Annotated in this window: 47 protein-coding genes, 4 tRNA genes and 2 rRNA genes (2 of these 53 running past the window's edge); 31 read left to right on the forward strand and 22 right to left on the reverse strand. The window is 52.0% G+C overall.

Annotation, left to right across the window (positions count from 1 at the left end):
- From ABFZ83_RS02005 to ABFZ83_RS02015, 3 genes are all read left to right on the forward strand, one after another.
- Positions 1-2,190 (forward strand): 23S ribosomal RNA (locus ABFZ83_RS02005); it begins 606 nt to the left of the window's first position.
- Between the two features lie 139 nt (positions 2,191-2,329).
- A 5S ribosomal RNA gene (gene rrf / locus ABFZ83_RS02010) occupies positions 2,330-2,444 on the forward strand.
- 178 nt (positions 2,445-2,622) lie between these two features.
- Entirely contained in the window at positions 2,623-3,345 is a 723-nt protein-coding gene (locus ABFZ83_RS02015; protein ID WP_411817767.1) for a class I SAM-dependent methyltransferase, read from the forward strand.
- Between the two features lie 264 nt (positions 3,346-3,609).
- Here ABFZ83_RS02015 and ABFZ83_RS02020 read toward each other — a convergent pair.
- Positions 3,610-3,686: transfer RNA gene (locus ABFZ83_RS02020), tRNA-Arg, on the reverse strand.
- Between the two features lie 170 nt (positions 3,687-3,856).
- Between ABFZ83_RS02020 and ABFZ83_RS02025 the strand changes: the two genes are divergently transcribed.
- From ABFZ83_RS02025 to ABFZ83_RS02035, 3 genes are read left to right on the forward strand one after another with little or no spacing between them, the layout of a single operon-like run.
- Positions 3,857-8,803, forward strand: a complete 4,947-nt coding sequence (locus tag ABFZ83_RS02025) for an alpha-2-macroglobulin family protein (protein WP_411817768.1) — start codon at positions 3,857-3,859, stop codon at positions 8,801-8,803.
- 41 nt (positions 8,804-8,844) lie between these two features.
- The gene (gene pbpC, locus ABFZ83_RS02030) at positions 8,845-10,854 is read left to right on the forward strand and encodes a penicillin-binding protein 1C (protein ID WP_411817769.1); all 2,010 of its coding nucleotides are present in this window, start codon (positions 8,845-8,847) and stop codon (positions 10,852-10,854) included.
- On the forward strand, positions 10,851-11,588 hold the full coding sequence (locus ABFZ83_RS02035; RefSeq protein WP_411817770.1) for a thermonuclease family protein: 738 nt from the start codon (positions 10,851-10,853) through the stop codon (positions 11,586-11,588). The genes pbpC and ABFZ83_RS02035 overlap by 4 nt, the downstream gene beginning before the upstream one ends.
- On the opposite strand, the gene ABFZ83_RS02040 is transcribed toward ABFZ83_RS02035, so the two are convergent.
- The gene (locus tag ABFZ83_RS02040) at positions 11,585-12,316 is read right to left on the reverse strand and encodes a CarD family transcriptional regulator (RefSeq protein WP_411817771.1); all 732 of its coding nucleotides are present in this window, start codon (positions 12,314-12,316) and stop codon (positions 11,585-11,587) included. The two genes, ABFZ83_RS02035 and ABFZ83_RS02040, sit on opposite strands and share 4 nt — an antisense overlap.
- On the opposite strand from ABFZ83_RS02040, the gene ABFZ83_RS02045 reads away from it, so the two are divergent.
- Entirely contained in the window at positions 12,279-12,686 is a 408-nt protein-coding gene (locus ABFZ83_RS02045) for a hypothetical protein (protein WP_411817772.1), read from the forward strand. The genes ABFZ83_RS02040 and ABFZ83_RS02045 overlap by 38 nt on opposite strands.
- Before the next feature lie 270 nt (positions 12,687-12,956).
- Here ABFZ83_RS02045 and fdxA read toward each other — a convergent pair whose 3' ends face one another.
- The 4 genes from fdxA to ABFZ83_RS02065 all read right to left on the reverse strand — a co-directional run bounded on the left by fdxA (position 12,957) and on the right by ABFZ83_RS02065 (position 17,195).
- Entirely contained in the window at positions 12,957-13,295 is a 339-nt protein-coding gene (gene fdxA, locus ABFZ83_RS02050; protein WP_411817773.1) for a ferredoxin FdxA, read from the reverse strand.
- A gap of 73 nt (positions 13,296-13,368) precedes the next feature.
- Positions 13,369-13,833 (reverse strand): TerB family tellurite resistance protein, encoded by a 465-nt coding sequence (locus tag ABFZ83_RS02055; protein ID WP_411817774.1) that lies wholly within the window; start codon positions 13,831-13,833, stop codon positions 13,369-13,371.
- Between the two features lie 15 nt (positions 13,834-13,848).
- Positions 13,849-14,256 carry an RNA-binding S4 domain-containing protein gene (locus tag ABFZ83_RS02060; RefSeq protein WP_411817775.1) on the reverse strand — a complete coding sequence of 136 codons (408 nt, stop codon included), beginning with the start codon at positions 14,254-14,256 and terminating at the stop codon, positions 13,849-13,851.
- Positions 14,253-17,195, reverse strand: a complete 2,943-nt coding sequence (locus ABFZ83_RS02065) for a helicase-related protein (RefSeq protein WP_411817776.1) — start codon at positions 17,193-17,195, stop codon at positions 14,253-14,255. The genes ABFZ83_RS02060 and ABFZ83_RS02065 overlap by 4 nt, the downstream gene beginning before the upstream one ends.
- Positions 17,196-17,424: 229 nt before the next feature.
- Between ABFZ83_RS02065 and rpmB the strand changes: the two genes are divergently transcribed.
- Both rpmB and ABFZ83_RS02075 read left to right on the forward strand, forming a co-directional pair.
- The gene (rpmB, locus tag ABFZ83_RS02070) at positions 17,425-17,703 is read left to right on the forward strand and encodes a 50S ribosomal protein L28 (protein ID WP_411817777.1); all 279 of its coding nucleotides are present in this window, start codon (positions 17,425-17,427) and stop codon (positions 17,701-17,703) included.
- Between the two features lie 45 nt (positions 17,704-17,748).
- Positions 17,749-18,450: a hypothetical protein gene (locus ABFZ83_RS02075; protein ID WP_411817778.1), complete on the forward strand. Its 702-nt coding sequence runs from the start codon at positions 17,749-17,751 to the stop codon at positions 18,448-18,450.
- On the opposite strand, the gene hemB is transcribed toward ABFZ83_RS02075, so the two are convergent.
- A complete protein-coding gene (hemB, locus tag ABFZ83_RS02080; protein WP_411817779.1) occupies positions 18,451-19,458 on the reverse strand; it encodes a porphobilinogen synthase in 1,008 nt (335 codons plus the stop codon).
- Positions 19,459-19,601: 143 nt separating this feature from the next.
- On the opposite strand from hemB, the gene ABFZ83_RS02085 reads away from it, so the two are divergent.
- The 7 genes from ABFZ83_RS02085 (at position 19,602) to ABFZ83_RS02115 (ending at position 24,999) form a co-directional block, all read left to right on the forward strand.
- Positions 19,602-20,132, forward strand: a complete 531-nt coding sequence (locus tag ABFZ83_RS02085; RefSeq protein WP_411817780.1) for a MarR family winged helix-turn-helix transcriptional regulator — start codon at positions 19,602-19,604, stop codon at positions 20,130-20,132.
- 221 nt (positions 20,133-20,353) lie between these two features.
- The gene (gene hemA, locus ABFZ83_RS02090; RefSeq protein ID WP_411817781.1) at positions 20,354-21,568 is read left to right on the forward strand and encodes a 5-aminolevulinate synthase; all 1,215 of its coding nucleotides are present in this window, start codon (positions 20,354-20,356) and stop codon (positions 21,566-21,568) included.
- 75 nt (positions 21,569-21,643) lie between these two features.
- On the forward strand, positions 21,644-22,819 hold the full coding sequence (gene mnmA, locus ABFZ83_RS02095; RefSeq protein ID WP_411817782.1) for a tRNA 2-thiouridine(34) synthase MnmA: 1,176 nt from the start codon (positions 21,644-21,646) through the stop codon (positions 22,817-22,819).
- A gap of 14 nt (positions 22,820-22,833) precedes the next feature.
- Positions 22,834-23,256 carry an N-acetyltransferase family protein gene (locus ABFZ83_RS02100; RefSeq protein WP_411817783.1) on the forward strand — a complete coding sequence of 141 codons (423 nt, stop codon included), beginning with the start codon at positions 22,834-22,836 and terminating at the stop codon, positions 23,254-23,256.
- A gap of 18 nt (positions 23,257-23,274) precedes the next feature.
- On the forward strand, positions 23,275-23,643 hold the full coding sequence (locus tag ABFZ83_RS02105; RefSeq protein ID WP_411817784.1) for a YkgJ family cysteine cluster protein: 369 nt from the start codon (positions 23,275-23,277) through the stop codon (positions 23,641-23,643).
- Positions 23,644-23,649: 6 nt separating this feature from the next.
- The gene (locus ABFZ83_RS02110) at positions 23,650-24,759 is read left to right on the forward strand and encodes an NAD(P)/FAD-dependent oxidoreductase (protein WP_411817785.1); all 1,110 of its coding nucleotides are present in this window, start codon (positions 23,650-23,652) and stop codon (positions 24,757-24,759) included.
- A gap of 163 nt (positions 24,760-24,922) precedes the next feature.
- Positions 24,923-24,999: transfer RNA gene (locus tag ABFZ83_RS02115), tRNA-Met, on the forward strand.
- A gap of 62 nt (positions 25,000-25,061) precedes the next feature.
- Here the strand turns inward: ABFZ83_RS02115 and ABFZ83_RS02120 are convergent.
- The 8 genes from ABFZ83_RS02120 to ABFZ83_RS02155 form a co-directional block, all read right to left on the reverse strand.
- Positions 25,062-25,901 (reverse strand): GntR family transcriptional regulator, encoded by an 840-nt coding sequence (locus ABFZ83_RS02120; protein WP_411817786.1) that lies wholly within the window; start codon positions 25,899-25,901, stop codon positions 25,062-25,064.
- Positions 25,902-26,115: 214 nt separating this feature from the next.
- Complete coding sequence (locus ABFZ83_RS02125) at positions 26,116-27,135, reverse strand: lipid A deacylase LpxR family protein (protein WP_411817787.1); 1,020 nt, start codon at positions 27,133-27,135, stop codon at positions 26,116-26,118.
- A 113-nt stretch (positions 27,136-27,248) separates the two neighbouring features.
- Positions 27,249-28,871 carry a TRAP transporter large permease gene (locus ABFZ83_RS02130; protein ID WP_411817788.1) on the reverse strand — a complete coding sequence of 541 codons (1,623 nt, stop codon included), beginning with the start codon at positions 28,869-28,871 and terminating at the stop codon, positions 27,249-27,251.
- Positions 28,871-29,638 (reverse strand): TRAP transporter small permease subunit, encoded by a 768-nt coding sequence (locus ABFZ83_RS02135; RefSeq protein WP_411817789.1) that lies wholly within the window; start codon positions 29,636-29,638, stop codon positions 28,871-28,873. Before ABFZ83_RS02135 ends, ABFZ83_RS02130 begins: the two co-directional genes overlap by 1 nt.
- A gap of 1 nt (position 29,639) precedes the next feature.
- Positions 29,640-30,755, reverse strand: coding sequence for a TRAP transporter substrate-binding protein (locus ABFZ83_RS02140; protein ID WP_411817790.1), 1,116 nt, complete (start codon positions 30,753-30,755; stop codon positions 29,640-29,642).
- 49 nt (positions 30,756-30,804) lie between these two features.
- A complete protein-coding gene (locus ABFZ83_RS02145) occupies positions 30,805-31,146 on the reverse strand; it encodes a hypothetical protein (RefSeq protein ID WP_411817791.1) in 342 nt (113 codons plus the stop codon).
- A 111-nt stretch (positions 31,147-31,257) separates the two neighbouring features.
- A complete protein-coding gene (locus tag ABFZ83_RS02150) occupies positions 31,258-32,022 on the reverse strand; it encodes an arginyltransferase (RefSeq protein WP_411817792.1) in 765 nt (254 codons plus the stop codon).
- A gap of 71 nt (positions 32,023-32,093) precedes the next feature.
- On the reverse strand, positions 32,094-33,953 hold the full coding sequence (locus ABFZ83_RS02155) for an SLC13 family permease (RefSeq protein WP_411817793.1): 1,860 nt from the start codon (positions 33,951-33,953) through the stop codon (positions 32,094-32,096).
- A gap of 151 nt (positions 33,954-34,104) precedes the next feature.
- On the opposite strand from ABFZ83_RS02155, the gene ABFZ83_RS02160 reads away from it, so the two are divergent.
- The 8 genes from ABFZ83_RS02160 (at position 34,105) to ABFZ83_RS02195 (ending at position 39,963) form a co-directional block, all read left to right on the forward strand.
- Complete coding sequence (locus tag ABFZ83_RS02160) at positions 34,105-34,581, forward strand: flavin reductase family protein (protein ID WP_411817794.1); 477 nt, start codon at positions 34,105-34,107, stop codon at positions 34,579-34,581.
- On the forward strand, positions 34,578-35,447 hold the full coding sequence (locus ABFZ83_RS02165) for an NAD(P)-dependent oxidoreductase (protein ID WP_411817795.1): 870 nt from the start codon (positions 34,578-34,580) through the stop codon (positions 35,445-35,447). Before ABFZ83_RS02160 ends, ABFZ83_RS02165 begins: the two co-directional genes overlap by 4 nt.
- Positions 35,448-35,628: 181 nt before the next feature.
- The gene (locus ABFZ83_RS02170; RefSeq protein ID WP_411817796.1) at positions 35,629-36,972 is read left to right on the forward strand and encodes an OmpP1/FadL family transporter; all 1,344 of its coding nucleotides are present in this window, start codon (positions 35,629-35,631) and stop codon (positions 36,970-36,972) included.
- Between the two features lie 98 nt (positions 36,973-37,070).
- Positions 37,071-38,228 (forward strand): acyl-CoA dehydrogenase family protein, encoded by a 1,158-nt coding sequence (locus ABFZ83_RS02175; RefSeq protein WP_411817797.1) that lies wholly within the window; start codon positions 37,071-37,073, stop codon positions 38,226-38,228.
- A 14-nt stretch (positions 38,229-38,242) separates the two neighbouring features.
- Positions 38,243-38,746, forward strand: coding sequence for a GNAT family N-acetyltransferase (locus tag ABFZ83_RS02180; protein ID WP_411817798.1), 504 nt, complete (start codon positions 38,243-38,245; stop codon positions 38,744-38,746).
- Between the two features lie 57 nt (positions 38,747-38,803).
- A complete protein-coding gene (locus ABFZ83_RS02185; protein WP_411817799.1) occupies positions 38,804-39,439 on the forward strand; it encodes a trimeric intracellular cation channel family protein in 636 nt (211 codons plus the stop codon).
- 58 nt (positions 39,440-39,497) lie between these two features.
- Positions 39,498-39,571, forward strand: a tRNA-Gly gene (locus ABFZ83_RS02190).
- Positions 39,572-39,597: 26 nt separating this feature from the next.
- Positions 39,598-39,963, forward strand: coding sequence for a YbaN family protein (locus tag ABFZ83_RS02195; RefSeq protein ID WP_411817800.1), 366 nt, complete (start codon positions 39,598-39,600; stop codon positions 39,961-39,963).
- On the opposite strand, the gene ABFZ83_RS02200 is transcribed toward ABFZ83_RS02195, so the two are convergent.
- From ABFZ83_RS02200 to ABFZ83_RS02210, 3 genes are all read right to left on the reverse strand, one after another.
- Positions 39,953-40,792 (reverse strand): class I SAM-dependent methyltransferase, encoded by an 840-nt coding sequence (locus ABFZ83_RS02200; RefSeq protein WP_411817801.1) that lies wholly within the window; start codon positions 40,790-40,792, stop codon positions 39,953-39,955. The two genes, ABFZ83_RS02195 and ABFZ83_RS02200, sit on opposite strands and share 11 nt — an antisense overlap.
- A 165-nt stretch (positions 40,793-40,957) precedes the next feature.
- Positions 40,958-41,650 carry a UTRA domain-containing protein gene (locus tag ABFZ83_RS02205; RefSeq protein WP_411817802.1) on the reverse strand — a complete coding sequence of 231 codons (693 nt, stop codon included), beginning with the start codon at positions 41,648-41,650 and terminating at the stop codon, positions 40,958-40,960.
- Positions 41,647-43,017, reverse strand: coding sequence for a formimidoylglutamate deiminase (locus tag ABFZ83_RS02210; RefSeq protein WP_411817803.1), 1,371 nt, complete (start codon positions 43,015-43,017; stop codon positions 41,647-41,649). Before ABFZ83_RS02210 ends, ABFZ83_RS02205 begins: the two co-directional genes overlap by 4 nt.
- Positions 43,018-43,097: 80 nt before the next feature.
- Here ABFZ83_RS02210 and hutH point away from each other — a divergent pair, with 80 nt between their 5' ends.
- The 5 genes from hutH (at position 43,098) to ABFZ83_RS02235 (ending at position 48,619) form a co-directional block, all read left to right on the forward strand.
- Positions 43,098-44,636, forward strand: a complete 1,539-nt coding sequence (gene hutH / locus ABFZ83_RS02215) for a histidine ammonia-lyase (protein ID WP_411817804.1) — start codon at positions 43,098-43,100, stop codon at positions 44,634-44,636.
- Entirely contained in the window at positions 44,633-45,445 is an 813-nt protein-coding gene (hutG, locus tag ABFZ83_RS02220) for an N-formylglutamate deformylase (RefSeq protein WP_411817805.1), read from the forward strand. The genes hutH and hutG overlap by 4 nt, the downstream gene beginning before the upstream one ends.
- Positions 45,438-47,105 carry a urocanate hydratase gene (hutU, locus tag ABFZ83_RS02225; protein ID WP_411817806.1) on the forward strand — a complete coding sequence of 556 codons (1,668 nt, stop codon included), beginning with the start codon at positions 45,438-45,440 and terminating at the stop codon, positions 47,103-47,105. The genes hutG and hutU overlap by 8 nt, the downstream gene beginning before the upstream one ends.
- 120 nt (positions 47,106-47,225) lie before the next feature.
- Complete coding sequence (locus ABFZ83_RS02230) at positions 47,226-48,461, forward strand: NAD(P)/FAD-dependent oxidoreductase (protein WP_411817807.1); 1,236 nt, start codon at positions 47,226-47,228, stop codon at positions 48,459-48,461.
- Between the two features lie 72 nt (positions 48,462-48,533).
- A tRNA-Leu gene (locus ABFZ83_RS02235) sits at positions 48,534-48,619 on the forward strand.
- Between the two features lie 44 nt (positions 48,620-48,663).
- Here the strand turns inward: ABFZ83_RS02235 and ABFZ83_RS02240 are convergent.
- Entirely contained in the window at positions 48,664-50,346 is a 1,683-nt protein-coding gene (locus tag ABFZ83_RS02240; protein WP_411817808.1) for an amidohydrolase, read from the reverse strand.
- A 312-nt stretch (positions 50,347-50,658) separates the two neighbouring features.
- Here ABFZ83_RS02240 and ABFZ83_RS02245 point away from each other — a divergent pair, with 312 nt between their 5' ends.
- Together ABFZ83_RS02245 and ABFZ83_RS02250 are read left to right on the forward strand one after the other, a co-directional pair.
- A complete protein-coding gene (locus ABFZ83_RS02245; protein WP_411817809.1) occupies positions 50,659-52,824 on the forward strand; it encodes a TonB-dependent siderophore receptor in 2,166 nt (721 codons plus the stop codon).
- Positions 52,825-52,946: 122 nt separating this feature from the next.
- Positions 52,947-54,647, forward strand: coding sequence for an amidohydrolase (locus ABFZ83_RS02250; RefSeq protein ID WP_411817810.1), 1,701 nt, complete (start codon positions 52,947-52,949; stop codon positions 54,645-54,647).
- 3 nt (positions 54,648-54,650) lie between these two features.
- Here the strand turns inward: ABFZ83_RS02250 and ABFZ83_RS02255 are convergent, their stop codons facing one another.
- The 3 genes in view from ABFZ83_RS02255 to ABFZ83_RS02265 are tightly spaced (at most 31 nt apart) and all read right to left on the reverse strand, a layout consistent with a single transcriptional unit that may run on beyond the window.
- Positions 54,651-55,562: an alpha/beta hydrolase gene (locus tag ABFZ83_RS02255; protein ID WP_411817811.1), complete on the reverse strand. Its 912-nt coding sequence runs from the start codon at positions 55,560-55,562 to the stop codon at positions 54,651-54,653.
- A gap of 31 nt (positions 55,563-55,593) precedes the next feature.
- Positions 55,594-56,901, reverse strand: coding sequence for a cytosine permease (locus ABFZ83_RS02260; RefSeq protein ID WP_411817812.1), 1,308 nt, complete (start codon positions 56,899-56,901; stop codon positions 55,594-55,596).
- Positions 56,898-57,671, reverse strand: the 3' portion of a protein-coding gene (locus ABFZ83_RS02265; RefSeq protein WP_411817813.1) for a DUF917 domain-containing protein. It continues 330 nt past the right edge of the window; only the last 774 of its 1,104 coding nucleotides appear in the window; its start codon lies beyond the right edge, outside the window; its stop codon occupies positions 56,898-56,900. Before ABFZ83_RS02265 ends, ABFZ83_RS02260 begins: the two co-directional genes overlap by 4 nt.

Genomic DNA, 57,671 nt, shown 5'->3' on the forward strand with positions numbered 1-57,671 from the left:
TAATGGGTCAGCGACTTAGTCTCTCTAGCAAGCTTAAGCCGATAGGTGTATGCGCAGCGAAAGCGAGTCTGAATAGGGCGATTTAGTTAGAGGGATTAGACCCGAAACCCGGTGATCTAGATATGAGCAGGATGAAGGTAAGGTAACACTTACTGGAGGTCCGAACCCGTACTTGTTGAAAAAAGTTGGGATGACTTGTGTCTAGGGGTGAAAGGCCAATCAAACCGGGAGATAGCTGGTTCTCCGCGAAATCTATTTAGGTAGAGCGTCGAGTGAATACCTTCGGGGGTAGAGCACTGGATGGGCTATGGGGGCTTACCGCCTTACTGATCCTAACCAAACTCCGAATACCGAAGAGTACTGCTCGGCAGACACACCACGGGTGCTAAGGTCCGTGGTGGAAAGGGAAACAGCCCTGACCGACAGCTAAGGTCCCAAAGTCATAGTTAAGTGGGAAAGGATGTAGGAATCCCAAAACAACCAGGAGGTTGGCTTAGAAGCAGCCATCCTTTAAAGAAAGCGTAACAGCTCACTGGTCTAAATAAGGGTTCCCGCGCCGAAAATGTAACGGGGCTTAAACTATGCACCGAAGCTTCGGGCGTGCTATGCACGCGGTAGCGGAGCGTTCTCTATGCGGATGAAGCCGTACTCGTGAGAGGCGGTGGACGTATGAGAAGTGAGAATGCTGACACGAGTAGCGATAAAGAGTGTGAGAGACACTCTCGCCGAAAGTCCAAGGGTTCCTGCGCAATGCTAATCAGCGCAGGGTTAGCCGGCCCCTAAGGCAAGGCCGAAAGGCGTAGTCGATGGGAAACAGGTGAATATTCCTGTGCCAGAAGATGTGTGACGGATTGAGTAAGTTGTTCAACCTTATTGGATTGGTTGGGCCGCGAATCAGTCCCTGGAAATAGCCTCTTCAATAGACCGTACCCGAAACCGACACAGGTGGACTGGTAGAGCATACCAAGGCGCTTGAGAGAACTGCATTGAAGGAACTCTGCAAATTACTCCCGTAAGTTCGCGAGAAGGGAGCCCATCTTGGAGGCAACTCTGGGGTGGGGGCACAAACCAGGTGGTATCGACTGTTTACTAAAAACACAGGGCTCTGCGAAGTCGTAAGACGACGTATAGGGTCTGACGCCTGCCCGGTGCCGGAAGGTTAAGAGGAGGGGTGAGAGCTCCGAATTGAAGCCCCGGTAAACGGCGGCCGTAACTATAACGGTCCTAAGGTAGCGAAATTCCTTGTCGGGTAAGTTCCGACCTGCACGAATGGCGTAACGAATTCCACACTGTCTCCAATGCAGACTCAGCGAAACTGAATTCTCCGTGAAGATGCGGAGTTCCCGCGGTTAGACGGAAAGACCCCGTGCACCTTTACTACAGCTTTGCAGTGGTATTAGCGTCAACATGTGTAGAATAGGCGGGAGGCTTTGAAGTGGTTGCGCCAGCAGTCATGGAGCCACAATGTGAAATACCGCCCTTGTTGTCGCTGATATCTAACCGCGGTCCATGAACCTGGATCCGGGACCCTGCATGGTGGGTAGTTTGACTGGGGCGGTCGCCTCCTAAATGGTAACGGAGGCGCGCGATAGGTGGGCTCAGACCGGTCGGAAATCGGTCGTCGAGTGCAATGGCATAAGCCCGCTAGACTGCGAGACTGACAAGTCGAGCAGAGACGAAAGTCGGCCATAGTGATCCGGTGGTTCCTCGTGTGAGGGCCATCGCTCAACGGATAAAAGGTACGCCGGGGATAACAGGCTGATGATGCCCAAGAGTCCATATCGACGGCATTGTTTGGCACCTCGATGTCGGCTCATCGCATCCTGGGGCTGGAGCAGGTCCCAAGGGTTTGGCTGTTCGCCAATTAAAGCGGTACGTGAGCTGGGTTTAGAACGTCGTGAGACAGTTCGGTCCCTATCTGCCGTGGGTGTAGGAATATTGAGAGGAGCTGTCCTTAGTACGAGAGGACCGGGATGGACATACCTCTGGTGGACCAGTCGTCATGCCAATGGCGCAGCTGGGTAGCTATGTATTGAACAGATAACCGCTGAAGGCATCTAAGCGGGAAGCTGGCCTCAAAACAAATATTCCCTTGAGAACCGTGGAAGACCACCACGTTGATAGGCCGGGTGTGGAAGCGCAGCAATGTGTGAAGCTTACCGGTACTAATTGTTCGATTGTCTTGATTGTCCTCATGCTATCGTCTTCGGATGATAGGCATGAAGCTATAACTCATGCGTGGCGAACGATCCGTATAGGGTCGTTTTCCTAAGTCATTTTAGTGATCCGCACAGGATCCGCACTCTCGCATTAAAATCGTTTTTGCCGGCCCGGTGGTTATGGCGGGGAGCCTCCACCCGATCCCATCTCGAACTCGGTCGTTAAAGTCCCCAGCGCTGATGGTACTACGTCTCAAGGCGTGGGAGAGTAAGTCGCCGCCGGGCCTGCCAAGATGATTTTACCCTTTATATCAAGATTATAGAAACCGCGCACAGGCGTTTGTCTGGCGCGGTTTTTTTGTGTCTATATTTTTGCAACATTGTCAGTGTCTCAGTGATGCTTTATCGGACATAATGTAATTGAAATCGGTCAGATGCGGCCGTCTTCATTCTGAGAGTCTTTATGCGAACGAAAACAGACCTGCTGAAAACGAATATAGGCGCAAGCTTTCTGATAGCGTTGCTGGGCGCGTGTACACAACCAACGAACGAGGGCGATGCGGGTCCGGACGAATCCGTTGAGGCTGTCGTCGAGCAGCATGATTATGTGGACGTCTGGTTGGAGCAGTTAGAGGTCGGGAGCCGCGAATTATACAGCGCTCGCGAATCGGTAGTCGATTCGGTTGGCTTGAGTGAAGGGGATGTGGTCGCGGATATCGGTAGCGGAACCGGCTTATATTCTTTGTTATTCGCTGAAGAAGTCGGCGCGAGTGGTCGCGTTTTTGCTGAAGATATCGAACCGTTGTTCCTTGATCTCGTTAATCAGCGCGCCGATGATTCGGGAATCGATAATATCACTGCGGTTTTGGGCCGGGAGAATGACGTTTCTTTGCCTGAAAAGTCGATTGATCTCGTTTTTATAGCCGATACTTATCATTATTTTGGTGATCGGCAGGCGGTTATGAAGTCCGTTTTTGATTCGATGAAGCCTGGCGGCGAATTAGTAATCGTAGATTATGACCTCGAAGAAGGGGAAACCCGGGCGAGTGACAAACAACATGTGCGATTCGGCAAGGCGGGTGTCATATCCGAATTGGAATATATCGGCTTTGAGTTTTTAGAAGACGTTGCCGTCGAAGGACTCTCAGAAAATTATTTCGTCCGTTTTAAACGACCGGAAGAATAGTTGGGCGGATCTCAGCCCACGAGTAAATTCGAAAAGACTAATCGATCCTAATTCGTCCTTGGACGGATAAAAGGTGATATTTGCCATGTGCGATGAGGAATCGAATCGGCATTCAATAAATATCTAGGGTTCGCACCGGCCTGCTGAAATTATCTCTTTTCCAAAAACCTCGGATCAGGAAAATTTGAGTGCGCCCTGTGCGGCGGGACACCGATAAGTAATCGAAATAGTCGAATAGTTCTTTGATTGAGTGTCCTAATTCGCTGGCGTCCCCGACAGGATTCGAACCTGTGGCCCCCAGATTAGGAATCTGGTGCTCTATCCTACTGAGCTACGGGGACGCAGCGCGGGTGACTTTAGCGGCTTTCGCAGCGCACCAAAACTCTGTTGGCGGTCGTCGGGGCCAAATTTCCTGAAATGGTCGCAGAATTGTTTTCCTTCTGTTGATTAAACGCCATAATTGCCGTGCATGCCGGTTGGGCATCACGATAAGAGGGTGGAGATTTCGGATATGGCGCGTAAGCACGGAGCCTTGATTGCCGCAGCTATTTTAGGTGCGTTCGCTATTGGATTATTGGTTGGGCGATTCGTTTCCCCCAGCGGGTCTTTGGATGACCCCAATAGTCAGCGGGTCGTCGGTGCGGAACCGCGTACCCCATCGCAACGCCGTCCCTTTCAGGAGCGTCGGGCGGATGACGCAGAGCGCCCCGAAGAAGATGTCATAGAAGGCTTTGCGTATCGCCGTTTACGCTTAGATACCGGCTCTGATACGCCTCAGGCGTGCCTACAATTTACCCAAGCGCTGGATGATAGCGGCAATACGAATTACGCGGATTTTGTTCGGATAACGCCGCAGGAAGGCATAGCCATTTCAGTCGATGGTCAATCTTTGTGCTTAAACGGATTGGCTTTTGATAAAGATTACCGCGTGCGCCTGCGCAAAGGTTTGCCGAATGCGAACGGTGACCGGCTTGAACGCGCTGACGAAGTTGTCGTCGCCTTTGGAGATAAGCCGGCCTATGTCGGATTTGCGGGCGATGGTGTGATCCTACCCCGGCTTGAGGCAGATGGTGTCGGCATCGAGACGGTCAATGTCGAAAAAGTTGAGATCACGGTTTACCGCGTATCGGATCGGTCTTTGGCCCGTAAAGACATCGTCGCGGGCGAAGCGACCGGTGCGGATCGTTATTCCTATGTGTGGGACCGTGAAGACGGAAAAGATGTCGGTGTTGAGGTTTGGAAGGGCGAATTGGAAACGCCCGGTGAAACAAACGAAACAACGACAACAGTTTTTGCCCTTGGCGCTGCACTCGATGAACTCGAGCCCGGAGCATATTTCCTCAATATAGCAGATGTCTCTCCGGGTGCCGATAAAAATCGGAAAGCTGAAGCGTGGCGTTGGATTGTTTTCACCGATATGGCATTGACGACCTATTCCGGTACAGACGGCATGGATGTTTTTGTTCGCTCGATTACGTCTGCGCGCGCAATGGACGGGGTCGAATTAACACTCATCGCTGCCAATAATGAAATTCTGGCCAAGGCCGTGACAAATGCTGATGGCCGCGCGCGTTTTGATAGCGCCGCCGTGAATGGAGATCATCCGCTTACGCCTCGAATGTTGATGGCCTATGGGCCGCAGGCCGATTTTGCTGCGCTTGATCTAGAGCGTGCCCCATTGGATTTGTCTGACCGTAATATTGGCGGACGTTCCGCGCCCTCAAAAATTGACGGCTATGTATATCTTGATCGCGGTATTTATCGCCCGGGTGAGACAGTGCATGTGTCGGGCATGTTACGCGATGCGGCCGGTCGGGCAATCGACAATAGGCCAATTACAATTACGATCTATCGGCCTAATTCCACCGAAGCAGATGAGCGCCGTATCGAAGACCTGTCCGTTGGCGGATTTAGTTTTGATTACGATGTGCCGACGTCGGCACCGCGCGGTGTCTGGCGTATTGCGGTAAAAGCGGATGGCATTGAACGAACAATTGGCGATACGAGTTTCTCGGTTGAAGATTTCGTGCCGCAGCGCCTTGAAGTGAAACTCGAAGGCGATGAAAAAACGCCAATCCGTCCCGGCGATAAGCGCGAGCTGAATGTATCGAGCCGCTATCTTTATGGTGCGCCGGCAAGTGGTCTTGCGGTCGAAGCCGAAGCGCGGCTACGACTTGATCCGAATCCGTTCCCTGATTTTTCAAAATATCGCTTTGGTCCGGTCAATGGCCGTTTTGATGAGCGGTTTCTGACACTTCCCAATACAACGACTGATGCCGACGGAAATGCAACAGTCGCAATAAACGTGGATAGCGCGCCCAAAAATTACGGCGCGCCATTGCGAGCCGATCTTGTTGTCGGTGTGGTTGAGCCTGGGGGGCGTGTGGTGCGTGAAAGTGCGCGTATTCCCGTGAGGCCGGATGACTTTTATCTCGGCTTGAAACTTTCCAATGACGAACAAAGTTTCGGTCAAGACGAAGAGGTTGCTGTAAATGCGGTACTCTTGGACTGGGAAGGGAAACCTGTTGATGGCGAACTTGAATGGCGGTTAGTCGAAGAAGATTATTGGTTTGATTGGTATCGTGAGAATGGCAATTGGCGCTGGCGTCGGTCATTCCGGGATGTTTTGATCGCCGAAGGACGCGGGAAAACAACGCCAGAGCAGATAGCGACCTTGATCAATCAACGGGTTGATCCGGGGACCTATCGATTGACTGTGTCACAAGCGGGCCAAAAGACAAAAAGCGATATTCGCTTCTACGTTGGTTGGCGTTCTTATGCCTCAGGTGCTGATACGCCGGATCAGGCGTCGATGACCCTTCAAACCGATAAAGTTGTTCCCGGTGGGCGCGCGCGTCTGTACCTCAACCCGCCTTATGCAGGCGAAGCAATCATCGCTATCGCGACAGATAAAGTGCATCTCGTTCAGCGCATGAAGGTCGAGAAAAAGGGCCGCGAGATCATTATCGATACTGACCCGAGTTGGGGTGCAGGATTTTATGTAATGGCCACGGTCGTCACGCCGCGTGATGCGGGTTCACGCCCGATCCCCCGCCGCGCAATGGCTGTTAGCTATGTTCCTTTCGATATGTCGGCGCGCAAGCTGTCGGTTCGGTTGGACGAGCCTGATGTTTTCCGGCCGCGCCAGAAACTTGATTTGCCGGTTACGATCGAAGGCGCTGCGCCGGGGGCTGAGGTTATGTTGACGCTTTCCGCGGTCGACGAAGGTATCTTGCGATTAACGAAATTCAAATCACCAGATCCGGTCGATTTTTATTACGGTAAAAAACGCCTGGGCGTTGCAATTCGTGATGATTACGGACGAATTCTTGACGCCAATCTCGGTGCGGCTGCGCGCTTTGGTGGTGACCAGTTGGGCGGTGAGGGGTTGACCGTAGTGCCGACAAAATCGGTCGCGCTTTATTCAGGTCTCGTCAAAGTCGGGCAGGGCGGAAAGGTTACCCTCCCTATCGATATTCCTGATTTCAACGGTGAATTACGGTTGATGGCTGTGGCCTGGTCGAAGGACAAGCTTGGCTCTGCGTCGGAGCCATTGACGGTCCGAGATCCTGTCCCGGCCGAATTGGCAATGCCGCGGTTCCTTGCACCGGGCGATCGGGCGTCTGCAACCCTGTTGATAGACAATGTCGATGGCGATGCCGGTGATTATCGTGTGTCTCTAACCGGTGAAGGCCCTGTAGAACTCTCCACCAGCGAGCTGTTCACGCTCGCCAAGGGGGAAAAGCAAACTAAGGTATTCTCATTCTCTACTGGCGAGGTTGGCATCGGGGCAATCAAGCTTGAGGTCGAAGGGCCGGGTGGATTTAGCGTCTCGCGGTCCTATCCGATCCAGTCACGAACGCCTTATTTCCCCGTCACAGAAGTGCGCACCGCTGCACTAGACCCAGGCGAGCGGTTTGAAGTGACGAAGGCTGTTATCGATAGTTACGTGCCCGGATCAGCCGAGGTTGCGGTTTCATTCTCACGTTTGCGGGGTGTTGAGCCGGGCCCGCTATTAGATTCGCTTTATCGCTACCCTTATGGGTGCACGGAACAACTGACGAGTTCGGCCTTCCCGCTCTTATTTGTCGATGTACTTGGCGGCCAGGTGGGGCGCGGGCCGGAACGTGCCGTAAGACCGCGCGTACAAGAAGCGATTAACAAACTCTTGAATCGTCAAAGTCCGGATGGAGCGTTTGGTCTTTGGCGGGTGAATGACCGCTGGGCCAATCCGTGGCTTGGTGCCTATGTCACAGACTTTATGTACCGCGCCAAAAATGAAGGTTATGCGGTTCCTACTGAAGCGCTGGATCGCGCATATGATTCGCTTGCGAGTATGGCGCGTTTTGATCGTTGGTATTTGACTAGTTATCAAACCAATGTGGCGCAGTTTGCAAACAACAATGACACGCGTGAATATTTGCGGCGTCGTTCTGCAGCATATGCGCTTTATGTCTTGGCGCGCGCTGGCCGAGCAGACCTTTCTGATCTGCGCTATTTCCATGATACCCTTTTGGACGATACGCCAAGCCCGTTAGCGCGGGCGCATATTGGTGCAGCGCTCGCTTTGATGGGTGATCGCGCGCGTGCAAATAGCGCGTTTACGAAAGCTGCCGATGCAGTCGGCTGGCAAAATCGTGGCGACTATTACCAAAGTAGCTTGCGTGATGTTGCGGGTGTGTTGGCTTTGGCCGTCGAAGCAGAACAGACTGATAAAACTGAGGCAATTGCCGAGAAGTTTGTCGGCCTGATGAAAGACCCTACATCAATGCATACGCAGGAAAAGGCATTTACGCTTTTGGCTGCGCAAGCGATGTTGCGTGATGGCGGGCCGATTATGTTGTCCGTAGACGGTGAAAAACTAGGTGACTTGCCGCCAGCGCCAAGCTTTACGCCAACGACTGCCTCACTCGAAAATGGTTTGACCTATAGCAATGATGGTCAAGACCAGATTTTCCGGTCACTCACTGTTTCCGGCTCACCGAAAAGTGCGCCTAGTGCCACTAGTCAGGGCTTCTCAATTACCAAACGGGTAGCAACACGCGATGGTCGCCCTGCAGATCTTGGAGCAGTCCGGCAGAATGATCGATTGGTTGTGGTTCTCAGCGGTACTGCTTCCGATCAACGTTTGCATCCGGCCGTTATCGCCGACCTCTTGCCCGCGGGTTTTGAGATCGAAACGGTGCTAGAGCCGAGCGATGCGGGAGGGCGGGGCAATAACGGCCCATATAAATGGATCGGTGAATTAACCCGGCCCAGAATTGCCGAAGCAAGAGATGATCGTTTTGTGGCTGCAGTCGATATTCGAGGCAATCAACGGTTCACGCTTGCCTATGTGGTCCGTGCAGTGACACCCGGTAAGTTCGTTATGCCCGGCGTGGTCATCGAAGATATGTACAAGCCGGGTGTATTTGCGCGCACTACCGTGGCGCAGGTTTCTATTGCGGCAGCAGAATGAAATTGACGTTACCCAAAATAGGTAAGTGGCGGCGACACCGAATGATTGTTCCGGTAATCGCCGTCCTTACCATTTTGGTCGCGCTCGATACTCTTTTTCCGCCTCCACTAGAGCGCGCAGAAAATGTGTCGCCGCTTGTGCTTGATGTTCACGGTGAGTGGCTACACGCATTTTCTGCAAGTGATGATCGCTGGCGTTTCCGCGCTGACTTAGATGAGGTCGACCCGGTATTCGTCGAGCGGCTTTTAATGATCGAAGACAAGCGATTTTATAATCATATCGGCGTGGATTTTCGTGCGGTACTACGTGCCGCGACTTCTTCGGCCAGAGCTGGCCGCATTGTTTCTGGCGCTTCGACGATAACAATGCAAACGGCCAGATTGCTTGAGCCGCGACCTAGAAATATCGGGTCAAAAGCTGTTGAAATGATCCGCGCTCTGCAGATCGAGCGTCGGTTGACGAAACGAGAGATCCTTGAGCTTTACCTGACCCTTGCGCCCTATGGCGGCAATATCGAAGGCGTTCGAGCGGCAAGTCGTTTTTATTTTGATAAAGACCCGATCCGATTGACCGATGCGGAACAGGCGTTGCTCATTGCATTGCCGCAATCACCTGAGGTTCGTCGCCCGGATCGGCGGCCTAAGGCAGCCAGAAAAGCACGCGCTGAAATTCTTCAAAAGCTTGCGGACGCGGGTGCAGTCTCGGCGAAATTGAGGGATGAAGCGAATGCGGCAGTTTTGCCTCAGAACCGACACCCGTTACCGAAAGTCGCCTATCACGCGGCATACAGACTAAGTTCAGCCTCACACGGCTATGTCGTGCGCTCAACATTGAATGCTCGTTTGCAAAAACAGGCCGAGGCGATGGTCGCAGCCTATGTTGATAAATATGATGATGGCGCGACGGCTTCGTTAATTTTAATCGAAAATGAAAGCCGCGCTGTACGTGCACTTGTGGGGTCGTCGGGCCTTGATGCAAAAGGCGGTTGGATTGATCTGACCGCAGCAGCGCGGTCGCCGGGCTCGGCGCTAAAGCCCTTTATTTATGGGCTTGCTTTTGAAAGTGGTTTGGCAAGCGCAGACACAATCATAGAAGACATGCCGCGCGCATTTGGCGATTATGCACCAGAGAATTTCGATCAAACCTTTCGCGGCGAGGTCCATGTTCGAGAAGCCTTGCAGCATTCATTGAATGTGCCGGCCGTGCGGACGTTAGACCGCATTGGTGCTGGCCGATTCGCATCCGTATTGCGGGCGTCAGGCATTAATCTGCGTACGCCAGATCGGGCTGATAAATCATCCGGACTTGCGCTGGCTCTAGGTGGTGCCGGTGTTACTGCGCAGGAGCTTGCGATGTTATATGCCGGGCTCGCAACCGATGGGACAGTTCTGCCGTTGCAGTGGACCACGGATGAAAAGCGCGAAGCCAAACCTTATCGATTATTTTCAGAACCGACCGCCAAAAAAGTCAGTGCGATTCTGGCCGATGCCCCTGCACTTGAAGGTCGTGCACCAGCAGCACTTTCACAAAAGGCATTGAAGGTCGCGTTTAAAACGGGAACGTCATATGGCTTTCGCGATGCTTGGGCGGCTGGCCATGCGGGCGGATATACGGCGATCGTCTGGGTCGGGCGAGCGGATGGCGCGCCGAGGTCCGGCGCTACGGGGCGGAATACAGCTGCGCCGCTATTGTTTGACATATTCGATATGATCGAAGCCGAGGGCGCGCAAAATGGCCCGAACCAGCTTAACGATGATCCCGCCTTGGTGATGGCCAGGTTTGACCGGCCTACCTATCAATCGCCGCCACAGATCATATTTCCGCGCAGCGGCGTTGAAATCTTCATGGGGAGTGCTGATCGTGGATTTGCATTGGCAGCCCGCGGTGGAGGTGGCGACTATCGATGGTATGTAAATGGCGACCTCATAAAACCTGACAGATCAAATGGCAGGCATGTTTGGCATCCCGATACCCCAGGATTTTATGACGTGACCGTGGTCGATAGAACGGGAAACCAAGCCAAGTCTAAGGTCCGGGTTACTGCTGGATGATGCGACGAAGCTTTATCGCGGGGGCAATAGCCAGTTCCGTTTCGCCGGTATGGGCAAATAGGGCAGTCGCATTATCGGGTGACCGCTTCATCATGCAGGATCAAGAATTTCAGCTAGCTGATGTTGCTGCACCGGGGTTGTTTACGCTGCAACAAAATCAAAGCGCATATTTTGACGATGCGAAATCTGCTTTGACGGACCTCTTATCGGCACCGCTAGAAATTCGGGACTGCATGCCGAAAAGTCGATGGGGTGTAAGGCGCGTAATCGTTCGGTCTGGCGGAGCGACATTGCAGGAACGTTTAGTCACGCGCGGCGCGTGCCGGGTTCGTCCAGAAAGCGGTGAGTATGATTTCATTCGCGGGCTTTTAGCGTTGGAAGATGAGGCGCGAAAAGCGCAGCGTGGTTTGTGGTCGTTATCGACCTATGCACTCTCAACCGCCGACTCAGCTAACTATAAAATCGGATCCTATGCGATCATCGAGGGGATACCGCGCCGCATTGGAAAATATGGTAGCCGCCTATTTATCAACTTTGGCGACGATTTCCGAGAAGATTTTACTGCGAGTGCAACAAGCACCAATCACCGCAAGTGGAAAAATATTGGCATTGATTTCAATGCCTTAGAAGGCCGTATGATCCGCGTGCGGGGGTGGGTAGAGTCGATAAATGGGCCGTCTATCGATCTGCAGCATCCGCTGCAGATCGAAACTCTTGATGGCGAGCCAGTTTAGGCGGCCGCGTTAGCTGCGGCCGTTTTCTTTTTGAGAACGCTTTCAATTTCTTCAATCGCCTTGCCGAGATCGACATCACGAACGGCTGCAACTTCGCGAGCCATGCGGTCCAGCGCCGCTTCGAACAATTGGCGTTCAGAGTAACTCTGTTCTGGTTGGTCATCACCGCGATAAAGGTCACGAACAACCTCAGCCACGAGTTTCATATCGCCAGAATTGATTTTCGCGTCATATTCCTGGGCGCGACGGCTCCACATTGTCCGCTTGATCCGTGCACGTCCCTTGAGTAGGGTGATTGAATCCTTGACCGTCTTTTCGTCGGAAAGTGGGCGCATGCCCGCAGCTTTTGCTTTGCCGGTCGGAACGCGCAATTTCATTTTTTCCTGATCGAAATCAATCACGAACAATTCAATCGCAATCCCAGCGACCTGTTGTTTTTCAAGATCAATGATGCGGCCTACGCCATGGGCCGGGTAAACGATCTTGTCATTGACTTTGAAATCCTGCTTCGCAGTTTTTGACGCGGACGCATCTTCGGATGCTGCGGCATCAGCCTGCGGCGCATCCTTGGGAGGTGTCGTTGTCGGTGTTGGGATTGACGCAGCGAGCTGAGTCTTTCTTGGTGCCTGACCAACATTCACCGGACGCGGACGTGCCGGTTTTGCTTTTTCGGCTTTGGCTTTGGTTTTTTTGGTTGTTGCGGTTTTTGTAGCGGTACTCTTTTTCACTGTTGCTTTTTTTGTTGTCGTTGTCTTTTTCGCCGCGGTTTTTTTTGCGGCGGGTTTGGCGGTTGCGGCCTTTTTGGTGGTCGCTTTTTTAGTGGGGGTCGCAGCTTTTGTCGCGGTTTTTTTGGCAGTTACCTTTTTGGCTGCCGATTTTTTGGTGGCAGTTTTTTTCGTAGCTGTTGCTTTAGCGGCAGTCTTTTTCGCAGCCGGCTTTTTTACGGCTTTTTTCTTAGTGGTTGTTGAAGCGGTTTTTTTCGTCGCCGCTTTCTTTGCGGTGGTTTTCTTCGCCGTTGTTTTTTTCTTTACGGCCTTCTTGGCCGTGGTTGTTGCTTTTGTCGCCATGACTAACCTTGTGCTCGATTGGTCGGCCTAAGGCCGACGCTCGGGATGTCAGGATTGCGAAGCGGCTGTCATCGGAAATCGTATTCCGAATTTCGATGCGCATTCGTCATTGCACTGCAACAGCAATCAATTCGGGCAATACAACGGACCGAATTGATAATAAATTACAATAAGATGACGAGCTTTCCGAATGTTCCAGCTTAACGGTAAGTGCCGCGATGCTACCCATGATTCAGCTATGATATTAGCACAAAATATCAACAGAAGCTATGGGGATATTTAAGGCCCTAAAATTTTGGATTTAGGATCCTTCGCCAGGCTTTTCACTGAAATATTTGTCGAATTTGCCTTCTTCTTCGGCTTTCGCGTCTGCATCAGGCATAGCGTCGATCTTTTCAGTGATATTTGGCCAAGCCGCCGCATATTTCGTGTTCATTTCGACCCATTTGTCCGCGCCTGGTTCGGTGTCCGGGATAATGGCTTCTGCCGGGCATTCAGGTTCGCAAACGCCGCAATCGATACATTCGTCAGGGTGAATCACGAGCATGTTTTCGCCTTCATAGAAGCAATCCACGGGACATACCTCTACACAGTCGGTGTATTTGCACATGATGCAGGCTTCGGTGACCACATAAGTCATAGTGCGGACGCTCCTTAATTCGCGCGGTTTTTGACTTTCTTACCCGCTACGCCGTCAGACGCAAGCAGTTGAATTAGCGCATGGGCTCATTTTTTTGTGCGATTTTCGCCGCAACCCGGTTTCGTGCAGCTCCGCTATCTTGGTCGTCTACATATACTAAACCACATATCTTCCGAATGAGCGTATCTTCATAGGAATCCTTGACGCCGTCGGAAAGGACGATTTCCCAGAGTTCTTCGATCAGAGCGATCTTATCTTCCTGCGGCATGGATTTAGCGATTTTAGTAAACCGTTGAATGTCGAATGCTGTTTCTTGCGCTGTTTCCGCCTCGGCCCGCAGGGCGGCGGCTTCGCTTGCGGTCATATTGAATTTATTGGTGAGTGCGCGGTCAATGATCGCTGCTTCATCGTCACCGTAATGTTGATCGATCCGCGCGGTTTCAACCATCAATGCCGCAAAAGCCAGCGCCAGTTCATTCGTCTCGTTATTAGCGGGTGCATCCGCTGATTTCATTTTTCTAAATAGCTTGTCGAACATCGATGTTTCCTTGGTTTAGTCTTGGGCGCGCAATGCAGAGATCGCACGGCGATCTTTTTTGGTCGGGCGTCCGGTACCTTTGTCCCGTTCGAAGGGCACTGGCGTGGCCTCAGTTTTGATTACAGGCGGGGACTGATCGTCATATAATTCTTGTGCCTCAGTGGCTGGCCCGCGACGGTTACCGCATTTCAGTACCATTACAATGCGCGTGCGGTCATTGCGCGTAAACACGATAATATCGCCGGGGCGAATGGCTGTTGCCGCCTTGTCGGCGCGTTGGGTATTGTCACCTCGCGTTATCCGAACATTCCCGTCACTGACAAATTTTGCTGCAAGTGTCCGGGTCTTGAAAATACGCGCAAACCATAACCATCGGTCCAAACGTTGGGTGGTTCCCTCCGCCTCAGCCGATTCTACGCTCATTCGGTTTTCTCTGGCGCTTTCGATTTGGCGTTTTCATCACCATCGGATAATTCAGCTTTTAACCCGGCTAGAACCGCGAAAGGTGAGTTTGGATCGGCTTTCTTTTCGCGCGGTGGTCGGTTGCTTCCGCCTTTGCCGTGGCCGGGACGTCCGCCAGCATTGCGGCTAGCATTTTTCGGTCCGCGACCTTTGCCTTTGTTTTGGTTCGGTCCGCGTCCGCGATTATCCCGTTGTTCTCCTTTATTGCGGTTTTGCGCTGGCTTGCCAGTGTGCTTTGGCCGACGCATGGCTGGCCGCCAAAGGGAAACCTCAATTTCCTGTTCCTCGGCTGCTTCCTCAGCTTTTACGCTGCGTTGTGGTGCGGCTTCAGGTGCTTTGTCCCCCATTGCCGCTTCAGGCGCAGCATCGTTGGGGGTACTTTCCGGCGCAGTCGCAGTGTCATCAGCGGGGGTAGCCGGTGCCGCTGCAGGAGCGTCGTTTTGTTTTTCAGGTGCCGCCAGATCTTTGGTGACGGGTACTTTTCGTTTAACGACATTTTTTCTAAAGCCGAGCGAGCGCAAAATGGCTTCAAAATCTTCACCTGAGCAACCGACCAATGACATCATCTGCGCATTGGTTTCAAAACCTTCTTTTGGATTGCTCTCATTGCGTGCGGTACGGATCAAGCCTGCCAGGCGCTCAAGCATATCGATGCGGACAGCGCGCGTACCGGACGGGCGATAGCCGCCAGCATAATAATATGCATGCGGAAGGCTTTCGTTTAGCTCGATCGAGACACGACCCGCAGATGGCGGCGGAACATCACCCGGACGACGGTCTGTCCACAATGCCCAGAGCAAGGTCAGGAGTGATGCAGGGGCAGGTTTAAGCAAGGCAGGCATGAAGAGGGTGAATTCACCAAAGCGCATGCCAAGTTTGCGAAGTTTTGCGCGCTCATCCTGATCGATCTGTTTTAGATCGTCGCCAATTTGAGAGCGCGATGTCGCACCGAAGTTCTCGGCCAATCGATAGGCGACGCCTTTTGTAAGACCTTTCAGGCCATTTTCGCCTTCGCTATTCGCTGCGACTTGAAGCGCGACCAGAGGCCCTAACAGTCCTTCGATCTTGTTCGTGACAAAGGCCTTTAGGCGGTCTTCGACGCGGCCGCGCAGATTGGGTGTAATGTCGCCGATGCCGGTGACGACGACTTCAGGTCGCAATGGGGCGGGACCTTTTTGAATTTTGGCAACCGGGCCCGAACGCCACAAGATAGTGCCGTCTTCATCAAGTTGCAGTTCTTCGCCCTCGGCATTTGCCAATGCTGCAGCGCGCGCCGCCAAAACCGGCGTCAGCGCTTTCTCGCCTGCTGCACGTAGTGATTTCGCCTCCGCGCCACTTGCGCGTGGATCCACGATAAATTCGAACCCTAACAGGCGGCCGATAAATTGGCCTTCCACAATAACTTCTCCGTCTTCGGTGACGCCCGCTAACAGGGGCGCATTATCTTTTAGGCGCTTTAACAATGTCGATGTGCGTCGATCGACAAATCTTTGCGTCAATTTCTCGTGTAGCGCGTCCGAGAGACTGTCTTCTATCGCGCGCGCGCGCTCTTGCCAATAAGGGGCGCAGTCAATCCATGCGCTGCGATGGGAAAGATAAGTCCAGGTCCGCACATGGGCCAGTCGCGAGGATAGTGCATCTATGTCTCCGTCTGTGCGATCAAGGCGTGTGATTTGTGGCTCCATCCAGCTTTCTGATATCCGGCCGTCATTCATGATATGCGTATAAATATCGCCTAACATCCGCGCATGCTGGTCTCCGCCAATCTTGCGAAAATCCGGGATCTGACAAATGTCCCATAGGGTCGCGAGCGCTGCGCCGCCTTTGGCAATCTCTCGAATTTCTGCACGATTACAAAGGCGATGAAGTGCGTCCTCGTCGTCTTCGCGGCGAGAGCGGACAAAGAAATCCCGCGGTGGTGGTTGGTCGAGCGAACGAATAAGCGCGGGCAGTGATGAAAAGTCTAATTTCTCAGTTCGCCACAATAACTTTGTCACACTGTCGAATTCGTGATTTTCAATTGCCGTGACCAGGTCTTCGTCTATCGGCGCGCAGTCGCCGGTTACGCCAAATGTACCATCACGAATGTGTCGACCGGCTCTGCCAGCGATTTGCGCCATTTCGGTAGGCAGAAGGTTTCGGGCGCGGTGGCCATCGAATTTTCGCGTGGCGGAAAACGCAACATGGTCAATGTCCATGTTGAGCCCCATGCCGATCGCGTCAGTCGCAACGAGGAAATCGACTTCACCAGATTGATAAAGCTCTGCCTGTGCATTCCGCGTCCGGGGGGAAAGGGCACCTAGCACGACGGCTGCGCCGCCACGCTGACGTCGGATCAGTTCCGCGATTGAATATACGGTGTCGGAAGAAAAACCGACTATCGCAGAGCGGCGCGGTAGGCGCGTCGCTTTTTTGGAGCCCGTATAAGAAAGGTTCGAAAAGCGTTCGCGCGACAAGAATTGGATATTGCCAAACATCCGCTGAAGGATTGGGCGCATCGTGTGTGAGCCAAGAAGTAATGTCTCGGATGTCCCGCGCGCATGTAAAATTCGGGAGGTGAAAATCCGGCCGCGCTCGGTGTCTGCCGCAAGTTGAATTTCATCGATCGCCATAAATTCGACCGTGCGCTCAAGAGGCATGGCTTCCACCGTGGCGACCCAATAGCGCGGATTGGGCGGAATAATTTTCTCCTCGCCTGTTACCAGCGCAACTTCGCGAGGGTTTTTGGACTTTAGGATTCGGTCATAGATTTCGCGGGCCAAAAGGCGAAGTGGCAGGCCAATCATGCCTGATTTGTGCGCCAGCATACGCTCCAGCGCGTAATGGGTCTTCCCTGTATTGGTGGGGCCCAAAACAGCGCATACGCGCCCACCGCCAGTGGGCGAGAATTGGTCAATCATTGCAGGGGAGGACACTTCGATACTGATCTTTGCGGCTTTAGGGCAGGATACGGCTTTGTCTATATATGCGTTCTTGGGGGCTTATCCCAATCGGGGCGTGAAAAATGGCTAAAATGCTTGACGCGTCTTTCTAGCTCGGTTATGGGACGCGGCTTCTTACAAAGGTTTCAATTGCGGGCAACAGCAGCCAGATTAAGGCGCAGTGCCCCGAAAATACAAGGCTAGAACCATGGCGCGGCGTTGCGAATTGACAGGTATGGGACCACGGACAGGTAACAATGTCTCCCACGCTAATAACCGGACAAAACGTCGTTTTCTGCCCAATCTGTGCAAAGTGACGCTTCACTCCGACAAGCTTGGCGAGGGATTCAAGTTCCGAATCGCCGCTTCTACGCTGCGCACAGTTGACCATATGGGCGGACTTGACGTTTTCCTGAACAAGGCAAAAGACGAGCAATTGTCACCTTCAGCCTTGAAAGTTAAGCGCAAACTGGCGAAAGCTTCCTAAAAGGCCGCGCAGCCAATTTTTCGCGTCTGGCCTAATCGGTAGGGCATGATGGAAGCGGCTGTCGAAAAGCATCAACCTCGTGAAACTGCGATGCAACGCTTGGCGCGCCATTCTGGCGCGCTTTTTGTTGCGCTCCTTAGGCTCGCAGCGCTTGCAGCCATCATGCTGCCCGTGATGCTGGCCTCAATGCTGACGGTTGATATTCCCGTATATGTCTTTGATCGATTTGTGGGGGATGCGATTGCCTCACGGCCATCCAATTGGTTGTCGCGTGGATTGTTTATCATGGCCTTCGTCCCGCTGATCGTGATTCTCTTTTCGCGGCGGTTCGGTGGTGACGAGGCATCGCGCGCGGTGACTGCGGCATGGGGCCTAGCTGCGGTGGCGGTTTTTGCAGAGCTGTCCTACCTCGCGCCTGTTCTCGAATCGAGTGATCTGCCAAGCGTGCGTTTTACCATTGCATTCACGGCCAGTGCCATGGCGGCGCAATATGTGGCCGCGAGCGTATATGACGTGGCCCGCGGCGGTGGTCGGTGGTGGCGTGCGCCGCTGTTTGGCGCGCTGGGCGGCTACTTTATCGGCGGATTGATTTACTTCCCGGCAATTTACCTAGGTACAGGCGCGCCATGGTTTAACTGGATGATCGGCAGTTTTTCGATCAACTCAGTATTGGCCTTTGGCTTTCTGGCCACCTATTGGCTGTTGCGGAAACCATTGCGCCCACGCGGTGGATTCGGCGGACGATAGTTACGGCCGTTTGGTGATTAGCCGCGCCGCATCTGCTGCAAAATAAGTAATGATGCCATCAGCGCCAGCGCGTTTGAACGCCAATAATGATTCAAGCATTGCACGTTCACCGTCGATCCATTGGTTTTCTGACGCTGCCTTAATCATCGCGTATTCGCCAGAGACCTGGAAAACGAAAGTCGGCGCACCGAATTCGTCTTTTACTCGCCGCACGATATCAAGATAGGGCATGCCTGGCTTGACCATGACGCAATCCGCGCCTTCTGCCAGATCCAGTGCGACCTCACGTAATGCTTCATCGGAATTTGCGGGGTTCATCTGGTAGGTCCGCTTATCTCCCTGAAGAACGCCAGCGGACCCAATAGCTTCGCGATAGGGCCCATAGAATGCCGAGGCATATTTCGCCGCATAGGCCATGATCTGGACATTCGCAAAACCGGCTGCATCCAGTCCGGTACGGATTGCGCCGACGCGGCCATCCATCATGTCTGACGGTGCCACAATATCGAAGCCCGCTTGCGCCTGCGTAATCGATTGTTTCACGAGAATGTCGACAGTTTCATCATTAATAATTTCGCCGTCGCGCATAATGCCGTCATGGCCGTGATCGGTGTAAGGATCGAGTGCGACATCTGCCATCAATCCGATTTCGGGGACTTCATCTTTGATCGCCCGCGCCGTGCGGCACATTAGGTTATCCGGATTAATCGCCTCTTCGCCGCGTTCAGTCCGGCCCTCTGCATCTGTGTACGGAAAGAGTGCCAAAGCGGGAATCTTCAGGTCTCGCGCTTCAATTGCGGCTTTAACTGCCTCATCCGGGGACAGTCTGAAGACGCCAGGCATAGCGGCAATTGGCTCGCGGATATTTTTTCCGTCTTTTAATAATACGGCCCAAATCAGGTCATTTGTTGACAAATGGTTTTCTTCGTAAAGTCGACGAGACCAGTCTGTTTGGCGCGGACGGCGCAAACGAAGGGCGGGAAAGCGGGCGAGGGGTTTCTTGTTCATTTTCTGTTATGAGTTTCCGGTTTGCTAACCAAGCCTATTACTGCCCTCATTATAATTTGATTTCAAATTGAACAGTTGGCCTTAACGGCGCTTTTAGACCTCGTATGTATAACACGCACTCAAATTTGGTTGAGTGAGATTTTATGATGGCAGTAAACGGGGCTATTAGAGAAGTAATCGGCGAAAGCATCAATACGGTCGGCCAAGACCCAGAGGCGCTCGAAACCGGCTATCTTCAACTTTTGCATCTCGTGGAGCGGCTACATCGCCAGCTCTTGGATGTGATCAAGGATGAACTGGAACGTCTAGGCCAGACGGACATCAATTCAGTTCAGGCACTTTTGTTGTACAATATTGGTGACGCCGAGCTTACACCGGGAGAATTACGTTCTCGTGGGCATTATTTGGGCTCAAATGTCTCCTACAACCTCAAGCAACTCGTGGAAAAAGGCTATATCCGCGATGAGCGGTCAAACACGGATCGCCGTTCAAAGCGCGTTTCGCTAACGGAAATCGGCCTAGAGGTGCGCGATGCGATTACCGCGCTATTCCAGCGCCAATTGGCCTCAGTGGAGCATGTGGGCGGTGTTAACAATCAGTTGATCGAAGACACCAATAAAACGCTTCAGCGTCTTGAGCGCTTTTGGGCGGATCAGGTTCGTTACCGTCTCTAATACGCGCTTCTAATAATCATTCTCATAAACTCTGTGAACTGCCAACGCGCCTCCATTTGAAGGCGCGTTTTCTTTTGTCTCATCAACGCTTATGTCTACTATTCCTGTGCGTCGTTCGGTCCGCCGAATTGGTGTCCATTTGCACTAGTCATTGGTGCTCGGAGTTGAGTAAGAGTAATTTGAATTGAGGAAAATGTGGGCATTGAGCCCCGGCGAGTGTGATGGTCGATTACAACGAAGCATTTCGAGCGGCAGTCGAAGCTGTTCGAGCAGAGGGCCGCTACCGGGTTTTCGCAGATATTGAGCGTATCCGGGGCAAGTTTCCGACAGCATTGTATCATGGCGGTGCAGAGCCGCGTGAGATCACGGTCTGGTGCTCAAATGATTATTTGGGGATGGGGCAACACCCTGCGGTTGTAGGCGCGATGCAGGACGCGATTGATCGTGTCGGCGCTGGCGCGGGCGGAACGCGGAATATCGCGGGTACGACCCATTACCACGTGAAACTGGAGCGCGCCCTTGCGGATCTGCATGGCAAGGAAGCAGCCTTGTTGTTTACATCCGGATACGTATCGAATGAGGCGACGCTCTCGACCCTATCAAGAATATTGCCTGATTGCGTGATCCTTTCTGATGAGTTGAACCACGCATCCATGATTGAGGGAATTCGGGCAGGCCGTTCCATTAAGCGTATCTGGCGGCATAATGACCTTGAGCATCTTGAAGAGATGCTTGCCGAACTTCCGATTGATCGCCCAAAAGTGATCGCGTTTGAATCTGTTTATTCGATGGACGGCGACATTGCTCCGCTTAAGGAGATTTGCGATTTGGCCGAGCGCTATAATGCCTTCACCTATCTGGATGAGGTGCATGCGGTTGGCCTTTATGGCAAGCGCGGTGGTGGTGTCGCAGAACGCGATGATGTTGCGCACCGGATTGATATTATTGAAGGCACGCTTGGCAAGGCATTTGGTGTGATGGGCGGGTACATTACTGGTACGGCCTCGATCATTGATGCAATTCGTTCGTATGCATCAGGGTTTATTTTCACCACAGCATTGTCGCCTGTTCTCGTCGCCGGTGCGTTAGCCAGTGTCGAAACATTGAAAGAGTCGAACCACCTTCGTGAGCAGCATCAGGAGCGCGCCGCGCGCCTTAAAGCATTGCTTGCTGAGGCGGGGCTTCCGGTTATGGAATCCGTCAGTCATATCGTGCCGGTCAAGGTTGGCGATCCCGTGCAGTGCAAGCGGGTGACGGATTACCTGCTCGATGAGCATGGTATTTACGTCCAGCCGATCAATTATCCGACAGTGCCAAAAGGCACCGAGCGGCTGCGCCTGACGCCGACGCCGCTTCATGGTGATGACCTCATGGGCCGGCTGATTGACGCGCTTGATGACGCTTGGAACGTCCTGAAACTGCGGCGCGCCGCCTGAATCGGCCATAATTGTTAGGGTGGGCGCGTTTATGGGGGCTGGCACTCGGTCCCCTCAATGCCTATGTTCCGCCAAATGACGATGCTTGCTGATATAAAATCGATAAACGCTCCGCAGATTGATCTCGGGGTGCCTGCTGGCTCGCGCGTGATTGTCGCGATGTCCGGCGGTGTCGATTCATCCGTCACGGCCGCGCTTTGTAAGCTTTCTGGTTATGACGTCGTTGGGGTTACGCTGCAGCTATACGACCATGGCGTTGCAATCCAGAAAAAAGGTGCCTGCTGCGCGGGTCAGGATATTCATGATGCGCGCCGTGTGGCCGAAGCGATGGGCTTTCCGCATTATGTGCTGGATTATGAAAGCCGGTTTGGCGAAGCGGTAATGGAAGATTTTGCCGATACCTATCTGGCTGGTGCAACACCGATTCCGTGTGTCCGGTGCAATGAGCGGGTGAAGTTTAAAGATCTATTGGAAACGGCCCGCGACCTTGGCGGCGTTGCGATGGCAACGGGCCATTATATTCGTCGCGTCGATGGGCCAGATGGCGCAGAAATGCGCCGGGCGGCGGATGCGTCGAAAGACCAAAGCTATTTTCTTTTCTCAACAACCAAGGACCAGCTTGAATATCTGCGGTTCCCGTTAGGCGAAATGCCAAAATCTGAGGTGCGCCGGATCGCGGGTGAGTTGGGGTTGGTCGTCGCTGACAAACCCGACAGTCAGGACATCTGTTTTGTGCCGGAAGGGAAGTATGCGTCGGTCGTCGAACGTTTACGTCCCGGCGCGGTCGAGCCCGGTGAGATTATCCATATCGACGGTACTGTGATGGCACGCCATCAGGGCGTAATTCACTATACGGTTGGTCAACGGCGTGGCCTCGGGGTCGCGACGGGTGATCCGCTATACGTCGTCCGTCTTGATGCAGATAAACGCCAGGTGATCGTCGGGCCACGAGAGGCCCTGATGATCTCGCGGGTTTTTCTTAAAGAGGTAACCTGGATTGGTGATGGTGACGGTCAGAGCGCGGCGCGTGCGGGCTTCGATATCGCGGTGAAAGTTCGATCAACCCGGCCACCGGCTCCCGCAAAATTAATCTGGGATGATGAAAGCCCAACGGGCTGGGCCGTAGATCTGGTCGATGCTGAAGAGGGCGTTGCGCCCGGCCAAGCGTGTGTATTCTATTCACCGGACCCGGCAAATGACCGCGTGTTGGGTGGGGGCTGGATCGCGGGTACGAAGGCGGCAAAGCAATGACCAAAATTCGGCGATTGTCAGTTGATGACGAAGCCGGATGGCGGAAACTTTGGGCAGGTTATCTAGAATTTTATAAGAATTCAGATCTGCCCGAAGCGGTAACTGCCAACAGTTTCAATCGCTTCTTAGACAATGATGAATGGTTTGCTTTTGTGGCGGTGGAAGACACGCAACTCGTTGGGTTTGTGCATGCGCTTTTGCATCCTTCAACCTGGTCCGAAAATGATGTCTGTTATTTGGAAGATTTGTTTGTTGCCCAATCGGTTCGAGGGGGCGGCGTAGGCAGGGCGTTAATCGAAAAAGTGTTTGAAGAAGCGCGCAGCCGAAACTGTCATCGTGTCTATTGGATTACAGAGGAATCCAACAAGCAAGCGCGAATCCTATATGATGACCTTGCAACGCTCACCGGTTTCGTTCACTACCGGCGTGAGCTTTAGTAAACGCGCGGAAATTCCATGGCCAAGAACCTGTATAATTGTCTTAAATGTTCAGCCTATTGCTGTTCCTATACCCATATCCCGACAACCAAGACGGATATTAAACGGCTGGCGAAACATTTCGAGGTGACCCCGGCACAGGCCGAAAAGAAGTTCACGAAAAAAGGTGACGAAACAAACCCTCGGGTTCTTCGCCATACCGAAGATGAGCACTTTGTGACCTCGTGCATGTTCCTCGACAAGGACACCCGCAATTGCACGATTTATGATGCGCGGCCAAAAATTTGCCGGGAATTTCCAACCCAAAAGCGTTGTGGCTATTATGAGTTCCTGAAATGGGAGCGCGAGGTTCAAGACGATCCAACATGGGTAGCAACGACCGACTAAAGTGCGATGTCTGATCGCGTCGATGCCGTAGTAATCGGCGCGGGTGTTATTGGCCTCGCGACAGCCCGTGCCTTGGCCCAAGCGGGTCGTGACGTCATTATTCTCGAAAAAAATAACGCCTTCGGCGAAGAAACGTCTTCTCGCAACTCCGAAGTTATACACGCAGGAATTCAATATAAGCCGGTCGGAATGCGTGCTCGCTTGGCGGTGCCCGGGCGCGATGCGCTTTATGAGTTCTGTCGGTCTCATCATGTAAATCACCGCCGATGCGGAAAATTGCTTGTGGCGATTGGCGAAAAAGAAGTCGCCGGATTGCTGCCCTTAAAAGCAAATGCAGAGCGTAATGGTGTCGATGATCTGGAAATTATCGACGGCCACGCCGCGCAAAAATTAGAGCCGGGCTTAGCCTGTGATGCGGCTATTCGATCACCTTCATCCGGTATCGTTGATAGTCACGGCTTGATGCTGGCACTGCTCGGCGACATTGAAGATGCGGGTGGCGTGTTGGCGCTTGCGGCACCTGTGACATCCGGCCGTGTGCTGACAAATGGGATTGAGCTATCTGTCGGCGGGAAAGAACCAATGAATTTGACCGCCGATTTAGTTATCAATTGTGCCGGCTTATGGTCGGACCGTGTTGCACGGTCGATTGCCGGTATTCCCGATAAGACGATCCCGACCCTGCATTACGGAAAAGGACAATATTTCACTTATTCCGGGAAAGCCCCGTTCTCTCGGCTCATCTACCCGCTTCCATCACCAGCTAGTCAGGGCGTTCACTACACATGCGATTTGGGCGGGCAGGGGAAGCTCGGGCCAGATATCAGCTTCGTTGATTCTAATACAAATTATGACGTCGATCCTGACCGTCGGGACTCGTTTGCTGCTGCCGCGCGCCGGTTTTGGCCAGACCTCGACGCCACAAAACTTCAGCCGGGATATGCAGGTATTCGGCCCAAGCTGAAAGGCCCAGGCGAGGAAGGGGATTTTCTATTCTCCGATCCATCCCAGCATGGTGTCGCAAATTACCTTGGGCTTTATGGTATCGAATCGCCGGGATTAACCACCTGTCTTGCTGTCGCCGATCATGCGCTTTCAATTGTAAAACAAATGTAGCGACAGGGCGTTAGGTATTATTGGCCGCTAAGCGAACTGGGTATTGTCGAAAATCATCTGATTTACGGAATTTGCGGCGACGGAGGGCCTTGCAGGGGCGCTCAGTCAGCGCTATAGACCACGGCTCCCGGCGCAATGCGATAGCGGCGCTGGCCCGATTTGGGGCGGGGTAGCTCAGTTGGTGAGAGCGCAGGATTCATAACCCTGAGGTCGGCAGTTCAAATCTGCCTCCCGCTACCATTTTTAATCCATATGTTTTTTGACGCAGTTTCGATTCTGACGGCTACGTAGTTGAGCACGTCTTAGACATGTCGCCATTGTGGGCGGGTTGAATTCGTCTCACGGCTGAGGCGCATGTTGTATTCATATTGGTCCGGCCGATAGAGGCTGACATGATACATGAACGGGACATTGTCTCGCCCATAAACGGTTCTGCGTAATTGGATTAAGGCCGATCCGATGGGAATATTGAGTTTTTTGGCTGTATCGCCTTGCGCCAAAACTGCGCTCAAGAGTTGATCCGCAGCGACCGCGAGGAAGCCGGTACGTTCAATTTGATAAAGTAGCGGCTCGTCACTGATATTATTGGTGTCGAGGTCCTTCATCGCAAATGGCGCTGCGAAAAGGCGCGTGATCGAAAACGGCTGCTCCCCGTGGTAACGTAAGCGACTTAGGTGAAAGCATTCCGTGCCCAATTTCAGGCGAAGTGACTCGCTAACGTCCTTGGGTGGTGTGGTCCAGCCCATTTCGAGGTTATTCACTTTGGAGGCGACGCCCCGCGTCAGCAGATTTTCAACCGGACCTTCAAATAGAGGAGGATTATCCTTAGGGCCACGATCGAGCACAACAGTTCGGGCACCACGACGACGGCGAACCAATCCATCTTGCTCGAGTTGTTGTAATGCATTTCTGACCGTAATCCGAGAGACGCCATATTGGGCTGTCATCTCATTTTCTGACGGCAAAACTTCTTCGGCAGCATATTCGCCATCGCGAATTTGCTGCGCGAGCAGAACGTAAAGCTGGTAATAAGCGGGAACACCACCACGCTTGTTACCGGAACCTGTCGCTGTTGCGTCGACCCCGTTACTCTTTCTTCCCGATTCTTGCGGTTCTGCCTTTTTCACAATGGTCTCTGACATTCTGTGCCCGATAGGGCGCGTAGTAAAAGTTGCAACTGACGCGTTTTGAAAAGCATCAGTTGTCTACGTAAGTAACAATAACAAATTTACTACCACTACTTAATAGTAGAGTTTAGTCAAAACACCAAATGTGTTTGAATTTATTGTTTTTATTCGACTCTGTTGGGGTTAGATGCTCTTTGCGCATCATATTTGTGCACCGCCAGAAAAATTCTCAAAACTTGACGGATAGGCTCACTGCGCCAAATTCCTGAGCACTTTCCTGCTGAGCAAATTCTTTTGTCCGAACCACATAGGTGTAGGCTAACTGTACGCGACGCACCTGCATCGCTATTCCGGCCTGAAAATCTCCGAACAAAACGTTGCTATCGACCGATGGGTCGCCGTCGCGGAACAGGCTTCCATCAAGAAAAATATTGTGCGCTACTGCGGTGCCGCTAGCGCCAGCAAATACATACCAGCTGAATCGTTTTTTCGGGGCGAAGAACCCGCTGCCTGCCAGAGAAGGGCGGACGCGCGGTGGTCCATAATCATTTGTCAGATCGGTCCCGATACGGAGCGTTAAACCGACCCGTGCATTTGTATGGATATTGCCGAGTGACCAACCAAAGCTCGGGGTGACATCCGCGCCGAAAGATGAATCGCCTAAGTTGAACAATGCGCGCAGTTTTCGGTCATAGGCGATAACCATACCAAATTCGTCCTGGATTTGATTATCCCACCCGTTCGCTGGGTCACCATTGATTAATTTATGCCAATTGTTTTGAACGAATTCGCCTTTTGCACTTGGTCCAACAATGCCTGTCTGCAAAGTGAATTGATCGACGACATTTTGTTGCTCAACAATGACAGTATATTCGCCATAAAGCCAACCAGCATAGGGGTGTTGATCGGGCAATGGAGCAGACGTTGAAATATCTTGCGGTGTAAAAATTGAATGTCCGATCGCAAAGCCGCGCCTTATGCCGGCGTCCTCGGTTGCGTCCAGAATGTTTTCTGCGACGAACTTCGAAACCCCGTTTGGTTTTTTAAAACCTGAAATGTAGGAAAGCCTGACGCCATTGGTGTAGTTGCGATCAGTATTTGCGAAATAATCGTTTTCCCAGACGAATGTCCATGTGCCGCTATTGTCAAAGGGCGATAAAAATTCGCGCTTCGTTTCTTGGGCATTGCTAGACGGTACTGCTGCGGACGAGATCGTTATTAAAATCGCGGCGAAAATTCGGATACGCATTAATATTCCAGACATTACAAAAGACCATAAGCCTAATCCACGCGCGGAGACGACGCGCAGGTTAATCGCGACCTATAACTGATTTATGATTAAATTACGGCAGGCGAATGTGACTATTTGTACAGGACACCCGGCAACCAAGTCGCAAGTTGCGGGTAGGCTGCAAGTAGGCCCAGCGCTAATAGCTGTATGAAAATATAGGGAATAGCGCCGCTATAAATTTGACGGGTTTTGACTTCAGGCGGCGCGACCCCTCGGAGGTAAAATAACGCAAATCCAAATGGCGGTGTTAGGAACGAAGTCTGGAGATTGATCGCCATCATCACGCCGAGCCAAATCGGATCAAGCCCGAGTGCCAAAAGCGGTGGTCCGACAAGTGGCACGACGACCAGTGTAATTTCGATAAAATCGAGGAAAAACCCGAGAATAAACATCACGAGCATGACGGCGATGACTGCGCCGATGACGCCCCCTGGTGTCGCTTCTAATGCGTGACGCACAGTGTCATCGCCGCCTAATCCGCGGAACACCAATGAAAATAACGCAGCGCCAATCAGGATCGTGAAAACCATCGTTGTAACACGCGCCGTTTGATCGAGGATTGGCCGCAATGTTTTTGCCTTGGAAAGCTGAAGTAAGCTCGCAAAAATTCCCCACGGCGTAATTGCGAAGAGCAGGAGGGCAGCAATGATCCCCGCAGTTTCTGCGAGCGGTAAATTTTCCCGGCCCAAACGCAGGTCGAGGAAAGCGGTCAAGATGATCAAACAGATAATCGCCAATGTGGACGTGACCACCGCAGGCAATCCGGCCAATATCGATCCTTTTGGTGCCAAGCGCGCACCAGCAATCAATAAAGCGCCCATTGCGCCAACGCTTGCCGCTTCTGTTGGTGTGGCGATGCCGCCGAGAATTGAACCAAGAACAGCAACGATCAATAGTAATGGCGGCGGGAGAACCTTGAGCGCATCGATGAATACTTCGCGTCGCGTCCCCATTTCGTGAGCTGGAATGGCGGGTGCGCGTTTTGGGTGTAGTATTGCGACGATTACCTGCCAAAGCAGATACATACCAACCAGCAATAAACCGGGGAGGAGAGCACCCGCGAATAAATCACCTACCGAAACAGTCTCGGGCGCATACACACCCATATCCAGTTGAGCCTTTTGGTATGCGTTCGAAATGACATCGCCCAACAGGATCAATACAATCGATGGCGGGATGATTTGACCAAGCGTGCCCGCGGCCGCAATAGATCCGGATGCAAAAGCCGGATCATATCCGCGCCGCAACATGGTGGGCAGACTGAGTAAACCCATAGTCACGACCGTCGCGCCGACAATGCCTGTCGAAGCCGCTAATAGTGCTCCAACGATTGTAACGGAAATCCCTAATCCCCCCCGCAAGCTGCCAAACAATTTTGCCATTGCTTCTAAAAGTTCTTCAGCAATTTTTGCCTTTTCGAGGATGACGCCCATCAAGACAAACATTGGCACGGCGATTAGCGTCGTATTGGTAATCGAGCCAAAAATACGCGGCGAGAAAGGCCGCAAATAACTCAAATCAAAGACGCCAAATGAAAGTCCGATGACGGCAAAGATGAGTGCCGTCCCCGCAAGACTGAACGCAACCGGATAGCCCGCCATTAGAAGCGCGCAAAGGAAAACCACCATCGCAATATCAAGCCAACCTGCGGCCGCGCACATGCAAAACTGCATGTCACCAATGATAATATCCATTAGCGGAGCCCCTTCAGCGTTTCGGCGGCGCGCGATGCGATGGAGAATCCGGCGAGGATCATCAGGAGCGCGAAGGCAGGAATAAGGCTTTTGAGTAGAAATACGGCGTGAATACCGGAGCCTTGCGGAGATCCCTCGCTAACAGCCCAAGAATTGCCGACATAGGGTGAAGCGGTCCAGAGAAGCAGCAAGCAAACCGGAAATAGCAAGAAATAAGTACCAAGAAAATCAATAAGCGCTTTGCGCTTTTCCGGCGCTTCGCCATAAAAAATATCAACGCGGACATGGTCATTTGTCAGAAGCGCATAGCCCCCGGCAAGCATGAACACGGTTCCGTGTAGATAGGTAATGGATTCTTGCATGTAGATTTTGTTGATGCCGAATACATAGCGCAGAACAACAATACCAAATTGAACAAGCGCCATGATGATCAAAAGCCACATCACCAAATTGCCTGTTCCGCGTACAAATTCCTCAGCTGCTTTCACGGTTCGGTCCGAAAATTTTTCTAACCCACCGGATATTAGGATCACGCTGGAAAGAAAGGCAAAGCAGCTTCCAAATACGATTAACTGATTTGACGATGGAACAACTCGCAAGATAGGAACCAGATAAGCAAATGCGATTCCCATAAATACGACGGCAATCACTGTCGCGATCCATGTTGCGGTTTTGCCGCCTAGCAATCTCGCAAGCGGAATAAATAATGCCGGAAATAAAATTCCTGCGGCCACCCAGTTGAATATATCACCGATCAAATTCAGCATATTAGAGCGAGAACACGTTGCGGCGTATATTCATATACGCCTCGTCAGATATGCGGCTCCACGCCTGTGACCGTTCGAGCGAAGTTTTGTAACTCTCGAAGATGCGTTTCGCGATGTCACTCACCTGAGCTGTTTCTTCGAGAACAATTTTACTTTCCCGGGCAAGCGCAGCCATGACATCATCAGGCATTTGGCGAAGCTGTACGCCATGTTCGTTCACGAGTTGATCAAGGGCCGTGGCGTTGTGATGGATATATTCGGCAATGGAAAGGTGGTTCGCGCGGTGGCAGGCCCCTTCGATAATTGACCTTTCTTGCAGGGTTAGCTCATCCCAAATGTCGAGATTGACGCCAACTGATAATTGGGCACCCGGTTCGTGAAAGCCCGGCCAATAGTAATATTTGGCTTCTCGATAAAATCCGAAAGCAAGATCATTCCAAGGCCCAACCCACTCAGTGCCATCAATGCCACCTGACTGAAGGGCCTGATATATTTCGCCGCCAGAGAGTGCAACTGCCGCCGCGCCCAGTCGTTGAATAACATCGCCGCCAAGACCTGGCATACGAATTTTCATACCGCGCAAATCTTCCACCGAGTTTATTTCGCGTTTGTACCACCCAGCCATCTGGTGACCGGTATTCCCCGCAGCGAATGGTTTTATGTTAAATGGGGCCGCTAACTCATCCCATAGCTCTTGGCCGCCACCAAATTCCGTCCACGCCATGATTTCATTTGCGGTCATGCCAAATGGAACGGCGGTGAAAAACGCAAATGCAGGGGACTTTCCAACCCAATAATATTCTGCACCGTGATAAAGGTCTGCGGCCCCATTTGAAACGGCGTCAAAACTCTCAAATGCGCCGACCAGTTCACCCGCGGAAAATACCCTAACGGTCATTGCGCCGCCGGACATTTCAGTGATGAACTGCGCGGTGCGCTCTGCCATTGTGCCAAGACCGGGAAAGTCTTTTGGCCACGTCGTGACCATTTTCAATTCGCGCGACCTGAGCGAGCCGGGAATATTTCCCCCATTTGCTGGTACGCCGCATTCGCATCCAGCGAGTAAACCCGCGCCGCCCAGCGCACCGGCTGAAAGCAGTTGTCTTCTTTTGATCATCGACTGTGGCGTCTCCTCCGGCACGACGTATTTTCGTCGTCAATTCTTGTTAGTTTTCTGTTTCTGATGCGCGCTCCCGCGCTTTTTCTGCCCGCCAGCGTTCGTAATCCGCTTCTTTCTCTGCGCGGCTTTTGCTTGCCCCAATAGAATCTTCAATGGCCATCGACGAACCAGCACCATCATAGCCATTTATCGTGCAGGCATTTTCAGCGCTATAGCAGCGCTGGATACAGGCTGATCGCGCAGGGCCGTTATCAATATTTGTGCAATTGGCCTGGCATTGGTTTTGTTGGCCGGTGCAACGATTTTCAGCGTAACCAAAAGGCGCAGATGTGCACGCGCCCAAGAGAAGGATCAGGCTTCCGATAATGTAAAATCTGAACAGACTCATGCGCGACCCCTTTTTTCGCTCGGACAGTACAGATGGGTAGGGCGCAACACCGTACTCGACGCCGCAGGGGGCGCAAAGTGTTTGGGGTGGGCATCGGTGATTTTTTTCGGATTAGCGGGGGCTAATGCGATCCATCCGCGTCCAGCCGGTCGAGGTCAGCATCTCAAGCGGTTGGAAGTCTTTCTTGTAGTCCATCTTTGGAGATCCGTTGACCCAATATCCCAGATAGACATAAGGCAATTCAAGCTCACGCGCTAAAGCGACATGATCGAGCACCATGAATTTACCCAAGCCGCGTGCGCTCTCATCTGGCTCAAAGAAGCTGTAAACCATTGAAAGGCCGTCGGTGAGCCGGTCACTGAGCGCGGCTCCGATCAGGCGTTCATCACCGGTTTCCTCGTCAAGGATGCGATATTCGATGATCATCGTGTCGACCGACGTCTCTTCGACCATGGACGCATAATCGAGCACTGTCATTTCGGCCATGCCCCCGTCGCTATGGCGGGTGTCGAGATAGCCACGTAACATCGAAAATTGTTCGCTGGTCGCCCGCGGTGGACGGATCCGACGGATCAGGTCCGCATTTTTTGCGAGATTGCGGCGGCGGGATTTGCTGAGCGCAAAGTCATCCGCAACGATTCTAACAGGAACGCAGGCATTGCAGCTCTCGCAGGCGGGAAGATAAATCAGGTTTTGGGAACGCCGAAAACCACGACGCGTCAGCAAGGCATTGGTACTTGGTGCACCTTCTCCGGATAGGTAGGAGAAGATCTTCCGTTCTTTTTGGCCCTTCAGGTAAGGGCAGGGTGCCGGCGCGGTGATATAAAACTCACCACCGTCAATTCCGAACCGTCGCGCGAAATCTTCATTACTCATAACATCCAACTTAGGGGATAAACCTTAGCGGGCGATTAGCATAACCGCAATGAATCGGTTCTTTCTGGGTGTCAATTCAACCCAAAATAGAAAGGCGCGACGATCGTATAGACAATCCAGAGTAAAATGATGAGCGGCCCACCAACCACAAGAAAGTCGCGAAACTTGTAATGACCCGGTGTCATGACCAACAAATTTGTCTGATAGGCGATTGGTGTCGCGAATGAACAATTTGAGCCAAAAATTACGGTTAACACCAGAATATGCTCATCCATACCCAATTGATGCGCGGCTGCGACGGCAACGGGAGTGAACAACACGGCCGTTGCATTATTCGAAAGCACATTGGTCAGCGCGGCACACATTATGAAAAATGCCGAAATCAGCATGGTTTGCCCAAATGCGCCCGCGCTGCTCGCAAGGGCTTCACCGATAAAAGCGGCACCGCCAGTTCGCTCTAGCGCGACCCCCATAGCGAGAGATGCCCCGATTAAAAGGTAAATCCTACGGTCGATTGCACGTGCGGCCTGACGTACATTCAAACAACCGGCGGCGACCATTGCTGTCGCGCCGGCGATGGCCGATACGGCAATGGGCGTGATCCCACTGGCGGTAAATCCGATGACCGCAGCAAAAATCAGCGCAGCAATACGGGCATTCCGCTGATCGGGTAGACCCTGCATTGACCATTCAAGCAGCAATATATCACGGTCGGACCGTAACGCGCGGATGTCTTTTATATCGCCCAAGATCAGCAGGACATCCCCGGCCTCAAGTCGGATTGTGTTCATTTGTGTCCGGATCATGCGGCTGCGCCGTTCAATCCCCAATATGACGCAATTGGTTTGGGCGTGGAAACTGATCTGCGCGACAGAGCGACCGATCAAGCGCGAGCCCGGCGCGACGATGGCCTCAACCATCGTTAGTTGAGTTGATCGTTGCACGGACCCGTCTTCGTCATCAGCGATTGAGGTCTCTGCCATCAGGCCTTCGAGCATTTCAGGGTTAGATTTGAGCAAGGAGGTGAGGGCGGTTCGTGTGGCGGCGACAATTACCACATCACCGGCTCTGAAGGTGAAATCTTCAAACGGCGGAAGGATCGCTCGTTCCCGGCGTTGTACCATGCGAACCGTGATATCGGGCAAGTCAACAAATAGCCCCGCAACCGGTCCGATGCCAATTAGCGGATGTCCGCGATTGATCTCGATTTGGGCGATGAAATGTTTACCCTCACGCTCATTCGTGCCCGGCTGGTTCGGATTTTCCCGCGCAGGCAAAAGCCAACGCCCGGCCGTCAACATATAAACGACACCCGCGCTTGCGAGGATTAAACCCATCGGCGTGAGCTCGAAGAAGCCGATTTCGCCGCCCGTGGTTGCTCGATAGGATTGCGCGGCCAGCAGGTTAGTCGATGAACCAATCAAAGTGGTCATGCCGCCCAAAATCGAAATATAGGAGAGCGGCATCATAAACCGCGAAACACGGATTTTACTTTGTTGTGCGATCGCCGCCATGATGGGGATGAACATCACGACAACCGGCGTGTTATTCAAAAACGCGCTGACCGCCATGATGAAAAGAAAAACTAGGCCGGTGACCAGAACCGGCCGCTTGTCAAAGGCGCGCAATAAATATTCGGTCGGATGTTCCAGCGCGCCTGCCTGAAACATGCCTTGCCCAATAATCAAAAGGCCTAGAATTGCGAAAAGGGCTGGGCTTGCAAATCCAGCAAGCAATGTCTCCGTTGATAAGACATTCTCATTTTGGACTTCGAGCGGCGCGAGCAGGAACAGGATTAAAAGCGCAACAATTGCGCCAGCGGATACAAGCTCTAGTGGAAAACGATCGAGCGTATAAAATACGATCGTCACGGCGATAATCGCCATCGTGGCCCACATCTGCCACGGGGCTGAAAGGAAAATTTCCATCATATAAGAGTGTCGTGACCCGGCTTGCTTGTGAAGAGTACTGCCTCTGTGAATATAGCCTGCGTTTTGTATTTTCGCGTTTTGGTGCTAACGCCACAAGCCCTATATGCCGGTATATGGCCAAAACTGCCAGAGCTGGCGGAAAGACTGGGTAATGACAGACAAATACAGGCCGCTAAAAGACGCATTCGGACGTTTCGTTACCGGAATAGTCGTCGCCACATGTAAGGATGCAGACGGTAAACTAATAGCGATCACCGTGAATTCGTTTACATCCGTATCGCTGGAGCCGCCGCTTGTACTCTGGTGTCTCGACAATCGCGCGTCGACTTATAGTGCGTTCATGGGGGCTGACAGCTACGGCATCAGTATATTGCGCGCGGACCAGCGGACCGAATCTGATCGTTTTGCGCGCTATGCGGGCCCGCCAGTGACAGAGGCTGAGGTTGAATATTGGAATTCAGGGTCACCAATTCTCAAAGATCGCTTGGCCGGTTTCGATTGTAAGGTCGTGGCGCGGCACGATGCCGGTGACCATGTAATCCTTGTCGGTGAGGTCACGAAGTTCGATAGCGCCGAAGGTGAGCCACTGATTTATTTTGCGAGCAATTACATTCCGGATTCTGAATGATGACACAAAAGGTATCTTTTCTTGGATTGGGCGTGATGGGTTACCCAATGGCCGGACATCTGGCGCGCTGCGGATATGACGTCACGGTTTACAACCGTACTGCGGCGAAAGCCGAAGCCTGGGCGAAAGAGCACAAAGGCCGCGCAGCACCAACACCAGCGGAAGCGGTGGCAGAAGCGGAGATTATATTTGCCTGCCTCGGCGATGATGGTGATGTGCGCGCGGTGTTTGACCAAGCTGAAGGGGGCATCAAAAAAGGTGCAGTTCTTGTAGATCACACGACCGCGTCTCCAAGCCTAGCGCGCGAGTTGCACAAACAATTTAGCGTTAAGGAAATCGGGTTCGTGGATGCACCTGTTTCTGGCGGGCAGGCTGGGGCCGAAAACGGAAAACTCTCCGTTATGTGCGGCGGCGACGAAAAGCACGTGGAAGCCGCCCGTGAGGCAATGGAATCATTTTCGGCGCGTATCGTTCATATCGGTCCATCGGGGCATGGACAACTCTGCAAAGCGGTCAACCAGATCTGTATCGCTGGATTGGTGCAGGGTCTTTCGGAAGGTGTGCATTTCGCGGAGAAAACTGGACTTGATATCGATAAAGTTCTTGAGGCGATTTCCGGCGGTGCCGCGCAAAGCTGGCAAATGGAAAATCGGGCCAAGACGATGGCCGAAGACGAGTTCGATTTTGGCTTTGCGGTTGATTGGATGCGGAAAGATTTGCGCATAGCACTCAATGAAGGACGCAATAGCGGCGCGCGTTTGCCCGTCACTGCATTGGTCGATCAGTTCTATGCGGATGTTCAGGCGATGGGCGGTGGCCGCTGGGATACGTCTAGCCTCGTGCGCCGACTGGCGAAAAGCAATTAAATGCATACTGATTCGCGGCGCTGATTCGTTAATAAAACCTTTTAAGCTGCTGATACGTGAGGTGATTTTTCTCACGTTGAATTCATGTTATCTAAATCTAGTTGCGTGAGTTTGCCGATGAATTTCCGGCAGGGCGAACTGGTCTGTCGCATGAGCACACACGGTATAAAGGCTTTATCATATGTATAAGAACGTCGCGACAGGCGCGCTGACAATTGGCGCAGCAATGTTGTTAAGCTCAACCTCAGCTATGGCATCTGCTTTCGCACTCAATACGCAAAGCGCAGAGGCCTTGGGTGCTGCCACGGCGGGTGCCAGTGCAACACAGGCAACGCCTGGAAACGCATATTTCAATCCAGCGTCCATTGTTGGTATCGATGGCTCTGAGAGTTCTTTCAGTATTATTGGTGTTTTCAACGACACATCTTATGAAAATGCCGAAGGGTTATTGCTTGGCACAGTGCCTGTTGCGGGAGAGACGAGCGGCGAAGCAGTAATCGGTGACGGGGTATTCCCGACCGGGACATTTGCGACGAAGCTTAGCGATCGGGTGTTCGCTGGCGTTGCGATCTACGCGCCCTTTGGTTTCAATACGTCTTATGATGATACATCTGTGATGCGCTATCACGGTACGTTTTCACAGGTCGTGTCCGGTTCGCTCTCGCCAATCTTGGGCATTCAGATGGCCGATGGCTGGGCGATTGCTGGCGGGCCGCGTCTTCAATATCTCGATATCGATATTGAAGGGGCAACGGATGCCGCGGGTGCTGCTGCGGCGCTTTTGATGGATGGATCAATTCCGGGAACGGATGATTCCTTCTTTGATATTTCTGCAGGTGATTGGGGGCTTGGTTATAGTTTTGGTATTCAGGGAACGCTGGGTAACGGTATTCAGATCGGCGCCAGCTTTTCGTCCAAGGTCGAGCATGATTTAGAAGGCGACGTCGAGTTTGACATTAGCAAGTCGACGGCCGCGCAAAATCTGGCGATGGCGGCTGGGCTGTTTCAAGATGGACCTATTACAAGTCCCTTTACGACACCGGCGAACATTCAATTTGGTGTAGTTGTACCTGTTTCCAATCAAACCCGCTTGCTTGTTTCTGCTGTGCAAACGCGGTGGTCGAGTTTTGATCAATTACTGACGGACTTTGAAAGCCCGCTACAGCCTGACGAAGTTATCACCCAGAATTGGAAAAATTCTTGGTCCGGCGCATTGGGCGTCGAAACCGATTTAACCGCACGTGATACGGTTCGTGTCGGCGCTATGTATGAAGATGACCCGGTCAATCCGGACTTCTCTTCTCCGCGTGTGCCTGGGGCAAAGCGCGTTTGGATCGCCGCAGGCTATTCGCGCGATTTATCCGAACGGGCGACCCTTCAGTTAGCGGCATCTTATGTCTTTAGCGACGAGCAACCGGTCAATCAGTCCGGTGCCTATCCTGAAAACCTGTTGCGCGGTGCGCTGTCGTCCGATGTGCAGATAAATGCGCTTCTTCTTGGTCTTGGCATTGATTGGCGCTTCTAGGGCGAATGAGGCGTTTCGGCCGCTAGCTGCGCGAGATTGTTGCTGCTAGCGGTCGGCTGTGCGATTTTCCAGCAAAGTCATAATGCTGGAGTGAAATCATGGCCGTGCTGCAAACCGAAACGCCTTCCTGGAAAACCGACGATCTTGTCCTCTTTGAAGAAGAGATCGCAAAATTCTTCACCCGTGAACTCGCCCCCCATGTCGAGGACTGGCGAGACAAAGGTTGCGTTGACCGTTGGGCATGGAACAAGGCCGGCGAGGCCGGACTTTTATGTATGTCGATGCCCGAAGAATATGGCGGCGCAGGTGGCCATTTCGGCCATGAGCAGGTTTTCATCGAGCAGCAATGTATGGCTGGCGTTGAGGGATTTGGCGCTGCTCTGCATAATTGCATCGTCGCTCCTTACATCTTGCACTACGGCACCGAAGAGCAAAAGAAGCGGTGGTTACCGCGTATGGCATCGGGTGAACTTGTTGGTGCCATCGCCATGAGCGAACCGGGGACTGGGTCCGATCTTCAAGCGGTTCGCACGACCGCGCTTAAAGATGGCAATCAATATGTCCTTAACGGACAGAAAACCTTCATCACGAATGGCCAGACAGCAAACCTTATTATCGTGGTCTGCAAAACGGATCCGAAAGAGGGTGCCAAGGGTGTCTCGCTGATGATTGTCGAAACCGACGAAGTCGAGGGTTTCGAACGCGGACGTAATTTAAAGAAACTCGGGAATAAAGCGCAGGATACATCCGAGCTGTTTTTTACGGACGTGAAAATTCCTACCGAAAACCTTCTTGGCACTGAAGAAGGTCAAGGATTCTTTCAGCTGATGGAGCAACTACCGCAAGAACGCCACCAAATTGCCGTGCAGGGCATGGCCGGTATCGAGCGCGCGATCCAGCTAACGATTGATTATACCAAAGAACGCGAAGCCTTTGGGCGTCCGGTCATGTCGTTTCAAAATACGCAGTTTAAACTGGCTGAATGTAAGGCGAAAGCGACGATGGCGCGGGTTTTTGTCGACTATTGCACAGGACAATTGATCGAAGGCAAGCTTGATGCGGTGACGGCATCCATGTCGAAAATGCTAATCTCTGATCTTGAAAACGAAATCATCGATGAGTGCCTCCAACTGTTCGGCGGGTATGGATATATGGATGAATATCCGATCAGCCGGATGTATGCCGATGCGCGCGTGCAGCGGATTTATGGCGGTACGAACGAGATCATGAAGCTTCTGATCGCGAGATCCCTATAAGCTGAGATATCAATATGCGCCTTCGCCCGGCTGTTCGTGATGATGTTCCGCTACTGAAAAAGTGGGACACGCATGAACATGTTCGGGCGGTGTATGGTGGTGATGCTTGGTATGATTGGGAACGTGAAATACCGCGAATGGAGAATTGGGGTGAAATCCTGATCGCGGAAAAAGATGGCACCCCCATAGGTGTCATTGATATTATCGATCCGTCGAAAGAGCCTAGCCAATATTGGGGCAAGGTCGGGCCGGGTTACCGCGCCATCGATATCTGGATTGGAGAGGCATCAAACCTTGGTCGCGGTTATGGCAGTCAAATGATGACGCTCGCCCTCGACCGTTGTTTCGAAAGTCCGATAGTGCATGAGATTTTAATCGATCCCTTAGATAGAAATCACCGAGCCAAACGGTTTTACGAGCGGCTCGGATTCACATTCGTAGAATTGCGGAAATTTGAAACTGAAAACTGCGCCATTTATCGGCTTGACCGATCAACATATTTTGCGCGAAAATCATGAAATCTCACTAAATTATATCTCTTGCCGCAATCATATGAATCGTCGCTAAGCTGAATTATGGAGACGGTTCAGCTTTTCAATGCGCTAACGACAATAGGGTTGTTCGTGTTCGCTATTTCGGGCGCGCTCACGGCCCTGCGCAATGATATGGACATTTTTGGCGTGTCGATGATCGCATTCGTCACCGGCGTCGGCGGCGGCACGATCCGTGACGTCATGCTGGGTTCATTCCCGGTTTGGTGGATCGTCAGCCCCTCGGCAGTCTTTATCTGCCTTGCAGGTGCCGCCATAGCGATACTCGCGCAACCTTTGATCGACTCGCGGCTTAAGGCGCTGATATGGGCGGACGCGGCAGGACTTGCGGTGTTTTCGGTCCTCGGTGCGCAAGCGGCATTAGCGGTGGAGGCTCCTGCGGTTATCGCTATTTTCATGGGGGCGGTCACGGCCACCTTCGGTGGTGTCGTCAGGGATGTCTTGCTTAACGAGCCGCCTTTGATCCTCAAGCAGGATATCTATGCCACAGCCGCGCTGATCGGGGCGGGGGTCTATGTCGGGCTATTGGCGGTGGGCGTGGCGACCAATTACGGGGTGGTAATCGCCTCGCTTGCGACCTTTGCCATTCGCGGCGCCGCGATAATTTTCGATATTCCATCGCCAAAATACGCGCGGCCGCGAAAATCGGAACAAGAGTAGGCAAATCTGGCCTTGCACCAGCCGAGATTTTTGTTATCTAGGGCGGCTCTTGGATAACGCGGGTATAGCACAATGGTAGTGCAGCAGCCTTCCAAGCTGAATATGCGGGTTCGATTCCCGCTACCCGCTCCAATTTTTCCTTTCATTCAGGCGATAGAATGAAACGCGGTTTCTGGTTTTCGGTTGGTATTTTGGCATTCGGCGCGGCAATCGCTGGCGCGGCTTTGCCGCTTTTGCCGACAACACCGTTTTTGCTTGTCGCTGCGTTCGCTTTCGCGCGTTCGTCGCCACGCATGCATCAATGGTTGATCGATCACGCGGTGTTTGGGCCGCTCATCAATGATTGGCGTGAACATGGCGCGATTAGTGTTCGCGCCAAGTTCTGGGCGTTAGTCTCGATGGCTGCAGTTGTCGCTCTATCTGTATGGCTAAAGGTGCCGGCCTTTGTTTTGTCGATACAAGCGATTGTGCTTTTAGTAGTCGGGATATTTATTTTATCCCGACCGTCTGGGCCTAGGCTTTAGTAGCGCTTACGATCCATGCGGCCCCGCCCAATTTAACGGTACCCTGATCATCGGCGCGGGACTGCAACACTTCTTTGACGATACTGTCTACGACGTCCATGTCAGCTTCAAGCATTTCTGCCAGCTTTCGGGCGGGCCCATTGCGCGATATGAAATCTGCAGATTTCTCGGCTGTCGACCCCGGTATGGTCAACTGGTCTTGCCACGGATCGATTTCGATATTGGTCCAGCCTGATTCTGTTAGTATATTTCGAACGCGGTCTTTATCCGCAAGAGCAAAAGGGCCGGGTGCAAATGGGTCTGTTGGTGGTGGTGCTTTTTGAAGGCGGCTAATAATGGCTGCCACGGGGCCCGCAATCCATTCATTTTCCATCATTGATTGCCAGCAAACGAAACTGAGTTTGCCTTTCGGTTTCGTAGCGGCATTTATATTGCGAAAGCTAGCGACAGGGTCATCAAAAAACATAACACCGAACCGCGATGCGATTGCGTCTGCGGGAGTTTGCGGCTGCCATTGAGCAGCGTCGGCCTTGACGAAATTCGTTTGCGGGTAGTCATTTCCTCGGCGCGACTGCGCGAGATCAATAAGCGGGTCGGAAATATCTACACCGGTAACGGCTCCCGACTCTCCAACGATATCGGCGATTTCGAAGCTCAGGTCTCCGGCCCCACACCCAATATCGATGACATTATCGCCGCTACTTAAATCCAGTTTATCAACGATTAGCTTTTTAAATGGCGCTAATAATTCGTCGAGTTCTTGATTATCCGCAACCCAGCGATTTCCGCCATCATTATTCCAGTAGTCTTCCTGTTCTGCGTTCACCATTGTTCCCTCGGTTTGGAATGAGCAATTTTACTTGTCTTGCATTTCCAGCTTAGGTGAACCGATACAGGCACGCATTAGTGCTCTCAATTAAGTGAACGTCGACATATTCATTCATGATGCCTATTTGCGCACAACCTGTTGTGCGGAGGAATGTGATAACATTCGCTACAGGCGCGCATTGAGTTGATAACCAGGGCGATAACGGAGCGTCATGGTTGTAATGAAAATGTCATCAAGCCAAGTCGTGCGATCAACCGTAAAGAGCGCGGCACCAATATCTATTTCAAAGGCCTCTGCCTCTCTTTTGGAAGCGGCGCTTGCGGAAAAGACCACATCGCCGTTTGAATAGGGGACTTTGCGGATGAGCCATTCATTAGCGCTGATCTCATCAAGTGGTGCACTGATGATTTCGGGTGCGGCGGCAAGGTTCACCCATCGATCTTCAACCGCATATACGCGGCGGTCGCTCAAATGCGCCGTTACAAGATGGAATAGTTTTTCGCCTTGACCGAGGTGTAATTTCGCCGTGATATGATCTGGTGCACGCTTTATCTCTTTCAATAAAATATGCGGCCGATAGCTGGCACCCGTTGCCTCTATCTCGTGGCGAACGATCGGGATTTTAAATGTTGTCTGGCGCGTTGGAATTTCTTTAACCCGTGTTCCCGCGCGTCGTTTGCGTTCTATCAAGCCGTCATCAGCGAGATTCTGCATGGCCCGATTTACGGTTGTGCGAGAGCAGCCATATTCGGCGGCGAGATCGGCTTCGGCAGGTATAATTGTACCCGGTTGCCATTCCCCGGACTCAATCCGTTCACGAATGGCCTTCCTGATTGAGTGGTGGTTGATTACGTTCATAAGGATTTTCGAAGATTTTGAATGACGGAAAGAAAATTATTGCGAATTGTGTCTCGATCTTTATGTCTGCCATTACGTACCACATGTCGGCCTGCGGACCAGACATTGTCGACGAAACGATCATCATGGGCAAAAATCCAGCTGTCTAAAATTTGATTGCCGACCAATCCCTCGAGCTCAGTCCCGCCGGTTTTAAGCGAGATCAGGTCCGCGAAGAAGCCCGTCGCGATTTCCCCTGCATTTCGACCGATCGCCCTTGCGCCTGTCTGCGCCGCGTGCTGGTACAAAAACCGACCGCAGGACCCGTTCACCCCGGCGAGCACGTTTCGTCGTCTGTTGTGAAGCCGTTGGCTGTATTCCAACAGCCGTAATTCTTCCGTCAAGGAAATACGAATATTTGAGTCGCTTCCAACGCAAAAATTTCCGCCGGCGCGAATGAACTCTGGCGCACTGAAGATGCCGTCACCCAGATTTGCCTCTGTTATAGGGCATAAACCAACGGATGCATTTGACGTCGTGATCGATTTTATCTCGTCTGCGTTCATATGAGTCGCGTGAACAAGGCACCATTTGTCATCCAAGACTACATTGTTAGCCAGCCACTCTACAGGGCGCGCGCCCAATGCCTCCTTGGCGTCTTCGACCTCCGCTGTTTGTTCCGCGATGTGGATATGGACCGGTCCGTCGGTGCAAAGAGCAATTGCGCTGCTTAGCGCTTCTTTGTTGACGGCTCTTAACGAGTGCGGCGCAACGCCGAGGGTGAAATCTTGCGGTAGGTCCGTCAGGGCTGATTTGGATTTTTCAAATAGCGACGAAAATTGATCAATGCTGCATCTAAAACGGCCTTGCTCTTCCGTTAGGGGACGATCATCGAAACCGCCGCGCATATAAAGAACGGGAAGGTGCGTGAAGCCGATACCAGTTTGATTTGCTGCATCGAATAACCGAGCGGAAATTTCAGAAATATCTGCATATGGTTTTCCGTCAATTTGATGGTGCAGATAGTGGAACTCTCCGATCGACGTGAACCCGGCCTCTAACGATTCTAGTTGGACTTGCGCGGCGATAGATTGAATGTCGTCGGGGCTGAGGTGTGCCAGAAACCGATACATCAACTCCCGCCAACTCCAGAAATCATCTTTGTTTCTGGCGCTACGGTGCTCGGTCAGTCCAGCCATTGCCCGCTGAAAGGAGTGGCTGTGAACATTCGCCATACCGGGCAGAAGCACGTCGACAATTTCATCGCTTGCTTCGGGGCTGCCATGTCGCAAAGCGCTGATCGTGCCATCAGGATCGATAGATACGGACAGGTTCTCTACCCATCCGTCACTTGTGAGCACCTGTTTTGCGTGGATCGTCTGTTTCACTTGTACCTTCGATTAATATGTGCATACATAATATACTAAAGAGCAGACATATCAAGCACAGTTTCATTGGTGGAGGGTAAATGGCGATCCTACTGGAGCCCGGCAAAGCATCGCTTTCAGTTCTCGAAAAGCTATATCGAGAGGGGGCTGCGTTCCGTCTGGACCGTGCGTCAAAAGAGGGAATTGAAAGCGCAGCGCAGCGGGTGGCGGAAACCGCGCAGGGTAACGCGCCGATTTATGGAGTGAACACCGGGTTCGGGAAACTCGCGTCAGTTCGGATCGCTGCTGACGATATTGAAACGCTGCAACGAAACCTGATTCTATCCCATAGCGCCGGTACTGGTGTGCCGCTTTCGCGCAATGTGACGCGATTAATCATGGCACTGAAATTATTGTCACTCGGTCGTGGTGCGTCGGGGATTCGTTGGGAAATCGTCGAATTGATCGAGGCGTTTATAAACGCGGATATTACGCCGGTTGTGCCCGCGCAAGGTTCGGTTGGTGCTTCTGGTGATCTCGCGCCGCTGGCGCATATGACTGCAGCATTGATCGGTGAGGGCGAGGTGTTTTATCGGGGCGATAGAGTGCCCGCGAGAAAGGCAATGGATGACGCTGGCGTGCGTCCGATCGTGTTGACTGCGAAAGAAGGCCTCGCGATGATCAACGGTACCCAAGTATCGACTGCGTTGGCATTGGCTGGTTTATTCGATGCTTGGCGAACTGTGACGGCTTCAATCGCAACCAGCGCGCTTTCAATTGATGCGGCGATGGGAACTGCTGCACCTTTTCATGATGAGATACATCAGTTGCGTGGCCATCGCGGTCAAATTGAGGTGGCGGCGCGATTGCGGTCTTTGTTGGATGGCTCGGAAATTGTTTCGAGCCATTCTGAGCGTGATGAAAGGGTACAGGATCCATATTGTCTACGCTGCCAACCGCAAGTGGTCGGTGCGTGTTTGGATCTTTTACGGCAAGCGGCACGAACACTCGAAGTAGAGGCAAATGCAGTCACGGATAACCCTCTTGTTCTTGGGGACGGAAACATTGTCTCTGGCGGAAATTTCCATGCGGAGCCTGTGGCATTTGCCGCAGACCAAATTGCGATCGCAGTATCTGAGGCGGGTTCGATTTCTCAACGGCGTATATCGTTATTGGTAGATCCAAGCTTGAGTTATGGATTGCCCGCCTTCCTGACACCGACGCCGGGTTTGAATTCAGGTTTGATGATCGCCGAGGTGACTTCAGCCGCTTTGATGAGTGAAAATAAAGCGCTGGCGAACCCGCGGTCTGTGGATTCGACGCCGACTTCAGCCAATCAGGAAGACCATGTTTCTATGGCATGCCATGGCGCGAGGCGGCTCGGCGATATGACGCAAAATCTAGCGCGTATCGTCGCGATTGAGGCCATGGCCGGCGCGCAGGGCGTAGAATTACGTTCGCCGCTGAAAACCAGTCCAAAATTAAATGAGATTATTGGGGCAATTCGTGAACGCTGCCCCAAACTCGATAAAGATCGTATGCTGAATGACGATATAGAATCGCTAAAATCGCTTGTCCTTGACGGCGACGTATTAAGCAATCCTGCCAATACAGTCGAGTTGGTCGTAGGCTCGTCATGAACCCCGTCACCGTTCAGCAGGGAACAAGCCCTATCATTTTAGGCCAACCCCATTGCGGTACATATTTGCCGGATGATATTATTGGGCAATTGAATGAAAACGGTCGTCAATTATTGGATACGGATTGGCATGTCGATCAACTATATGATGGCGTGTTCAAGCGCGCGAGTATTGTTCGCGCAAATTTTCATCGATATGTAATTGATGCTAATCGAGATCCGTCAGGGCAAAGCCTATATCCCGGTCAAAATACAACTAGCCTTGTGCCGATTATTGACTTTGAGAATAAACCTATTTGGAGAGTAGACCCTACACCCGAACAAATCGAAAAGCGTCGCGCGCAATTTCACGCAGCTTATCATGACGCCTTAGCCAAAGAAGTAGATCGCGTTAAAGCGATCCACGGTGTTGCCGTGGTTTATGACTGTCATTCTATCCGGTCAGCACTTCCATTTCTATTTGACGGTGTTCTTCCCGACCTAAATATCGGCACGAATAATGGGACGACATGCAGCGCTGCATTAGAGCGTGCGGTTGAACAGATCTGCGCGGCGTCAGAACAATTTTCTTCTGTATTGAATGGCCGATTTAAGGGCGGGTGGACAACGCGCCATTATGGAAATCCAAAGTCAGGCGTGCACGCCATCCAGATGGAAATTGCGCAATCTTGTTACCTTTCGAGCGAGGCACCGCCTTTTGAGTTTGATCCAACAAAGGCGACGAGCTTACGCGCGATATTAGAGAAAATTCTTCGGCAAATTGATGAAATTGCTCGGCATACGACATTAGAGGAAACGGCAAATGATTGATCGATTGAAAAACAAGCGCGACGTTAAAAGTCCGATCGGACCTGAATTGAATTGCCGAAGTTGGACAACCGAAGCCCCATATCGGATGCTGCATAATAATCTCGACCGCGAGGTTGCGGAAAATCCCGATGAATTAGTGATCTATGGTGGTATCGGTCGCGCCGCCAGAAGTTGGCAAGACTTTGATGCAATCGCCAGTAGTTTGAAGAGCCTTGGTGAAGACGAGACATTATTGGTTCAATCCGGAAAGCCCGTTGGTGTTTTTCAAACACACAAGGACGCGCCGCGTGTTTTGATTGCAAATTCCAACCTTGTTCCCCATTGGGCAAATTGGGATAAATTCAATGAGCTCGATAAAAAAGGCCTGATGATGTACGGCCAAATGACTGCGGGGTCATGGATCTATATCGGGACCCAAGGCATCGTTCAGGGTACATATGAAACCTTTGTAGAAGCGGGACGGCAACATTATAATGGTGATTTGAAGGGGCGCTGGGTGTTGACCGGTGGTCTAGGGGGAATGGGCGGTGCGCAACCATTGGCGGCCGTTATGGCGGGGGCTTGCTGTCTGGCGGTTGAGTGCAATCCAGATAGTATCGATTTCCGATTGCGCACGCGTTATCTCGATGAGCGGGCGGACAACCTGGACGATGCGCTTGCTATGATTGAAAAATGGACCGCCGCGGGGGAGGCGAAGTCAGTTGGGCTTTGTGCCAATGCGGCAGATATTTTTCCTGAATTGGTCCGCAGGAATATCCGGCCTGACTTGGTGACCGATCAAACATCCGCACACGATCCGGTAAATGGATATTTGCCAATCGGTTGGAGCATGAGTGAATGGCGTGAGAAACGCGAAAAAGAACCGGCGCTTGTCGCGAATGCCGCAAAAGAATCCATGCGAAGACAAGTCGAGGCGATGTTAGCTTTTGCCGAGCGCGGCATTCCCACATTCGACTACGGTAATAATATCCGCCAGATGGCATTTGAAGAGGGGCTAGAGAACGCGTTTGATTTTCCGGGTTTTGTTCCGGCCTATATCCGTCCTCAGTTCTGCCGCGGCGTAGGCCCTTTCCGTTGGGCAGCGCTGTCGGGAGATCCAGAAGATATTTACCGTACGGATGAAAAGGTCAAAGAATTGCTGCCGGATAATAAACACCTTCATAATTGGCTCGATATGGCCCGTGAGCGTATCGCATTTCAGGGTTTGCCTGCGCGAATTTGCTGGGTTGGACTCGGCGATCGTGACCGGCTTGGATTAGCGTTTAATGAAATGGTCGCCAGCGGAGAGTTGAATGCGCCGGTCGTTATTGGCCGGGATCACCTCGATAGTGGGTCTGTTGCAAGTCCGAACCGCGAGACGGAGGCAATGCAGGACGGCTCCGATGCGGTTTCAGATTGGCCGCTGCTGAACGCGCTTTTGAATACGGCATCGGGCGCGACTTGGGTGTCATTACATCATGGGGGAGGGGTTGGTATGGGCTTCTCGCAGCATGCCGGAATGGTCATTGTTGCTGATGGAACTGAGGACGCGGCAAGGCGTTTGAAGCGGGTTCTTTGGAACGATCCAGCGACTGGCGTTATGAGGCATGCTGACGCGGGCTATGGCGATGCAATCGCCTGTGCGCGTGAGAAGTCACTGAATTTACCCGGAATTTTCTAGTAACTTTGCGAAAAATACCTATTTAATTGATGTGTTGCAGCAAATGCGACCATAGCGCTTGCTGTCTGGCGGTCGTTTAACTATCCCTTTGCCGATAAATTTCAGCGACTGGGAAGTTTTATGTCAGGTCTGTTAGAGCCATCCTCGAAAGTTGTAATAATTGGTGCCGGTCATGCTGGCGGGTCTGTGGCGGCCTTTCTCCGTCAATTTGGATTTGAGGACGCGATTACGCTGATTGGTGATGAAAGTGCGGCACCGTATCAACGTCCGCCCTTGTCCAAGGCGTGGTTATCTGGTGAGACCGATATCGAGACATTATCCCTTCGCCCAAATGAGTGGTATGCGGATAATAATGTTACGCTGAAATTAGGCGTCTCGGCGAATGCGATTGACCGCGACAACAAAACGGTGGCGGTGAGCGACGGTAGCAATGTCGATTATGATGTTCTGGTAATCGCGACAGGTGCATGCCCGCGCTGGACGGGGGCCGAAGGCGAAAACCTAAAGAACGTATATAGCTTGCGGACCGTGGAAGATGCGGAAGCGCTGAAAAATGCGATATCGCCCGGCGGGCAGGCTGCTTTGATCGGCGCTGGATATATCGGTCTTGAAGTTGCCGCGTCCTTGCGAAAAGCCGGCATTAAGGCAACCGTGATTGAACGCGAATCCCGTTCTTTGGCCCGTGTTGCGAGTGAACCGATCGCGAGCTTCTTAGAGGATTACCATCGGGCGCAAGGTGTCAAATTCCTATTCGATAAGGAAGTCGAAAAATTCGCAGGCGACGGCAGCGTCAATGCGCTCGAGTTAAAGGACGGCTCAAAGATCGATTGTGATATCGCTGTAGTCGGCATCGGTGTTGTGCCAAATGATGCTATTGCGCGCGATGCGGGGCTTGAGTGCGGGAATGGAATAATTGTGGACATAGATGCCCGTAGTTCCGACCCGTCGATTTTCGCTATAGGCGACGTGTCTTATCGCCCGGTGCCGCATTATGATTGCACGTTTCGTCTCGAAAGTGTGCCCAATGCGCTTGAGCAATCACGGCGCGTCGCCGCTGTGCTTTGCGGACGTCCCGCACCGGCACCAGAAATACCGTGGTTCTGGTCTGATCAATTTGATCTGAAAATCCAGATCGCGGGCCTTACCCTAGACTGCGATGAAATCGTGACGCGGGGCGATCCTGCGAGCAAAAAATTTGCGGTTTTTCACCTTCGAAAAGGGGTGATTCGCGCCGTTGAGGCCGTTAACGCGGCACCGGAATTCATGATGGGGAAAAAGCTCATCGGCCAAGAGGCATCGGTCGATGCCTCTAAGTTGGGCGATATTTCGGTTTCAATGAAAGAAATCGCCAGTTAAATAGCTCTGGCATATATGGCAGCCGTATTTTTAGTTGCCATATAGTGCGGGCCTATGTTTATTGGCCCGAACGCGGACGTGGTGGAATTGGTATACACAACAGACTTAAAATCTGTCGAGCTACGCTCATGCGGGTTCAAGTCCCGCCGTCCGCACCAATCCTAGAAAAACCCTGAAATTGAATGGCAGCAGATGCAGCTATTCATGTCCCGTAGCGGATTTTGCCGCCAACAATTGTTTTCATGATTTCGGTTTTGGGAATGTCACGTACCGATACGGACGTAATGTCTCTGTCCATAATGGTGATATCAGCGAGGAAGCCCGGCGTTAGCTGCCCGGTAATTTTCTCTTGAAACCCGGCATAGGCATTCTCGAGCGTGTAGGCCGTCATCGCTTGTTCTGTGGTGACTTTTTCGTCGGGTAGCCACCCTTCGGGATTAGCGCCGTCAATGGTCTGGCGAGCGATTGCAGCGTGAATACCCATGAGCGGATTCATTGGCGCAACCGGCCAATCGGAGCCAAAGGTGACATGCGCTCCACTACGAATTAGCGCGCCAAAGGCATAGGTACCGTGCAAGCGGTCTTCGCCGATCCGGTGCACCGCCCACCGACCATCATCTATTGCGTGATATGGTTGAACAGAGGCGATTACGCCCTGTTGGGCAAAGCGGGGAATTGAGTTCGGTCGAATGTGTTGTGCGTGTTCAATCCTGAAACGTCTGTCGCGCTGTCCATTCTGTTTTTCAACGGATTGGAAAATGTCCAAGACATCATCATTCGCTAGATCTCCAATCGCATGTACGCTTACGTGTAATCCCGCTTTATCAGCTGCTAAGACGGCCGCTTCGAGTTCATCATGCGGTATGACGCGAACACCCGAAGTTTTCATATCATCGGTGTAGTGATCATAAAAAAGGGCGGTTCGGGACCCCAAAGATCCATCAGCTAATCCTTTGACTCCGCCCCACCGTACCCAAAGGTCGCCTTTGCCTTCTTCGGTGACTGTTTCTGCGATTTTTTGCCAATCTTCTAACGGAACCATTGAATAAAATCGCAGCCCCTTGTCACGCGCAACAGGGCTCCGCCGCAACGCTTCATGAGCACGCCAATCAATTTCCGGAATATGGACTTGAGCCACACCATTTGCGTGGCACAAATCAATTGCGCTTCTGAGAGCAGATTCTTCGTGTTCCGCAGAAGGTTTTGGGATCACGCGCTCGACCAATGTTTTGGCATTGTCACGCAAAATACCCGTAGGTTCGCCATGTTCGTCGCGATCAATAACGCCACCATCTGGATCCGGGGTGTCACGAGTAATTCCCGCAAGACGTAGCGCGAGCGAATTTAGGAGCAAGAGGTGAAGATCGGTACGCGGAACAGCAACCGGCGTTTCGGGCGTTACGGAATCGATCCAATGCCGTGAGGGTAACTCACCCCCCATCCGTTGCTCGTCCCAACTTTGCCCTGTAATCCATCGACCGGGATGCGAGCGTGCGGTTTCGCCAATTCGCGCGATAAAATCTGCCGGTCCACTGACATTCAAAAGATCAGGCTGAGAAATTGCCAATGCGGCTTTCAAGAAATGAGTGTGATTATCGATAAAGGCGGGCATGCCAAACGCACCGTCTATATCAATGATTTGTGTCTTGCGAGACGTTAGCTTTCGGACGGCATCCCCGCCGACGGCGGCGATGCGGTCACCGATAATGCCGATCGCGTCGGTTGCAGGAAATAGCGGATTACCAGTCCAGAAGTTTCCACCCACAAGGGCGAGGTCAAGATTGGTATTCGAAGCAAGGGCGGGGTGGGTGAGCGCGAGCGCCATGCTACCGCCCAGAAATTGGCGGCGGTGCAATTGGCCGGAGCGCATGTGTTTACGCATCATTGCTCTATGCTCAAATTATCGCGCCTCATACGCAACTTACATGGCGGGTAAGGTGGCGTCCATCCGGGTAATTCAAATGGCCCAAAGATAGAGTTTATAATCTCAATAAATTGTGCCGTAACTGACAATTCGTCGAAGCTTAATTTGGTGACAATCATTGTTACCCGCCTTTCGCGGGCTTTACCCTGAATCACGCATCGTCCTTGGCGCAGAGTCTTGATTGTATATTAGTGGCAAAAGGGATGTCAGTTTGAATTTTACCTGAAGTTTTTGGCGACGCAGGACCAGTAAATACAAATGAGGGGCTCATCCATGGTCAGAACCAACCTAAAAAAATCCGTAGTTTCAAAACGAAAAGGGGTTTCCGTACTGATGTCATCGGTATGCGCGGTTGCCTTCGCTGGCCTCGCACACGCGCAGGATCGCGGCCCGGAAGCGCTTGAAGATGATGTCATCATTGTTCAAGGGGAGCGCGCTTTTGTTGGTACGAAATCTGAAACGCCGATTACGGAGATTCCGCAATCGATTAGTGTGATTTCCGCGGAGGAATTCCGGGATCGAGCCGCAATCGATTTTCAGGATATTTTCCGCTACAGCGCTGGTGTTGGCGCAAGTAACAGCATCGACTCGCGCGGTGATTTCGTCACCGCTCGCGGTTTTGACTCCCAGCAATATGTCGATGGCTTGAAACGCATGCCCGATTTTATCTATGGCGCGCGTCTCGAGGCCTATTCACTCCAGAGCGCAGAAGTTCTTCGTGGGCCGTCATCAGTGCTTTATGGTGCTAACGGCCCTGGCGGGGTCCTCAATGGTGTTAGCAAAAAGCCTCAATATGAATTTGGCGGCGAACTTGGCGTTGTTGCCGGGACGGATCAGCGTATTCAAGTTCAGGGAGATATAACCGGGCCGCTTGTCGGTGATTTTGCTGGCCGCCTAGTTGGGCTTTGGCGCGATGGTGAAACACAGTGGGGCACGCCCGATGATCGGAAGTTTCTCAATCCATCAGTGACATGGTCGCCAAGCGAAGACACTGAAATCACTTTTATCGCGTTATACCAAAAAGATGCGAACGGATCGCTTGGCTATCTTCCTTTATCAAAATCATTGCTTGCGCCTAATGAGGACGAGAAGGTTGATTTCAATTTTTATCAGGGAGAGCCAGGATTTAATGGAATGGATACGGAGTTCTGGTCGACTTCGCTCCTGATAAATCAACAGCTTACGGATAATCTTTCATTCAATAGCCGCACGCGTTACAGCAACATGAATACGGATTATCGGGAAATCTATAGTGATACAGCTGATGGCGGATTTGTAGCAGCTGTAAGTCTTTTTGCTGATCCCGAAGAAACGTTCTTACGCCGCGAATTTTATGTAAATCGTGAGCAGAGCGAAGTTGTAAATACAGACAATAATATTTTGTATTCGTTCAATGTCGGCGCAATCGAGAATAGCGTCCTTGTCGGTGTTGATTATACTTGGTTCGACCAAGTTAAAAATGAAGGGTTTTCCTGTAGTGGATACCCATTCCCGCCTTGTTGGGAAGGCGGAAGCCCGCCACCGATCAACATTTATGATCCAGTATATGGAGCAGACTTTACATTTGGTGCGACGAACTTTTTAGAATATGGCAGCACCCAACTTGGTGTTTACGTTCAGAATCAAATGACGATTGCTGACCGGCTACATATTCTTCTGGGTGGCCGACGAGATAAGGCGACGTCGACGCGAAATGGCGTTGAAGAACTTGATCAAACAGCGTGGACATTCCGCGGCGGATTTATCGCCGACCTTGCCTTTGGCGTGTCACCATATTTCAGTTATTCCGAATCTTTCCTCCCGGTTCCCGGCGGAGACTTCTTCGGCAATCCCTTTGTGCCACGGACTGCGCGTCAATACGAGGCTGGCATAAAATGGCAGCCCGTAAATGGTGCGCTCATCACAGCGTCATTGTTTGACATCGAAGAGTCGAACTATATTTCAGCGGATCCGACCAATATTCAAAATTTCGTGCAAGGCGGATCGGTAGGGTCGAAAGGTTTTGAGCTTGAGGCGTCATTACGCATGCCGGGCGCTTTTGATCTGTTGGCGGCTTATAGCTACACTGATGCCGAAGTTTTGGCATCAAGTCAGTATCTAACCGCCGGTGATCGGCTTGTCGGTGTTCCGCAGGATTTAGCTTCCGCCTGGCTTTCCAAGGATATTGATCTCAACGGTTCGTGGGAACTGCGCGCGGGAGCTGGCGTTCGCTATATTGGTGACGTGATTGATACGACGCAGTCATTGCTTACTCCATCTGCGACGCTCGTGGATGCGCTGGTCTCGTTCAGCTATGATGATTGGGTAGTTTCCGTAAACGCGAGCAATCTATTCAACAAAAAGTATTTCGCACTATGCGAGCTTGCTTCGCCCCCTGACGGTTACTGCATTGCTGCAAAAGACCGAACGGTTATGGGGTCGATCACGCGCAAATTTTAAAAGTCCCTCTCTGGGGACGGAGGCGTGTGTATATTTTGCGTCTCCGCCTTGGCGGGCAAAAAGGAATAATAATGTCTGTGTCTTTTAATAAAACATCTTCGATATCACGCGTGAGCGCGATAATGATCGCTATATTTGCCAGCGCGTGCTCAAACGGCAGCGAGACAGCTGGTGACGCCGAAATAATATTCAAAAACGCAAAAGTATATACGGTTGAAGAAAGCCAGCCTTGGGCGGATGCTGTCGCGATCGCTGACGGAAAAATTATCGCCGTCGGCGATATGGCTGCGGTTGAAAAAACACTGAATGACGAAACGCAGATCGTAGACCTGCAAGGGCGGCTTTTAATGCCGGCATTTGGCGATTCACATGTGCATCCGGTTTTTGGCGGAATCGCCTTTTCACGTTGTTCTTTGCATAAAGGCGAAAGTATTGAGGACTACCAGGAGATTATTACTGGCTGCGTTGCGGATAGTCCGGGAGATGAAACGGTTTATGGTGTTGGTTGGGAAGATTCGCTGTTTCCACCTAATGGCGTTCCGAACAAAGAGATTCTCGACCAGATTTCAACAGATCGTGTACTGATATTTGAATCTGCGGGTGGGCACACTTATTGGGTTAATTCTAAAGCGCTTGAGGTTGCGGGTATCGATAAGGATACACCGGACCCTGAAAACGGCATCATAGACCGCGATCAAGAAACTGGAGAGCCAGTAGGCGGGTTGCAAGAATCGGCAATGAAATTAGTCGGGCATATGGTGCCCGAACCAAGTGACAAAGAGATGCAAGATTCCATTCTCTATGTTGCGAATATGTTCAATAGTTTGGGTATTACCTCATGGCATGATGCCGGTATAGACCTCGATGTCGATGGAAACAGTAAGACGCTTTCAGCCTATAAAGAGGTTATAGATCGCGGCGATTTAACTGCTCATGTGTCCCTCGCCTTTAAGTGGGATAATGCGCAAGAGTTGGAACAAATTCCCGTAATCCTTGAGGCCGTCGCCGGCGCGAAATCGTGGGGGCTTCAGGCAGATAGTGTTAAATTTTATTTGGATGGTGTTATACCCCAGCGTACCGCAGCAATGATCGAACCGTATGAGGGCGCAGGTGATATCCGCGGAGAGGTTCAGATTGAACCAGAGGTCCTTTCCAAAGCTGTGGCAAACTTGCAGGAAAGCGGAATTCAGTCGCATGTGCACGCGATTGGTGATCGCGGCGTTCGGGTCGCGCTCGATGCGTTTGACTATGCGAAATCAGAAACTGGTGCGATAGATCGTCCACTGATTTCCCATTTAAATGTTATCGATCCGGCGGATCAGGAGCGGTTTGGACCAATCGGAGCGATTGCCGTTTTCCAACCAACATGGGCGAGTAATTATCCATACATGGATCTGACGAAACAGGCTATCGGGCCAATCCGATCAGAATATATCTATCCGTCAAAAGGCGTCCTAAATTATGGCGGAATGATTGCGTTCGGTGGAGACTGGCCGGTGGCAACAGCAGATCCATTACTGGGATTAGAGGTTGCGGTCACGCGCACGAATTTCGATGATCCAGACTCCGGCCCGCTTTTGGCTGAACAGGCTATTACATTGGAGCAGGCGATCGAAGCGCACACCCTGAATGTGGCCTATGCGAACAATCTTGATAAAATTACTGGATCTATAGCGCCAGGAAAAAGCGCAGATCTGATTGTCCTAGATTCGGATATTTTTGAGATGCCAGCCGCCGATATTTCCGAGGCGAATGTCATTCTGACGCTATTTAAAGGACGTCCGGTTCACGGAAAAATCGAACAGTTTAATGAATCCGAATAAGGTTTAGGGCCATTGCATTGCCGCGCGGAGCGTTTTCGTTACTGCGCGGCTCGGGACCGTAATATGGGTTTCTCCGTCAAGAATTTCGTATTCGCTACGCAATCCGTAGGCGGATAAGGTTTCGAGCCGTTTTCCAAGAGCAATGCTATCTGAAACAGTGACCGGTGTTTCTTCCAGTTCGCCCGTATATATGAAAACGCGACTGGCGGCGCCGAGCAGACGGTTTTTCTTTATACGCTCCGCATAGGCGCGCTCTTCCGCCAATATAAATTGGTCGTCCCACCAAATAGTCGGACTGGCTGCGATAATGGAATGGAAAGCGCCCGGATTAGAATACAAGACATGAAGGGCGAAAAGCCCGCCAAGCGAATGACCGAATAAAGATTGCCGATCTTCATTTACGGGATATCGGTTGGCAATTTCGGGCCGAACTTGTTCGAGTAAAAATTTCAAAAAGTCGTCACGGCCACCAGAAGCATAATCCTTGTAAAGAGCCTTTAGCTCAGGGTTTTTGATGGATGGTGTGAAGTCGTCCATCCGGCGTCCGTCATAAAGTTCGTTATTGGGGTAGCCAATCGCGACGACGATCATTTTGTCTAGGCCGCTATTATACACACTTTGTATCCGACGCGCTTCCGCAAAGCCGGCGAACATCGCATTCCCATCAAGGACATATAAAACCGGATATCCACCATCTGGCGCGTCGCCCTCTGGACGAGAGACATATAAACGGTACTTATCGCCATGAGCCGTTTCCATATCCCACACTTCAGTTTCGGGCATGACATATGCGTTCGTGGTCGTAGCAGATGTTTCGGAATTACGCATTTCTGCAAAGGCTAATGCGGGGAGGAGGCAGGCCGCTGTGGCGGCTATGCTGACGCCAAGAAATAGTCGTTTGGTTACAGACAACATAATTTTACCTTTCCCTTTATTCTTATATCTATCAGCTGGTTTGTTCTTCCTGATTAGACAATCTGGGTGATCTCGTGTGTTTAGGCATCATCCGTAAGAGTACGAGATATAGAGTTGCGGCGAGGATGGCTGCATCCAGTGCCGGTACGGTCGTTAAGGTCATGCCGGCCGCTGTCGCTGGCATAGTTACGGCCAAAGACCCCAGCCAAACGGCAATCGCCAGCCACCGGAATGAAGGCGGCGTGCCCGCTTCCATTATTTTTCGGCGTGAGGGCGTAAATCCGTCAATGACGTAAATTGCGGCTATGGGCGGTATAATCAGGCCGAGTGTTACCAGGAAGGGAATAAAGGATTCGATGATGCCCATTAGAGCAAAGCTACAGCCAATAGCGCCGCCGGTAATCGTGAAGACTGAGCCGCGAATTTTCGGAAAGGTGGCAGACATTGAAAGACTGGCGGAGTAGAGGTTGAGCGCATTAATCGTCCAAACGGAAAGCAGCAACATTGCCAATGCTGGCGCGCCGAAACCAAGCCCCGCAACCAATTTCATGATGTCAGTTTCGCCACTAGCCAGAGCGATTAGTGCGGAAACGACCATTAATAACGGCGCAGCAACCGGGAAGGAGAGGGCCATACCTATAATCGCGCCACGCTGTGTGCGTATGAAGCGCGATAAATCGGGCATCGCCGCAACGGTTAGCATATTGCCGCCAATCAACGACGAGAGAGCAATGCCGAAGCTCATTGAAACAGGTGGCGTTTCAGATGGTGCAAGGTTTACGGGGTTAGTATTCAATAATTTAAAGCAAACAGTTAGCAAAATAACGCCAACCAATGGGACCGCGACCATAGCCAACCGGTCGAGCGTGCGAAAACCGTAAATTGTTGAAAAAGTAATCAGAATACTGCCGATAATCACAAATATGCCGAAGTCGCCCGGGATGCCATAACCTTCGTTTGCGGCAGCTACCATGGCATTGCCGAAAAAGGATACATTCACCCCAAACCAGCAATAGTGAATGATTGCGATAACAATATTGACGAGCGCGGCACCTTTTATCCCAAACGAATGCTGCACCAACAAATAGGTTGTTAGTCGAGTACGTACACTAATCAGCGCTGTTAGAATTGCACCGCCACACAACGCTAGCCCTGCCAGAATGGAGACAAGAATTGCTTGATGAAACCCAAGTGCCAATCCAATTTGTGCGCCGTTTAAAAAGCCTGGCAGGGAGAAGGTGAAGCTCATGATAATAAGAGCGACCCGCCATCCCGGTACAGTCATATTTTCCGGCAGCGCGGTACTGGCATAGGCGTCATTCGACGGGCGTTCGCTCATGAAGTGTCCTTAGGGTTCAGTTGTTCGATCGGTTCGAACGCTGTCTCAAGTCCGAAGGCATTCGGTCCGACGAATGTAAGGGCTTTTTCTTCGCGCAACATGGCTGGTGCAGCGGCTCCAACAACTTTGACACGCTGCCCATATTTCAACTTCTCGGTTGTGATTGTATCAGCCGTTTCGCGGTCCATAACTGTGATTAAGTCAGGGGTTACCGCACAAATTTCGCCGTTACGTTTAGCGATAAGGTTCTCATTCTGGAAATCGATTTCCATTTGGTCGTTTGCCCCAAACCCATCAATAACGACCTTGCCAACCGAAAAACCTCCCCGAGTTTCCCGTTGTAGATCCGTGATCTTTCCATCGAACAACGTAATGGCGTAAGGGTAAAGTCCTGTTTGTCGTAACGCCTCATTTAATGCTGCAAAGGGGTCGGCACCGCGCTCATGTGCTTCGCGAATTGCAGCACCAGTCGCAAGGGCGGCGCTAACGCTGCCAGGGATGGCGTTTGCTTTTGCTTCCGCTCCAGTCAACGGGTATTCAACCATGTGAGCAATCCCACCCAGTGCAACCGAAAGATTTCGTGCCGCGCGCTCATGTGTGAGGTTATTGTCTGTCTCCAGAACGGCGAGAGACCCGCAAGCAGCCGTAATAACCGACGGGCAAGCCGACAAATTCCGAATATTGAATATTGTCATTTGAGATTCCGGAAAAGCGCGTCCCATTCCGTCGCAGTCGACGATGGGGACACCTAGTTCCGCTGCTGCGATTAG

This window comes from Hyphococcus formosus (assembly GCF_046736345.1).
Taxonomy (GTDB): Bacteria; Pseudomonadota; Alphaproteobacteria; order Caulobacterales; family Parvularculaceae; genus Hyphococcus; species Hyphococcus formosus.

Coding starts and splice junctions, on each gene's coding strand:
- ABFZ83_RS02150 (WP_411817792.1), bottom strand. CDS start 32,022: ATGAGTAATGAAGATTTCGCGCGACGGTTCGGAATTGACGGTGGTGAG.
- ABFZ83_RS02110 (WP_411817785.1), top strand. CDS start 23,650: ATGTCTGATCGCGTCGATGCCGTAGTAATCGGCGCGGGTGTTATTGGC.
- ABFZ83_RS02195 (WP_411817800.1), top strand. CDS start 39,598: ATGAAACGCGGTTTCTGGTTTTCGGTTGGTATTTTGGCATTCGGCGCG.
- ABFZ83_RS02105 (WP_411817784.1), top strand. CDS start 23,275: ATGGCCAAGAACCTGTATAATTGTCTTAAATGTTCAGCCTATTGCTGT.
- ABFZ83_RS02035 (WP_411817770.1), top strand. CDS start 10,851: ATGATGCGACGAAGCTTTATCGCGGGGGCAATAGCCAGTTCCGTTTCG.
- ABFZ83_RS02200 (WP_411817801.1), bottom strand. CDS start 40,792: ATGGTGAACGCAGAACAGGAAGACTACTGGAATAATGATGGCGGAAAT.
- ABFZ83_RS02060 (WP_411817775.1), bottom strand. CDS start 14,256: ATGAGCGTAGAATCGGCTGAGGCGGAGGGAACCACCCAACGTTTGGAC.
- ABFZ83_RS02230 (WP_411817807.1), top strand. CDS start 47,226: ATGTCAGGTCTGTTAGAGCCATCCTCGAAAGTTGTAATAATTGGTGCC.
- ABFZ83_RS02165 (WP_411817795.1), top strand. CDS start 34,578: ATGATGACACAAAAGGTATCTTTTCTTGGATTGGGCGTGATGGGTTAC.
- ABFZ83_RS02145 (WP_411817791.1), bottom strand. CDS start 31,146: ATGAGTCTGTTCAGATTTTACATTATCGGAAGCCTGATCCTTCTCTTG.
- ABFZ83_RS02185 (WP_411817799.1), top strand. CDS start 38,804: ATGGAGACGGTTCAGCTTTTCAATGCGCTAACGACAATAGGGTTGTTC.
- ABFZ83_RS02125 (WP_411817787.1), bottom strand. CDS start 27,135: ATGCGTATCCGAATTTTCGCCGCGATTTTAATAACGATCTCGTCCGCA.
- ABFZ83_RS02245 (WP_411817809.1), top strand. CDS start 50,659: ATGGTCAGAACCAACCTAAAAAAATCCGTAGTTTCAAAACGAAAAGGG.
- ABFZ83_RS02175 (WP_411817797.1), top strand. CDS start 37,071: ATGGCCGTGCTGCAAACCGAAACGCCTTCCTGGAAAACCGACGATCTT.
- ABFZ83_RS02075 (WP_411817778.1), top strand. CDS start 17,749: ATGATGGAAGCGGCTGTCGAAAAGCATCAACCTCGTGAAACTGCGATG.
- hemA (WP_411817781.1), top strand. CDS start 20,354: ATGGTCGATTACAACGAAGCATTTCGAGCGGCAGTCGAAGCTGTTCGA.
- hutG (WP_411817805.1), top strand. CDS start 44,633: ATGAACCCCGTCACCGTTCAGCAGGGAACAAGCCCTATCATTTTAGGC.
- ABFZ83_RS02240 (WP_411817808.1), bottom strand. CDS start 50,346: ATGATGCGTAAACACATGCGCTCCGGCCAATTGCACCGCCGCCAATTT.
- ABFZ83_RS02065 (WP_411817776.1), bottom strand. CDS start 17,195: ATGATTGACCAATTCTCGCCCACTGGCGGTGGGCGCGTATGCGCTGTT.
- hemB (WP_411817779.1), bottom strand. CDS start 19,458: ATGAACAAGAAACCCCTCGCCCGCTTTCCCGCCCTTCGTTTGCGCCGT.
- ABFZ83_RS02205 (WP_411817802.1), bottom strand. CDS start 41,650: ATGAACGTAATCAACCACCACTCAATCAGGAAGGCCATTCGTGAACGG.
- ABFZ83_RS02260 (WP_411817812.1), bottom strand. CDS start 56,901: ATGAGCGAACGCCCGTCGAATGACGCCTATGCCAGTACCGCGCTGCCG.
- ABFZ83_RS02135 (WP_411817789.1), bottom strand. CDS start 29,638: ATGCTGAATTTGATCGGTGATATATTCAACTGGGTGGCCGCAGGAATT.
- mnmA (WP_411817782.1), top strand. CDS start 21,644: ATGACGATGCTTGCTGATATAAAATCGATAAACGCTCCGCAGATTGAT.
- ABFZ83_RS02120 (WP_411817786.1), bottom strand. CDS start 25,901: ATGTCAGAGACCATTGTGAAAAAGGCAGAACCGCAAGAATCGGGAAGA.
- ABFZ83_RS02170 (WP_411817796.1), top strand. CDS start 35,629: ATGTATAAGAACGTCGCGACAGGCGCGCTGACAATTGGCGCAGCAATG.
- pbpC (WP_411817769.1), top strand. CDS start 8,845: ATGATTGTTCCGGTAATCGCCGTCCTTACCATTTTGGTCGCGCTCGAT.
- ABFZ83_RS02255 (WP_411817811.1), bottom strand. CDS start 55,562: ATGTTGTCTGTAACCAAACGACTATTTCTTGGCGTCAGCATAGCCGCC.
- ABFZ83_RS02140 (WP_411817790.1), bottom strand. CDS start 30,755: ATGATCAAAAGAAGACAACTGCTTTCAGCCGGTGCGCTGGGCGGCGCG.
- ABFZ83_RS02160 (WP_411817794.1), top strand. CDS start 34,105: ATGACAGACAAATACAGGCCGCTAAAAGACGCATTCGGACGTTTCGTT.
- rpmB (WP_411817777.1), top strand. CDS start 17,425: ATGGCGCGGCGTTGCGAATTGACAGGTATGGGACCACGGACAGGTAAC.
- ABFZ83_RS02025 (WP_411817768.1), top strand. CDS start 3,857: ATGGCGCGTAAGCACGGAGCCTTGATTGCCGCAGCTATTTTAGGTGCG.
- ABFZ83_RS02180 (WP_411817798.1), top strand. CDS start 38,243: ATGCGCCTTCGCCCGGCTGTTCGTGATGATGTTCCGCTACTGAAAAAG.
- ABFZ83_RS02015 (WP_411817767.1), top strand. CDS start 2,623: ATGCGAACGAAAACAGACCTGCTGAAAACGAATATAGGCGCAAGCTTT.
- ABFZ83_RS02155 (WP_411817793.1), bottom strand. CDS start 33,953: ATGATGGAAATTTTCCTTTCAGCCCCGTGGCAGATGTGGGCCACGATG.
- hutH (WP_411817804.1), top strand. CDS start 43,098: ATGGCGATCCTACTGGAGCCCGGCAAAGCATCGCTTTCAGTTCTCGAA.
- ABFZ83_RS02130 (WP_411817788.1), bottom strand. CDS start 28,871: ATGGATATTATCATTGGTGACATGCAGTTTTGCATGTGCGCGGCCGCA.
- ABFZ83_RS02085 (WP_411817780.1), top strand. CDS start 19,602: ATGATGGCAGTAAACGGGGCTATTAGAGAAGTAATCGGCGAAAGCATC.
- fdxA (WP_411817773.1), bottom strand. CDS start 13,295: ATGACTTATGTGGTCACCGAAGCCTGCATCATGTGCAAATACACCGAC.
- ABFZ83_RS02055 (WP_411817774.1), bottom strand. CDS start 13,833: ATGTTCGACAAGCTATTTAGAAAAATGAAATCAGCGGATGCACCCGCT.
- ABFZ83_RS02250 (WP_411817810.1), top strand. CDS start 52,947: ATGATCGCTATATTTGCCAGCGCGTGCTCAAACGGCAGCGAGACAGCT.
- hutU (WP_411817806.1), top strand. CDS start 45,438: ATGATTGATCGATTGAAAAACAAGCGCGACGTTAAAAGTCCGATCGGA.